The 55,115-nt window shown below is 73.5% G+C and carries 57 protein-coding genes, 1 pseudogene and 1 riboswitch (1 of these 59 running past the window's edge); of the genes and pseudogenes, 31 read left to right on the forward strand and 27 right to left on the reverse strand.

The window, feature by feature from the left end:
• The 3 genes from KBX37_RS05735 to eccB all read right to left on the reverse strand — a co-directional run.
• A partial coding sequence (locus KBX37_RS05735; protein ID WP_210774880.1) for a WXG100 family type VII secretion target occupies positions 1-1,025 on the reverse strand: 1,025 nt, incomplete at its 3' end.
• On the reverse strand, positions 1,018-1,386 hold the full coding sequence (locus KBX37_RS05740; protein WP_210774881.1) for a hypothetical protein: 369 nt from the start codon (positions 1,384-1,386) through the stop codon (positions 1,018-1,020). The genes KBX37_RS05735 and KBX37_RS05740, both read right to left, overlap by 8 nt.
• A 98-nt stretch (positions 1,387-1,484) precedes the next feature.
• Complete coding sequence (eccB, locus tag KBX37_RS05745) at positions 1,485-2,957, reverse strand: type VII secretion protein EccB (protein ID WP_210774882.1); 1,473 nt, start codon at positions 2,955-2,957, stop codon at positions 1,485-1,487.
• 163 nt (positions 2,958-3,120) lie between these two features.
• Between eccB and KBX37_RS05750 the strand changes: the two genes are divergently transcribed.
• Positions 3,121-4,302 (forward strand): type VII secretion protein EccE, encoded by a 1,182-nt coding sequence (locus tag KBX37_RS05750; RefSeq protein WP_210774883.1) that lies wholly within the window; start codon positions 3,121-3,123, stop codon positions 4,300-4,302.
• Here the strand turns inward: KBX37_RS05750 and eccD are convergent.
• Positions 4,286-5,683, reverse strand: coding sequence for a type VII secretion integral membrane protein EccD (gene eccD / locus KBX37_RS05755; RefSeq protein WP_210774884.1), 1,398 nt, complete (start codon positions 5,681-5,683; stop codon positions 4,286-4,288). The two genes, KBX37_RS05750 and eccD, sit on opposite strands and share 17 nt — an antisense overlap.
• 169 nt (positions 5,684-5,852) lie before the next feature.
• On the opposite strand from eccD, the gene eccCa reads away from it, so the two are divergent.
• The 6 genes from eccCa to KBX37_RS05785 all read left to right on the forward strand — a co-directional run bounded on the left by eccCa (position 5,853) and on the right by KBX37_RS05785 (position 14,178).
• Complete coding sequence (eccCa, locus tag KBX37_RS05760; protein ID WP_210774885.1) at positions 5,853-9,815, forward strand: type VII secretion protein EccCa; 3,963 nt, start codon at positions 5,853-5,855, stop codon at positions 9,813-9,815.
• Positions 9,816-10,072: 257 nt separating this feature from the next.
• Positions 10,073-10,381: a WXG100 family type VII secretion target gene (locus KBX37_RS05765; RefSeq protein ID WP_088964212.1), complete on the forward strand. Its 309-nt coding sequence runs from the start codon at positions 10,073-10,075 to the stop codon at positions 10,379-10,381.
• Positions 10,382-10,409: 28 nt separating this feature from the next.
• Positions 10,410-10,688, forward strand: a complete 279-nt coding sequence (locus KBX37_RS05770; RefSeq protein ID WP_088964211.1) for a WXG100 family type VII secretion target — start codon at positions 10,410-10,412, stop codon at positions 10,686-10,688.
• A gap of 112 nt (positions 10,689-10,800) precedes the next feature.
• Positions 10,801-12,267, forward strand: a complete 1,467-nt coding sequence (locus KBX37_RS05775; protein WP_210774886.1) for a S8 family serine peptidase — start codon at positions 10,801-10,803, stop codon at positions 12,265-12,267.
• A 34-nt stretch (positions 12,268-12,301) separates the two neighbouring features.
• Positions 12,302-12,862, forward strand: coding sequence for a hypothetical protein (locus KBX37_RS05780; protein WP_210774887.1), 561 nt, complete (start codon positions 12,302-12,304; stop codon positions 12,860-12,862).
• A 17-nt stretch (positions 12,863-12,879) separates the two neighbouring features.
• A complete protein-coding gene (locus KBX37_RS05785) occupies positions 12,880-14,178 on the forward strand; it encodes a WXG100 family type VII secretion target (protein WP_210774888.1) in 1,299 nt (432 codons plus the stop codon).
• Positions 14,179-14,331: 153 nt separating this feature from the next.
• Here the strand turns inward: KBX37_RS05785 and mycP are convergent, their stop codons facing one another.
• Positions 14,332-15,570, reverse strand: a complete 1,239-nt coding sequence (mycP, locus tag KBX37_RS05790) for a type VII secretion-associated serine protease mycosin (protein WP_307848967.1) — start codon at positions 15,568-15,570, stop codon at positions 14,332-14,334.
• A 270-nt stretch (positions 15,571-15,840) separates the two neighbouring features.
• Positions 15,841-16,170: a helix-turn-helix domain-containing protein gene (locus KBX37_RS05795; RefSeq protein WP_210774889.1), complete on the reverse strand. Its 330-nt coding sequence runs from the start codon at positions 16,168-16,170 to the stop codon at positions 15,841-15,843.
• Positions 16,171-16,403: 233 nt separating this feature from the next.
• Between KBX37_RS05795 and KBX37_RS05800 the strand changes: the two genes are divergently transcribed.
• Positions 16,404-17,057, forward strand: a complete 654-nt coding sequence (locus tag KBX37_RS05800) for a carbonic anhydrase (protein WP_210774890.1) — start codon at positions 16,404-16,406, stop codon at positions 17,055-17,057.
• A 61-nt stretch (positions 17,058-17,118) separates the two neighbouring features.
• Here the strand turns inward: KBX37_RS05800 and KBX37_RS05805 are convergent, their stop codons facing one another.
• Positions 17,119-18,138, reverse strand: coding sequence for a hypothetical protein (locus KBX37_RS05805; protein ID WP_210774891.1), 1,020 nt, complete (start codon positions 18,136-18,138; stop codon positions 17,119-17,121).
• A 4-nt stretch (positions 18,139-18,142) separates the two neighbouring features.
• A riboswitch (cyclic di-AMP (ydaO/yuaA leader) is annotated at positions 18,143-18,273 on the reverse strand.
• Positions 18,274-18,439: 166 nt separating this feature from the next.
• Positions 18,440-19,780 carry a YibE/F family protein gene (locus tag KBX37_RS05810; protein ID WP_210774892.1) on the reverse strand — a complete coding sequence of 447 codons (1,341 nt, stop codon included), beginning with the start codon at positions 19,778-19,780 and terminating at the stop codon, positions 18,440-18,442.
• Positions 19,781-20,180: 400 nt separating this feature from the next.
• Here KBX37_RS05810 and KBX37_RS34205 point away from each other — a divergent pair, with 400 nt between their 5' ends.
• Entirely contained in the window at positions 20,181-20,681 is a 501-nt protein-coding gene (locus KBX37_RS34205) for a hypothetical protein (RefSeq protein WP_247657125.1), read from the forward strand.
• 68 nt (positions 20,682-20,749) lie between these two features.
• Entirely contained in the window at positions 20,750-21,379 is a 630-nt protein-coding gene (locus KBX37_RS34210) for a DUF305 domain-containing protein (RefSeq protein WP_307848968.1), read from the forward strand.
• Positions 21,380-21,448: 69 nt separating this feature from the next.
• Here KBX37_RS34210 and KBX37_RS05820 read toward each other — a convergent pair whose 3' ends face one another.
• Together KBX37_RS05820 and KBX37_RS05825 are read right to left on the reverse strand one after the other, a co-directional pair.
• Positions 21,449-21,673 (reverse strand): SHOCT domain-containing protein, encoded by a 225-nt coding sequence (locus KBX37_RS05820; RefSeq protein WP_210774893.1) that lies wholly within the window; start codon positions 21,671-21,673, stop codon positions 21,449-21,451.
• Positions 21,674-21,826: 153 nt separating this feature from the next.
• Positions 21,827-22,126 carry a metal-sensitive transcriptional regulator gene (locus KBX37_RS05825; RefSeq protein WP_154939970.1) on the reverse strand — a complete coding sequence of 100 codons (300 nt, stop codon included), beginning with the start codon at positions 22,124-22,126 and terminating at the stop codon, positions 21,827-21,829.
• A 94-nt stretch (positions 22,127-22,220) separates the two neighbouring features.
• Between KBX37_RS05825 and KBX37_RS05830 the strand changes: the two genes are divergently transcribed.
• The 5 genes from KBX37_RS05830 to KBX37_RS05850 all read left to right on the forward strand — a co-directional run bounded on the left by KBX37_RS05830 (position 22,221) and on the right by KBX37_RS05850 (position 26,887).
• The gene (locus KBX37_RS05830; RefSeq protein ID WP_210774894.1) at positions 22,221-22,430 is read left to right on the forward strand and encodes a heavy-metal-associated domain-containing protein; all 210 of its coding nucleotides are present in this window, start codon (positions 22,221-22,223) and stop codon (positions 22,428-22,430) included.
• Positions 22,431-22,464: 34 nt separating this feature from the next.
• Positions 22,465-23,463, forward strand: a complete 999-nt coding sequence (locus KBX37_RS05835) for a hypothetical protein (protein WP_210774895.1) — start codon at positions 22,465-22,467, stop codon at positions 23,461-23,463.
• Between the two features lie 14 nt (positions 23,464-23,477).
• Positions 23,478-25,736 carry a cation-translocating P-type ATPase gene (locus KBX37_RS05840; protein WP_210774896.1) on the forward strand — a complete coding sequence of 753 codons (2,259 nt, stop codon included), beginning with the start codon at positions 23,478-23,480 and terminating at the stop codon, positions 25,734-25,736.
• Between the two features lie 188 nt (positions 25,737-25,924).
• On the forward strand, positions 25,925-26,098 hold the full coding sequence (locus KBX37_RS05845) for a CsbD family protein (RefSeq protein ID WP_088964196.1): 174 nt from the start codon (positions 25,925-25,927) through the stop codon (positions 26,096-26,098).
• A gap of 279 nt (positions 26,099-26,377) precedes the next feature.
• Positions 26,378-26,887 carry a hypothetical protein gene (locus KBX37_RS05850; RefSeq protein WP_210774897.1) on the forward strand — a complete coding sequence of 170 codons (510 nt, stop codon included), beginning with the start codon at positions 26,378-26,380 and terminating at the stop codon, positions 26,885-26,887.
• An 85-nt stretch (positions 26,888-26,972) separates the two neighbouring features.
• Here the strand turns inward: KBX37_RS05850 and KBX37_RS05855 are convergent, their stop codons facing one another.
• The 4 genes from KBX37_RS05855 to KBX37_RS05870 all read right to left on the reverse strand — a co-directional run bounded on the left by KBX37_RS05855 (position 26,973) and on the right by KBX37_RS05870 (position 30,597).
• Entirely contained in the window at positions 26,973-27,608 is a 636-nt protein-coding gene (locus KBX37_RS05855; protein WP_210774898.1) for a dihydrofolate reductase family protein, read from the reverse strand.
• 29 nt (positions 27,609-27,637) lie between these two features.
• Complete coding sequence (locus KBX37_RS05860; protein ID WP_210774899.1) at positions 27,638-28,882, reverse strand: RNA polymerase sigma factor; 1,245 nt, start codon at positions 28,880-28,882, stop codon at positions 27,638-27,640.
• The gene (locus KBX37_RS05865; protein WP_247657139.1) at positions 28,879-29,238 is read right to left on the reverse strand and encodes a YciI family protein; all 360 of its coding nucleotides are present in this window, start codon (positions 29,236-29,238) and stop codon (positions 28,879-28,881) included. The genes KBX37_RS05860 and KBX37_RS05865 overlap by 4 nt, the downstream gene beginning before the upstream one ends.
• A gap of 117 nt (positions 29,239-29,355) precedes the next feature.
• Positions 29,356-30,597, reverse strand: coding sequence for a DUF2786 domain-containing protein (locus tag KBX37_RS05870; RefSeq protein WP_307848969.1), 1,242 nt, complete (start codon positions 30,595-30,597; stop codon positions 29,356-29,358).
• 153 nt (positions 30,598-30,750) lie between these two features.
• Between KBX37_RS05870 and KBX37_RS05875 the strand changes: the two genes are divergently transcribed.
• Together KBX37_RS05875 and KBX37_RS05880 are read left to right on the forward strand one after the other, a co-directional pair.
• On the forward strand, positions 30,751-31,602 hold the full coding sequence (locus KBX37_RS05875) for a DUF3152 domain-containing protein (protein ID WP_307848970.1): 852 nt from the start codon (positions 30,751-30,753) through the stop codon (positions 31,600-31,602).
• A 128-nt stretch (positions 31,603-31,730) separates the two neighbouring features.
• Positions 31,731-32,096, forward strand: coding sequence for an STAS domain-containing protein (locus KBX37_RS05880; RefSeq protein ID WP_210774902.1), 366 nt, complete (start codon positions 31,731-31,733; stop codon positions 32,094-32,096).
• On the opposite strand, the gene KBX37_RS05885 is transcribed toward KBX37_RS05880, so the two are convergent.
• From KBX37_RS05885 to KBX37_RS05895, 3 genes are all read right to left on the reverse strand, one after another.
• Positions 32,050-32,805, reverse strand: a complete 756-nt coding sequence (locus KBX37_RS05885) for a GAF and ANTAR domain-containing protein (protein ID WP_210774903.1) — start codon at positions 32,803-32,805, stop codon at positions 32,050-32,052. The two genes, KBX37_RS05880 and KBX37_RS05885, sit on opposite strands and share 47 nt — an antisense overlap.
• Positions 32,806-32,950: 145 nt before the next feature.
• On the reverse strand, positions 32,951-34,147 hold the full coding sequence (locus KBX37_RS05890; protein ID WP_210774904.1) for a PP2C family protein-serine/threonine phosphatase: 1,197 nt from the start codon (positions 34,145-34,147) through the stop codon (positions 32,951-32,953).
• A gap of 71 nt (positions 34,148-34,218) precedes the next feature.
• Positions 34,219-34,647, reverse strand: coding sequence for an ATP-binding protein (locus tag KBX37_RS05895; protein WP_210774905.1), 429 nt, complete (start codon positions 34,645-34,647; stop codon positions 34,219-34,221).
• Positions 34,648-34,817: 170 nt separating this feature from the next.
• Here KBX37_RS05895 and KBX37_RS05900 point away from each other — a divergent pair, with 170 nt between their 5' ends.
• Both KBX37_RS05900 and KBX37_RS05905 read left to right on the forward strand, forming a co-directional pair.
• Positions 34,818-35,486: a DUF1707 domain-containing protein gene (locus KBX37_RS05900; RefSeq protein WP_374103670.1), complete on the forward strand. Its 669-nt coding sequence runs from the start codon at positions 34,818-34,820 to the stop codon at positions 35,484-35,486.
• 148 nt (positions 35,487-35,634) lie between these two features.
• Positions 35,635-35,853 carry a hypothetical protein gene (locus KBX37_RS05905; protein WP_088964186.1) on the forward strand — a complete coding sequence of 73 codons (219 nt, stop codon included), beginning with the start codon at positions 35,635-35,637 and terminating at the stop codon, positions 35,851-35,853.
• Positions 35,854-35,932: 79 nt separating this feature from the next.
• On the opposite strand, the gene KBX37_RS05910 is transcribed toward KBX37_RS05905, so the two are convergent.
• Positions 35,933-36,214: a hypothetical protein gene (locus tag KBX37_RS05910; RefSeq protein WP_210774907.1), complete on the reverse strand. Its 282-nt coding sequence runs from the start codon at positions 36,212-36,214 to the stop codon at positions 35,933-35,935.
• Positions 36,215-36,563: 349 nt separating this feature from the next.
• On the opposite strand from KBX37_RS05910, the gene KBX37_RS05915 reads away from it, so the two are divergent.
• Complete coding sequence (locus tag KBX37_RS05915; RefSeq protein ID WP_210774908.1) at positions 36,564-36,887, forward strand: nuclear transport factor 2 family protein; 324 nt, start codon at positions 36,564-36,566, stop codon at positions 36,885-36,887.
• A gap of 143 nt (positions 36,888-37,030) precedes the next feature.
• Here the strand turns inward: KBX37_RS05915 and KBX37_RS05920 are convergent, their stop codons facing one another.
• From KBX37_RS05920 to KBX37_RS05930, 3 genes are all read right to left on the reverse strand, one after another.
• On the reverse strand, positions 37,031-38,212 hold the full coding sequence (locus tag KBX37_RS05920; RefSeq protein WP_210774909.1) for a low temperature requirement protein A: 1,182 nt from the start codon (positions 38,210-38,212) through the stop codon (positions 37,031-37,033).
• 191 nt (positions 38,213-38,403) lie between these two features.
• Complete coding sequence (locus KBX37_RS05925; RefSeq protein ID WP_210774910.1) at positions 38,404-38,958, reverse strand: DUF5994 family protein; 555 nt, start codon at positions 38,956-38,958, stop codon at positions 38,404-38,406.
• A 3-nt stretch (positions 38,959-38,961) separates the two neighbouring features.
• Positions 38,962-39,387, reverse strand: a complete 426-nt coding sequence (locus KBX37_RS05930; protein WP_210774911.1) for a lipopolysaccharide assembly LapA domain-containing protein — start codon at positions 39,385-39,387, stop codon at positions 38,962-38,964.
• Positions 39,388-39,925: 538 nt separating this feature from the next.
• Between KBX37_RS05930 and KBX37_RS05935 the strand changes: the two genes are divergently transcribed.
• The 5 genes from KBX37_RS05935 (at position 39,926) to KBX37_RS05955 (ending at position 44,910) form a co-directional block, all read left to right on the forward strand.
• A complete protein-coding gene (locus KBX37_RS05935; protein WP_170285367.1) occupies positions 39,926-40,099 on the forward strand; it encodes a hypothetical protein in 174 nt (57 codons plus the stop codon).
• Positions 40,096-41,127, forward strand: coding sequence for a glycosyltransferase family 4 protein (locus KBX37_RS05940; protein WP_210774912.1), 1,032 nt, complete (start codon positions 40,096-40,098; stop codon positions 41,125-41,127). Before KBX37_RS05935 ends, KBX37_RS05940 begins: the two co-directional genes overlap by 4 nt.
• 110 nt (positions 41,128-41,237) lie before the next feature.
• Positions 41,238-42,374, forward strand: a complete 1,137-nt coding sequence (locus KBX37_RS05945) for a glycosyltransferase (RefSeq protein WP_210774913.1) — start codon at positions 41,238-41,240, stop codon at positions 42,372-42,374.
• Positions 42,371-43,423 (forward strand): glycosyltransferase, encoded by a 1,053-nt coding sequence (locus tag KBX37_RS05950; protein ID WP_210774914.1) that lies wholly within the window; start codon positions 42,371-42,373, stop codon positions 43,421-43,423. Before KBX37_RS05945 ends, KBX37_RS05950 begins: the two co-directional genes overlap by 4 nt.
• Positions 43,420-44,910: a glycoside hydrolase family 130 protein gene (locus KBX37_RS05955; RefSeq protein WP_210774915.1), complete on the forward strand. Its 1,491-nt coding sequence runs from the start codon at positions 43,420-43,422 to the stop codon at positions 44,908-44,910. The genes KBX37_RS05950 and KBX37_RS05955 overlap by 4 nt, the downstream gene beginning before the upstream one ends.
• Positions 44,911-44,944: 34 nt before the next feature.
• Here the strand turns inward: KBX37_RS05955 and KBX37_RS05960 are convergent, their stop codons facing one another.
• Positions 44,945-45,664, reverse strand: coding sequence for a SigB/SigF/SigG family RNA polymerase sigma factor (locus KBX37_RS05960; protein WP_247657147.1), 720 nt, complete (start codon positions 45,662-45,664; stop codon positions 44,945-44,947).
• A 445-nt stretch (positions 45,665-46,109) separates the two neighbouring features.
• Between KBX37_RS05960 and KBX37_RS05965 the strand changes: the two genes are divergently transcribed.
• Together KBX37_RS05965 and KBX37_RS05970 are read left to right on the forward strand one after the other, a co-directional pair.
• Positions 46,110-46,259: a hypothetical protein gene (locus KBX37_RS05965; protein WP_170285366.1), complete on the forward strand. Its 150-nt coding sequence runs from the start codon at positions 46,110-46,112 to the stop codon at positions 46,257-46,259.
• A 32-nt stretch (positions 46,260-46,291) separates the two neighbouring features.
• Positions 46,292-47,338, forward strand: coding sequence for a fatty acid desaturase (locus KBX37_RS05970; protein WP_374103672.1), 1,047 nt, complete (start codon positions 46,292-46,294; stop codon positions 47,336-47,338).
• Positions 47,339-47,456: 118 nt separating this feature from the next.
• Here the strand turns inward: KBX37_RS05970 and KBX37_RS05975 are convergent, their stop codons facing one another.
• Entirely contained in the window at positions 47,457-47,654 is a 198-nt protein-coding gene (locus tag KBX37_RS05975; protein ID WP_210774918.1) for a hypothetical protein, read from the reverse strand.
• Positions 47,655-48,188: 534 nt separating this feature from the next.
• Positions 48,189-48,815: a hypothetical protein gene (locus KBX37_RS34215; RefSeq protein ID WP_247657128.1), complete on the reverse strand. Its 627-nt coding sequence runs from the start codon at positions 48,813-48,815 to the stop codon at positions 48,189-48,191.
• A gap of 575 nt (positions 48,816-49,390) precedes the next feature.
• Between KBX37_RS34215 and KBX37_RS05985 the strand changes: the two are divergent.
• Positions 49,391-50,189 (forward strand): annotated as a pseudogene (locus tag KBX37_RS05985) (GAF and ANTAR domain-containing protein).
• A 136-nt stretch (positions 50,190-50,325) separates the two neighbouring features.
• Here the strand turns inward: KBX37_RS05985 and KBX37_RS05990 are convergent.
• Positions 50,326-50,484 (reverse strand): hypothetical protein, encoded by a 159-nt coding sequence (locus KBX37_RS05990; protein WP_210774919.1) that lies wholly within the window; start codon positions 50,482-50,484, stop codon positions 50,326-50,328.
• A 271-nt stretch (positions 50,485-50,755) separates the two neighbouring features.
• On the opposite strand from KBX37_RS05990, the gene KBX37_RS05995 reads away from it, so the two are divergent.
• Positions 50,756-51,769 (forward strand): SDR family oxidoreductase, encoded by a 1,014-nt coding sequence (locus KBX37_RS05995; protein ID WP_210774920.1) that lies wholly within the window; start codon positions 50,756-50,758, stop codon positions 51,767-51,769.
• 137 nt (positions 51,770-51,906) lie between these two features.
• Here the strand turns inward: KBX37_RS05995 and KBX37_RS06000 are convergent, their stop codons facing one another.
• On the reverse strand, positions 51,907-52,665 hold the full coding sequence (locus KBX37_RS06000) for an alpha/beta fold hydrolase (protein WP_210774921.1): 759 nt from the start codon (positions 52,663-52,665) through the stop codon (positions 51,907-51,909).
• A 48-nt stretch (positions 52,666-52,713) separates the two neighbouring features.
• Between KBX37_RS06000 and KBX37_RS06005 the strand changes: the two genes are divergently transcribed.
• Positions 52,714-54,108 (forward strand): hypothetical protein, encoded by a 1,395-nt coding sequence (locus KBX37_RS06005; protein WP_210774922.1) that lies wholly within the window; start codon positions 52,714-52,716, stop codon positions 54,106-54,108.
• 240 nt (positions 54,109-54,348) lie between these two features.
• Here KBX37_RS06005 and KBX37_RS06010 read toward each other — a convergent pair whose 3' ends face one another.
• Positions 54,349-54,957 (reverse strand): hypothetical protein, encoded by a 609-nt coding sequence (locus KBX37_RS06010; protein WP_210774923.1) that lies wholly within the window; start codon positions 54,955-54,957, stop codon positions 54,349-54,351.
• 77 nt (positions 54,958-55,034) lie between these two features.
• Between KBX37_RS06010 and KBX37_RS06015 the strand changes: the two genes are divergently transcribed.
• A protein-coding gene (locus KBX37_RS06015) for a glycoside hydrolase family 6 protein (protein ID WP_210774924.1) crosses the window boundary here: on the forward strand, positions 55,035-55,115 show its 5' end (the start). It continues 342 nt past the right edge of the window; only the first 81 of its 423 coding nucleotides appear in the window; the start codon lies at positions 55,035-55,037; the stop codon falls past the right edge of the window.

The raw sequence follows: 55,115 nt of genomic DNA on the forward strand, positions 1-55,115 counted from the left end.
CCGTTCTCCATGCCGGTGGCGCCGGTGGCCGGCCGGACCGGCGTCGGTGAGGACGCCCGGCCCGAGGAGGCCAGCGCGCCGGTGCCGAGCACCCCGCCGGCCGCGATGCCGGCGGCAGCGCCGAACGCCATGCCCGAGCCGCCGCCCGAGGCGCCGCCCGTCGCGGCCCCCGCGCCGGCCAGGCCGGCGCCCCCGGCAAGCGCGCCGCCGGTGAGCGGTTCGGCGCCCGCGAGCGAGGTGCCGGTGCCGACGAGCCCGCCGCCGGTGACCGGCGTGGTCGTCGTACCCGTGCCGTTGCCGCCGCTGCCGGTGTCGCCGGAACCGGTCGTCGGACCGTGCGCCGGGCTGCTGGGGGTGGACACCGTGGCGCCGCCGCCCGGACCGGCGATCCCGGTGCCGGGCGCGGACGCCGGGCTGCCCACCGACGGGCCGGCCTTGGTCGTGGCGCCGCTCCGGTCGGCCTCACCCGGCAGTCGCGGCGGCGGGGCCGGCGGGTCGACGACCCGGCCGTACGAGGCGGCCTCGTAGCCCGTGGCCAGGTTGGCCACCACCTGCACCATCCGCTGGTGGGCCTTCTCCTGCTCGGCCTTGTCCTGCTGATGGCCCAGGATGCCGCCGACGATCATGCCCGGCACGCCGAGGATCAGGCCCTTGGTCGCCCCGTCCACCGCCTTGTCGTGGTCGTCGGTGGCCTCCGGGCTCTCCGCCTCCCGCTGGGCGGTGCGCAGCTGGCCGGCCATCAGCGAGAGCGCCTGCCGCACCTCGGCTGTGCCCCCGGCCAGGTCGGACGAGTAGCGCACGACCAGGGAGAGCCGGTCGTGGAACTCCCGCGCGGCGTCGCCCGTCCAGGCCGGGGCCAACTTGTCCAGGTCGGCGCCGAGATCCCGGGCGAGGTTGTCGAGCGTGTCCCGCAGGGAACTCCACTGGCTGGCCAGGTTGTCGATCTGCTGCGGGTCGCCGGCGTGCACCGCGTCGTACAGCTCACGGTGGCTGACATGCTGATAGCGCTGGGTGTACTCAGACACGACGGTCCCCCCGCTCCTTGAGCGCCTCGTCCACCCCGTTGAGTGCGGCCTCGATGTCGGCGGCGTTCGCCGCGTTGCGCGCCTCGGTGGTGCGGTAGTTCGTCATGATCGTGTGGGTCGCCGTCCGGGACGCCTCGACGGCGCGGCGCAGCCGGGCGACCTGCTCGGCATAGCTCGCCTGGATCTCGCTGTAGCGGCGGGCGTTGCTGCTGGCATCGGTGAACGTGCCGAGCGCGGGCGGGGTGCACTGGAGCTCGGTGTTGAGCTTCTTCAGCGCCGCCTCCGCCTGGGCGAGCCGGTCCGCCAAACGCTGGTGAAAGTCCTCCAGGGACAGCACGTCGACTGTCGTACGCCCGGTCATGGCAGCATCCCCGTTGTCCATAGTCGATACGTCGGCCACGCCCAGGTTAGTCGACCGGCGCCAGCCGGGGCGACCCGTGGATCGACCGTCGGCACCCCTCAACCGCCCTGGGCCGGCGCTCCGGTGGCCGCCTTCGGCTGCGCTGACGGGGTGCCGGGGCCGTCGCCCGGGGCGAAGTAGGACAACGCGTCCCGCCGCTCCAGGGTCGGGCCGGTCGGGATCAGCGAGAGCAGCGACGCCGGCACGACCAGGGGCTTCACCCCGCCGTACCCGAGCGCGGTGGCCGCGTCGCCGGAGCGCTTCCCCAGCGGGTACCGCACCCCCTGTGGGCTGATCAGGTAGACCGTGGCGCCGGCCGCCGCCTCGGTGCCCTCGCCGGCGCCGGGGGCGGCCTGGACCAGCACGCCCTTGCCGCCCGGCAGCAGCACCTCCTCGGCCGTCTCGACGGCGTCGCGGGAGCCCTGCCGCACCGCCGTCGCGTCGTCGGCGCCGGCCAGCTCGGGCGGCGTCCGGTCGAAGACCTCCAGGGTGGTGGTCGGCGCACCGCCGGCCGGACCGGACCGGTAGCTGGCGCAGACCACCGTCTGCCCCGGGCGCACCGGATGCAGCGCGGGCAGCGCCTGCGGCATGCCGTCGGGCTCCACCCGCCGGTCGGCCAGCTCGCCCACCTGGTCCGGGCTGATGTCGGTGACCTGACCGCCGTCGCTCTGCAGCAGCAGGGCGCTCACCTCGCCGATGGAGACCAGGCCGTCGCGGGTCAGCACGTAGTGCTCGCCGGCGGCCCGGAACACCTGGCCGATCCGGGCCGGGCGGCCGCCGACCGAGCGGCTGCTCGGCGTGCCGTCGCCGTCGATGCCCAGCTCCCGCAGCGCCGGCCCCGCCGGGACCGCGTTGAGCAGCTGCGCGCCGACGTCGAGCGCGGTGGCGTTGGCCATCCGCAGCGCGGCCAGCGCCGGGTCCCCGCCGACGATCTGGAGCCGGGAGCCGCCGGTGAGCAGGAAGCGCTGCCCGTCACCGCGGACCAGCACCGCCCGGTCCGCCAGCGGCGTGCCGCCGGTCAACGGCCGGTCGATCACCACCCGGGTGGTCGACCGGCGGGAGTCGCCCGGGTCGGGCACGTCGCAGACCGACCAGGGGAGGCCGACCAGCGACTTGCGGTCCGGCAGGGCGTCGGGGGCGCCGACGATGCCGACGGTACGACCCCGGGGCCGGTCCTCGATCGACGCGCGCGACATCGTCCGGGTCGGCGGATCGGCCTCGTTGAGGATCAGCCGCGCCGAGGCGTAGTTCAACGTCGGGTGCAGCACCCCGTCGGCGAAGACGTAGGTGGCGCCGGTCTCCCGCTCGATGACCAGCGTGTTCGCCTCCAGCGGCGCGGTGTTCCCGGTGAACTGGCCGTACGCGCCGGCCCCGCCGAGCACGATCGCGGCGGTGAGCACGCTGCCGATCACGGCCATGCCCAGTCGCCGCATCGGCAGGTTGGTGGTCTCGGGGTCGCCGGAGAGCAGCGCGGAGACGATGCGGCGGGTGACGAAGCGGTACGCCTGCACCTGATCGCGGCGGGTCCGCATGATTGACCTCCGGCGGGGGTGGGTCCGCGACGATCAGGTCCGAACTCCGCCGCGGGCTTCCCTACGATAAGGGGCCACGGGCGGGTCATCGGGACCCCCGCCCGTCCTCCGGCACCGCACCGCCCCGCCGGATGCCCATGATGTCCAGAAGGGACGCTCACCGATGACGCAGCTCCAGGCGCCACCCGGTCGTACCCCCGCCGCCCCCGACGCCGCGGCGGACCGGCCGGTGGTGCCGGCCGACCGGCGCGGACGCGGCCGGATCGGGCCGGTCGCCGTCGGTCAGCTCGTCGTGCTGGAACTCTGCGCGCTCGCCGTCTGGGCCGCGTTGGGCGGGCCCGGCTGGGTGGTCGGGGTGGTCGGTGGCCTGGCCCTGTTCGCGACGGTGGCGTCGTTCGCCCGGCGCGGCGGCCGCTGGTGGTACGAGGACCTGCTGCTGCGCCGCCGGTTGGGCCGCCGCCGCGAGCAGGCCCGGGCGGCGGTCGCCCAGGGCGCCGTGGCCGACCCCCGGCTGGCGGCGCTCACCCCCGAACTCAACGTGATCGAACTCACCGAGCGGGGTACCCGGCTCGGCATCGGCCAGGACGGGCGCGGCTGGTTCGCCGCCGTGGCGTTGACCGGGCGGCCCGGCGCGCCGGCCGGTTCGATCGAGGCGTCCGTGGTGGACCGTGCCCTTGAGGTGCTCACCGACTTCGCCGGCCCGGTCACCCTCACCCAGGTCGTCTCGCACACCCTGGTCTGGTACCCGGCGCCGGGCGCGCCACCGGCCGCCCACCGGACGGTCTGGGTGGCGCTGCGCCTGTCCGTGCCGGACGCCCGCACCGAGACGGTGACCCGCGGCGGCGGGATGCGCGGCGTGCACCGCACGGTCGCGGCCGGCGTCGGACGGCTGGGCAAGGCGCTGAACGCGGCCGGGCTGAGCCACCGCGTGCTGGGCCGGGACGAGCTACGGGCGGCGGTGGTCTCCGCGGCGGGCCTCGACCTCGCCCCGGCGGCGCCCGCGGAGACCTGGACGGGCCTGCGCGGCGGCGGCTGGACGCAGCTCTGCCTGACCCTGCGCAAGCGGCCCGAGGCGTCGCTGGGCACCCTGGTGGAGGCGATCACCTCCACCTCGGCCCCGTCGCACACCGTGGCCGCGGTGGTGGTGCCGGGCGGCCGGCCGGTGCCGCCCCTGCTGCGCGTCGCCGCCATGGACGGCCACGTCGAGGCCCTGGTCAAGGTGGTCCGCGACATGGCCCGCCGGTGCGGCATCCCGGCCCGGCCGCTGGACGGCCAGCACGGGCCCGGGGTCTACGCCACCACGCCGGTCGCCACCGCGGCCGGCACGTTCAGGGTCGGAGATTGACGATCCAGCCGTAGAGCCCGCACACCCAGAACGCCAGCGGCACCAGCGAGACGATCAGCAGGATCTCGACGATGTCCAGGGTCCGGCCCCAGACCGGCGAGATCCGCTTGCCCGCCACGCTCAGGCCGTAGATCAGGCTGACCACGGCGGTCAGCAGCAGGCCGCCGAGGACCAGCCCGAGCCGGGTCACCAGCGAGCCGCCGGCGAAGGTGGCCGCCGCGGTCAGCGCCAGCCCGGCGGTGCCGGTGACGAGCACCGGGGTGCGCTGGGCGCGCCCGATGAACGGCCGGGCCCGCAGCAGCGACAGCAGCGCCAGCACCAGGCAGAGCAGCACCGCCGGCAGCCGGCCGTTGCCGGCCAGCACCACCTGGCTGCCCAGCACGAGCAGCGACACCGTCCACAGCAGCCCGGTGAGGAACGCGTCGGCGCGCTCGCTGAGCCGCAGCACCCGACGACCGTCGACCGTCTCGGTGTCGGTCTTCAGGTCGTCCGGGCCGGTGGGGATGGACGGCACGGGCAGCCGGGCCAACCGGTAGGCGGCCATCGGCAGCGCCGGCAGGGTCGCGAACGCGACGGTGGCGACGATCGCGGCGGCGGCCGCCGCGCCGATGCCGAAGGCCAGCGAGAGCAGCGCACCGAGGGCCACCGCCGCGCCGACCGCGACGGCCCCGAAGAACAGCGGCATCCGGTCGCCGACCGCGAGCGCGGCGATCGCGGCGAAGAACACCACGGCGGTACCGGCCAGCAGCACGTGCGGACTCGCCAGCTCGGTCAGCGTCCGGTCGCCGGCCAGCACCAGCAGGCCACCCACGGCGGCGTAGCCGAGGCCGGCCATGGCGAGCACCGAGCCGGTCCGGCTGTCGCCGGCCGCCCGGGACAGCACCGCCGCGCCCACCACCAGCACGACCGCCATCAGCAGGGCGGCCACCGCGCCGGGCAGCTGCGGCGGGCCGGCGAGCAGCGTGACGACCGCGCCGACCCCCAGCGTCACCGCCGCCAGCAGCACGGAGAACGTGCGGGTGGTGCCGACCTGCCAGGTGCCCGGGCGCTGGTTGGTCGCCGTCGCGACCGCGTCCACCACGTCGTCGAAGACGATCTCCGGGGCCGCCGCCGCGCGCGGGTTGAAGTAGAGCACCTCGCCGTCGCGGACCCCGAGCTGCGCGGCGGTCCGGCCGCCGTCGAGCGGCTGCCCGCCGAGCCGGGCCAGGCTCCAGCCACCGTGCCGTACGCCCTCGTCGGCGAGGTCCTCGCCGGCGTACCGCAGCAGGGTGGGGAGCAGGTCCGCCAGGGGCACGTCGGACGGCAGTGCCAAATCCATCCTCGTCCGGGGTGCCACGATGGTGATCCGGCTCAACCCGCCGGTCGCCGACTTCGTCGCCACTGTGGCCTCCTCGTGCTCTCTCAGATCCACCTCGGCCGGCGGCCTCGCCCCCGTGGGTCCACGACGCCCACGGGAGATTACCTACGATGGCGGGCACGTACGATGCCCACCCGACGACTCAGGTCGGTCGCGAAACCGCATCAGGGCCGCTTCTGGGGAGGAGACAGCCGTGAGCACCGTGGTGTTCCGCCGGCTTCCGCGTCAACCGGGGCCCGCGCTGCCGCGCGGCGAGGTGCTGCTGGAGTCCCCTCCGGAGCTGCCCGAACAGACGCCCCGAGGCATGGGCCAGCTGTTGATGATCCTGCCGATGGTGTGTGGGGTCGGCGCGATGGCGTTCCTCTACGCCGGCCGGGGTGGCGGCATGATGACGTACGTCGCCGGTGGCCTCTTCGGCGTGTCCATGTTGGGCATGGCGATCGGCTCGCTCGGCAACGGCGGCAACGACAAGGCCGAGCTGAACGCCGAGCGGCGCGACTACATGCGCTACCTGGCCCAGATGCGCAAGCGCACCCGGCGCGCCGCCGAGCAGCAGCGGGCCGCGATGACCTGGCGGCACCCGGAGCCGGACGCGCTCTGGTCGATCGCCGCGTCCCGGCGGATGTGGGAGCGGCGGATCACCGAGGACGACTTCGGTGAGGCCCGGATCGCCACCGGCCCGCAGCGCCTCGCCGTGGAGATCGTCCCGCCGGAGACCAAGCCGGTGGAGGACCTGGAGCCGATGAGCGCGATCGCGCTGCGCCGGTTCGTCCGGGCCCACTCCAGCGTGCCCGAGCTGCCCACCGCGCTCTCCCTGCGGGCGTTCAGCCGGATCGTGCTGCGCGGCGACCGCGAGCCGGTGCTGGACCTGACCCGGGCGGCGCTGGCCCAGTTGGCCACCTTCCACGCCCCCGACGACCTGATCCTCGCGGTGGTCGCCGCGCCCGACCGGCAGCAGGTGTGGGACTGGGTCAAGTGGCTGCCGCACGTCCACCACAGCGCGCGGACCGACGCCGCGGGCGCCCGTCGGCTGGTCTTCGCCAGCCTGGCCGAGGCCGAGGAGTCGCTCGCCGCCGAGCTGGCCGGGCGGCCCCGCTTCGCCCCGGAGGCCAAGCCGCTGACCAGCGCCCCGCACGTGGTGGTGGTGATCGACGGCGGTGAGGTGTCGGCGACCTGCCAACTGATGGGGCCGGGCCTGCTCGGCGCCACCACCATCGACCTCTCCGGCACCATCCCGCGCGACGCCGGCCGCTGGCTGCTCTGCCTGGACGCCGGTGACGGCGGCTCGCTGGAGCTGGTCCGGGGCGCCTCCAGCTCGCGGCTCGGCACGCCGGACCGGCTCAGCGCCGAGGCCGCCGAGGGGCTGGCCCGGCAGATCGCGCCGTACCGGCTCTCCCAGCAGCAGACCACCTCGGACGAGCCGCTGGCCCGCAGCATGGAGCTGCCCGACCTGCTCGGCGTCGGCGACGCGGCGGCGGTCGACGTGCAGCAGACCTGGCGGCCGCGCAGCCACCGCGACCGGCTGCGCATCCCGCTCGGCGTGGGCCCGGACGGCAACGTCGTCGAGCTGGACTTCAAGGAGTCCGCGCACGAGGGCATGGGCCCGCACGGCCTGGTGATCGGCGCGACCGGCTCCGGCAAGAGCGAGCTGCTGCGCACGATCGTCGGCGCGCTGGCGGTGACCCACTCGTCCGAGGAGCTCAACTTCGTCCTGGTCGACTTCAAGGGTGGCGCGACGTTCGCGTCGCTGGAGGCGTTGCCGCACACCAGCGCCGTGATCACCAACCTGGCCGACGAGCTGCCGCTGGTCGACCGGATGCGGGACGCGCTCGCCGGTGAGATGACCCGCCGGCAGGAGGTGCTGCGGGCCGCTGGCAACTACGTCTCCCGGTTCGACTACGAGAAGGCCCGGGCCGCCGGTGAGCCGCTCGCCCCGATGCCGAGCCTGCTCATCATCTGCGACGAGTTCAGCGAGCTGCTCGCCGCCAAGCCGGACTTCATCGACCTCTTCGTGATGATCGGCCGGCTGGGCCGGTCGCTCGGAGTGCACCTGCTGCTGGCCTCCCAGCGGTTGGAGGAGGGCAAGCTGCGCGGCCTCGACACCCACCTGTCGTACCGGATCGGTCTGCGGACCTTCTCGGCCGTGGAGAGCCGGATCGTGCTCGGCGTGCCCGACGCGTACGAGCTGCCGAACGCGCCCGGCCACGGCTATCTGAAGACCGACACCAGCACCATGCTGCGGTTCCGGGCGGCGTACGTGTCCGGGCCGTACCGGGCGCCGGGGGAGGGCCAGCGCTCGTCCCGGGCGCTGGTGCAGCGCCGGATCGTGCCGTACGGGGTGAACTTCGTGCCGGTGCAGGTCCCGCAGGCGCCGGTCGAGGTGGCCCCGGCCGAGGAGAAGCCGGCCGACGGCAAGGCCGTGGCGATGCTCGACGTGCTCATCGAGCGGCTCAAGGGCCGGGGCACCCCGGCCCACCAGGTGTGGCTGCCGCCGCTGTCCGAGCCGCCGAGCCTGTCCGAGCTGCTGCCGCCGCTGGCCGTCCACTCGACCTTCGGGCTCTGCACCGCGACCTGGCCGGGCCGGGGGCAGCTCACCGTCCCGGTCGGGGTGGTCGACCGCCCGTACGAGCAGCGCCGCGACCCGATGATGGTGGAGCTGGCCGGCGCGGGCGGCAACGTGGTCATCGTGGGCGCCTCGCTCAGCGGCAAGAGCACCCTGCTCCGCTCGATGATCGCCTCGCTGGCGCTCACCCACACCCCGCGCGAGGCGCAGTTCTTCTGCCTGGACTTCGGGGGTGGGGCGCTGCGCAGCCTGGACGGGCTGCCGCACGTCGCCGGGGTGGCCGGCCGCCGGGACACCGAGGCGGTGCGCCGCACGGTGGCCGAGGTGGTGGCGGTCCTGGACGACCGGGAGACCCGCTTCGCCCAGCACGGCATCGACTCCGTCGCCAGCTACCGCCGGCGTCGGGCGGCCGGCGAGTTCGCCGACGACCCGTTCGGCGACATCTTCCTGGTGGTGGACGGCTGGAACACGCTGCGCCAGGAGTACGAGGAGCTGGAGCAGACGATCACCAACCTGGCCAACCGTGGCCTGGGCTTCGGCGTGCACGTGGTGCTGACCGCGGTCCGCTGGGCGGAGATCCGGATCAACATGCGGGACCTGCTCGGCACCAAGCTGGAGCTGCGCCTGGGCGACGCCAACGAGTCGGAGATCGACCGGCGGGCCGCGGCGAACGTGCCGACCGGCGCGCCGGGGCGCGGCCTCACCCGGGACAAGCTGCACTTCCTCACCGCGGTCTCCCGGATCGACAACCGCCGCGACATCGAGGACCTGACCGAGGCGTCGGCCAAGCTGGCCCGGCACGTCGCGGACGCCTGGCCCGGCGCTCCGGCGCCCAAGGTGCGGCTGTTGCCGCGCAAGCTGCCCTTCACCGAGCTGGTCCGGGTCGCCGACCGGTCGGCGCCCGGCCTGCCGATCGGCGTCAACGAGGCGGCGCTCGCGCCGGTCCACCTCGACCTGGCGAACGAGCCGCACCTCACGATCTTCGGCGACGCGGAGTGCGGCAAGACCAACGTGCTGCGGCTGATCGCCCGGGGCATCACCGAGCGGTACACCCCGGCGCAGGCGCGGATCGTGATCGCCGACTACCGGCGCGGCCTGCTCGGCGCGGTCGAGGGCGACCACCTGCTCGACTATGCGCCGTCCAACCAGGTGTTCAGCCAGGGCCTCGGCTCGATCCGCAGCGCCCTGCAGAACCGGCTGCCCGGGCCGGACGTCACCACCGCCCAGCTGCGCGACCGCAGCTGGTGGAAGGGGCCGGACCTCTACATCCTGGTCGACGACTACGACCTGGTCGCCTCGGGCGGCAGCAACCCGCTCAGCGCGCTGCACGAGCTGCTGCCGCAGGCCCGCGACATCGGCCTGCACCTGATCATCACCCGCCGGGTCGGTGGCATCGCCCGGGCCCTCTACGAGCCGGTGCTGCAACGCCTGCGCGAGCTGGACTCGCCGGGCCTGCTGATGTCCGGCAACCGCGAGGAGGGGGCGGTCTTCGGCACGCTGCGCCCGAGCCCGCAGCCGCCGGGCCGGGGCACCCTGGTCCGCCGCCGGGACGGTCAGCAGCTGATCCAGACCGCCTGGGTCGAGCCGGTGTGAGCGGGATGACCGGCCTCGATCCGGTCATCCGACAGCTCAAACACGTCGGTCAATAGGTGGGAAGGGCTCGATGGGTGGCGACCGGTCCGTCCACAATGAGTCATGGTGTGTGCGGTCTCGCGCCCGGGCAGGGCTGCGCGCGCTGGACACGGTGGGCTACCGTCTCCTACGGAGTGTCCGTTGGTGGGGTGTTGGCCTTGCCGCGGGGGAGGGCGCGGCAGATTCCGCCGCCACAACATGACGGAAGGGTGTGAAGCATGGCGTTCGAGGTCGAAGCAGCGACTCTGCATACCGCCGCGAGTGACGTGCGGTCCACGCGCAGCGAGGTCGACGGCGAGCTGAAGAAGCTGTGGAACGTGGTCGACGACCTGGCCATCGCCTGGAAGGGACAGGCGTCCACGGGCTTCCAGTCGCTGATGAACCGCTGGAACGAGGACACGGTCAAGCTGCTGACGGCGATGGACAACATCGCCGACCTGCTCGACAAGTCGGGTACGACGCACCAGGTCAACGACGAAGAGCAGCAGCAGATGCTGGACAAGTTCCACTCTGCTCTCAACCCGTGATCCGCCGAGAAGAGCAGGGGAGGAAATCATGAGCATCAAGGTTGACTACGCAGTCCTCGAGAGCGCCAACCAGCAGATGCAGTCCATCTCGAAGACCATCGACGAGAAGCTGGACACGCTGCGGTCGATGCTGTCGAAGCTCCAGTGGGACGGCCAGGACCGGGCCGCCTACGAGCAGCACCAGGCGCAGTGGGACACCGCTGTGCGTGACATCAACCGCGTCCTGAACGAGATCGGCGGTGCGGTCGGCGTGGCGCGCGAGAACTACGTCTCCACCGAGATGAGCAACTCGAAGGTGTGGGGCTGAGATAATCGCCCCGTCGCGGCTCCGGTCCGGCTCGACCGGACCGGAGCCGCACTGCGTTGCGAGTCGTCGAGGTCCTGGGAGTGTCATGCGAACGCGGAAGAGTCTCCGGCTGGTGTTGAGGTCCACTGTGGCCGCGCTGGCCCTGGCGGTCGCCGCCGGAACGGTTCCACTGGCCCCGCCGGCCCCGGCCCGCGCGGCCGACACGGTACGCGGCCTCCAGTGGTACCTCGACGCGCTGAAGATCCCCCAGGCTCACAAGATCACCAAGGGTCGCGGCGTGGTCGTCGCCGTCCTCGACACCGGCGTCGAGCCCACCGTCCCGGACCTGCGCGGCCAGGTCCTCCCCGGGTATGCCACCGGCGCGGACGGGTCCGCGAAGGGCTGGGGCACCGACGACAAGATCGCGCATGGCACGGCCATGGCGGGCATCATCGCCGGGCGTGGTGGGGGAGAGATGCGCCAACTCGGCATCGCTCCCGAGGCCAGGATCCTGCCCGTCACGGTCGGTACCCGGCTCCAGGCCGACGACATCGCGAAGGGCATCCGCTGGGCGGTGGACCACGGCGCCGACGTGCTCAACATTTCGATGGGCAACAAGGAACCCGCGAAGCCGGCAGAGGTCGCGGCCGTCCGGTACGCCCTCGAGAAGAACGTCGTGGTCGTCGCCTCCGCCGGCAACGTCCACCAGGGCTACGTCGGCGTCGCCTCGCCGGCGGACATCCCCGGAGTGATCGCGGTGACCGGGCTGGGCAGGAACGGCTCGTTCTTCGGCGACAGCGTGCGGGGCCCGGAGTCCGTGCTGGCCGCGCCGCAGGAAGAAGTCATCGGACCGCTGCCCACCTCGGTGTCCGACAACGGCTATGGCGTCAGCAGCGGCACCAGCGAGTCGGGGGCGATCGTCTCCGGGGTGGCGGCGCTGGTCCGGGCGAAGTACCCGGACCTGGACGCGGCCAACGTGGTCAACCGGCTCATCCGCACCGCCCAGGACCGCGGTCCCGCCGGCCGGGACGACGAGTACGGGTTCGGGGCGGTGGACCCGGTGGCGGCGCTGACCCGCTCGGTGTCGAACGTGTCGAGCAACCCGCTGCTGGCCGGCGCGCCCACCGGAGGTGGCGGGGAGAAGCAGTCGCAACCCCTGCCGGAGCGGTCGAAGGACGAGGGTCCGATCGTCTCGTTCGGCGTGAAGAACGGCACCGGCGCGCTGATCCAGGGCGCGCTCTGCCTGCTGGTGCCGATCGCGGTGGCGATCCTGGTGATCGTGCTGGTGCGCCGATCCCGCCGCCGGCCGGCCGCGCCGACCGCCGGTCCCGGCTTCCCGCCGCCCGCCGGCCCGGGCTTCCCGCCGCCGCCCGGCCACCCGGTCTCCGCCGGCCACGCCGTGCCGCCGGGCGCCGTCCCGGGCGCCCGTGGCCCGTACCCGCCCGCGGCCCCGCACGGCGTACCCGGTCAGGTGCCGCCGCGCGCGCCGGGCGCCTACGGTCCGCCCGGTGCGGCACCCCAGGGTGCCCCCTGGCCGCATCCGGGGGCGACGCCCCCACCGCCGCCGGCCCCGCCGGCCCCCGGCGCGCACCACCAGTAAGCCAGAAAGTCTGATCGGCGACGGGGAGGAACCGATGACGGACGACAGGACGCAGCAGTCGGACAGGGTCGAGATCGACACGCCCAACGTCCCGGTGGCACCCACCATCACGCCGTTCGTCTATTACGACGGCGTCTCGCTGGACAACGTCAACAAGGCCCACCGACCGACGCACCTGACACCCGCGCCTGGCGGCGCGGGCGCCAAGACCGAGTGGGACGCCTCGACCCTCGACAAGGCCATCACGTGGCTCGACGACCACGCCGATTTCCTCAACCAGCAGTCGTACAAGATGGAAGAGGACATCCGGAAGTGGATGCGCAACGCCACCGGGGCGGCGGCGGTCGGCGGCGGCGGTGAGAAGAGCCCGCTCGGCAGCTTCGAGCGGGCCAACGCCCTCGCCACCAAGCACGCCGGCCTCTACGACAGCACCCAGACCAGGCTCCGGGAGCTCGCCCGTGAGCTCTGGAAGGCCGCCAACGCGCTCCGGACGGTCAAGGAGAATTACGACACGGCCGATGAGCGCAACCGGATGAACGCCAACCAGATGCAGAACGCCATCAACAGCGCGTCCAGCCGCGCCGGGAAGAACTGAGTCGGGGGAGGCGGCAGATGCCGAGTTGGGAAGAGATGTGCCAGCAGATCGTCATCGACGGCCGGCCCGGTGACGTCACCAGCGCCGCCTTCGGCTGGGAGCAGCTGCTGAAGAATTTGAACACGGTCAAGCAGAACCTCGAGACGAACGTCAAGGACCTCGGCGAGACCTGGAAGGGCCCGGCGTACGAGGCGTTCAAGACGCACATCGAGGGGCTCGCGAAGAGCACCGGCGAGGTGGTCGCGGACGCCGAGAGCCGGGGCGGCATCGTGCACTCGTTGAAGGACGCCGCGGACAAGCTCAGCGCCGCGCAGGCCGAGTTCCCGATCCCGGCGAGCTGCGTCAACGACGTGCTGGAGGCCCGCAACGGGCGGATCTCGATCAGCGCCGGCTTCTTCGAGATGAAGGTCAAGCCGGACTTCCTCGGCCTGGCCGACCCGATCAGCTCGATGGTCGACTGGTTCAACGACAAGACTGACGACGCCAACCGGGTCTACGGGCAGGTCAGCAGCCACTACCTGGCGATCGACGAGAGCCTGGACGCGCCGACCAGCACCGCTCCGTCGACAATCCACGACGGCTTCGAGAAGCCGGACCTCGGCGGGGGCGGTGGCGGAGGCGGCGGGGGCGGCGTGCCGGACATCGGGGGTGCGCCCTCCACCGGCGGCCTCGGCGGCAGCCCCTCCATGGGCGGCGTCGGCTCGCCCCCGGGCATCGGCACCGGCGGACCGGGCATCGGCACCGGCACCCACCCGGACCTCTCCTCCGGCACCGGCGGCTACCCGGGCGGCGGCGGCACCGGCAGCCTCGGTGACGAGTACGGCAGCGGTCTGGCCGGTGCCGGCGGCGTCGGCACCCTGCCCAACTCGGGCCTCGGCGGCGGTGGCCTGCCCAGCACCACCGGCCTCGGCTCCGGCGGCGGTCTCGGCGGTGGCAGCGGCCTCGGCGGCGCCGGCGGCATGATCCCCGGCGGCGGCTCCCTCGGCAAGGCGGTGAGCACCGGCATGCCCGGGATGATGGGCGGCGCGGGCGGTGCGGGCGCCGGCCGGGGTGCGGGCCGTGGTGCGGGCCGGCTCGGCGGCGGCATGGGCGGAATGGCCGGCGGCATGGGTGGTGCGGCCGGTCGTGGCGGTGCCGGCAAGGCCGCGGCCGGCGGCGTCCGCGGCGGTGCCGGGGTCAAGGGCGGCATGGCCGGCATGGGCGGCGGCCACGGCGCCGGCTACGGCGAGGAGGAGGCTCCCCGCAACACGTGGCTGGAGGAGGACGAGGACGTCTGGGGTGCGGACGGCGGTGCCGCGCCCGGCATCCTGCGCTGAGCCTCGACAGGGAGCGCCGTCCACGGTCACGTGGGCGGCGCTCCGCCGTTGGCGGTGCCTTCCGCCGTTCGTGGGGCGCTGCGCCGTTCGTGGGCCGCTCCGCCGCTGAACGGGCGCTCCGCCGTTCGTGGGGCGCGCGTCGGCGGCGGCCGGTCAGGCGTCGACGGTCTCGGCGCGGCGGCCGGGCCGCCACTTCCGCCGGCGACCCAGGGCCACGATCGGTCGGGCCGCCAGCAGCGCCAGGGCGAGCACTCCAGCGGCCCCTGCGACCCAGAGCGCCACGGTGCGCTGCCAGCCCAGCGGGTCCTTTTCCGCACCGGGTGGCGGCATGGCCCCGACGGCGGGGTCGGTCCGGGTGCCGAGCAAGCTGGTCAGCGCCCGGTACGGGTTCACGACCCCGTACCCGAGCTCGGGGTTGTGCCCCTCGGGCGGGTTGTCGGCGGTGCGGGTGAGCCGGTAGGCGACCTGTTCCGGCGTGAGGTCGGGCCGGGCGGCGCGGATCAGCGCCGCCGCGCCCGAGACGTACGCGGCGGCGAAGCTGGTGCCGCCCTGCGGCTCGGCGAGGTAGCCCTGGCCGCCCGGGGCGGGGCCGACGATGTCCAGCCCGGGCGCGGCGATGTCCACATAGTTGCCGCTGACCGAGCTGCCGACGTGACCGCCCTCCCGGTCGACTCCGGCGACCGCGATCACCCCCGGGTACGCGGCCGGGTACGCCGGCAGGTCCTGCTGCTCCTGCCGCCGGTTGCCGGCGGCGGCCACCACCACGACGCCCTTGCCGAGCGCGTAGTCGACGGCCTGGGCGAGCTTCGGGTGGTCCACCGTGACCAGCGACAGGTTGATCACCTGGACGTCCTGGTCGGTCGACCAGCGGATCGCGTCGGCGATCTGCAGGGGCAGGCCGGGGTCGTTGGTGCGCTGGGTGTCGGGCAGCACCCGGACCGGCAGGATCCGGGCCGCGGGCGCGATACCGCTGTACGGGGCTCCGGTGTCGTCCCGCCCGGCGATGATCCCGGCCACGATGGTGCCGTGGCCGGCCAGGTCGCACCGGCCCTGCATCGACGCCAGGCCGTTGAAGTCGCGGCCCTCGCGTACCTGCCCCTTGAGCAGTGCATGGGTGGGGGAGACGCCGGAGTCGATGACCGCCACGGTGACCCGCTCGCCCCGGGTGATCCGCCAGGCCGACGCCGGGTCGAGCCGGCGCAGCGCCCACGGTGTCTCGGCGGGGGCGACCCCGCCGGCCGGGCCGGGGCAGTTCGGGGCCGCCACGGCCGGTGCCGGCGGCACCACGAGCGAGGCGAGCAGGGCCGCCATCACTCCACCGAGGACCGTCCGGAATGGACGCCCGGAGGTCTCGGTCAGCGCCGTCCCAGTCGGCCGGAAGCTCTCGCGCACGCGCTGAGATTACCGCCGCCGCGCCCGGTACGGGGCGACGGGCGGTCCGGACCTCCAGGCGCCCTGCGCCCGACGTGGCGTGCTGACGAGGCAGCCGGACGGGCGCCGGCGGTCGCGCCGTGGTCGCGCCGTGGTCGCGCCGTGGTCGACAGGCCCGACGTCCGGGGAGCCGGCGGTCGGTCGGGCCGGTGGTCGCGCCGTGGTCGCCCGGACCGGTGCCGGGGCGGGTCGGCGAGCGCCGCGCGGTCGGCGCGCAGTGCTGAGCGGTCGTCAGGAGGTGGACTCGGTGCGCTCGCCGGTGAAGAGGGCGAGCAGGTCACCCACCTGGCGGTCGGACTCGGCCGGATGCCGGAAGTGGCCGCGCGGGTTGACCGTGTACTCGTTGCGCCGGCCCACCCGGGTGCGGTGGAGGTAGCCGCCGGCCTCCAGGTCGGCGACGATCGCCTGCGCGGCGCGCTCGGTCACCCCGACCTCCTCGGCGACGTCCCGCAGTCGGGCGGTGGGGTTGCGGGCGATGGCGAGCAGCACGTGCGCGTGGTTGGTGAGGAACGTCCAGTTCCGGGTGCTCCCGTTCTGCGCAGTCGTCGCCATGCCCGTCATGGTATGGCCAGCCCGCCGGCATTTCCGCCCTGGCCTCCGCGCACCCGGAGCCGCCCGGGCGCGGCCCGGGGACACGGCGGCGAAACACGCTGCGCACGTCCCGGTAATGTATGAAATCCGTATCACGTATACCTTGACGTATCTTTCGCTGCGTGTGACGGTGGGCTGCGAGGCCGCCTCCGTCGCCGGCCGGGTGTGACCAGGCCGATCTCGCGAGGGACCGAGGTGAGGCAATGACCCTGACCGATCCGACGCAGGCGCTCGCCGAGCTGCACGCCGGCAACCGGCGCTTCGTGACGGGCGCGCAGCGCCACCCCAACCAGGACTCGCTGCACCGGGCGGCGGTCGCCGACGGCCAGCACCCGTTCGCGGTGATCGTCGGCTGCTCCGACTCCCGCCTGGCCGCCGAGATCATTTTCGACCGGGGCCTGGGTGACCTCTTCGTGGTGCGTACCGCCGGGCACACCGCCGGCCCCGAGGTGCTCGGCAGCGTCGAGTACGCGGTGAGTGTCCTGGGCACCCCACTGGTGGTGGTGCTCGGCCACGACTCCTGCGGGGCGGTGCAGGCCGCCCGGGACGCCGCGCGGACCGGCACGCCGCCGGTCGGGCACCTGCGGGCGGTGGTGGACGCGGTGGCGCTCAGCCTCCGACGGGCCACGGAGCAGGGCGTCGACGACGTCGACGGGATCGTCGACATCCACATCGCGCAGACCGTCGAGGCGCTGCTGGGCAACTCCGCCGTACTGGCCGCCGCGGTCGCCGAGGGGCGGTGCGCGGTGGTCGGCATGTCGTACCGGCTGGCCGCCGGTGAGGTGCGGACGGTGGCCGCGGTGCCGAGCGTCGTGCCGGCCCAGGCCGGCGATCGGGCGACCGCCGTCGCCGGCTGAAACCCCCCGCACGCGACGAGGGCCGCCCCACCGGGGACGGCCCTCGTTCGGTACGCGTCGCTTAGAGCATCGACATGTGTACGTGGTCGGTGTGGTTCGACGGTCCGCTGTACGACTTCCACCCGGTCGCCGGGAACCAGATCTGCCGGTTCCAGATCACGTAGTAGATACCGAGCCGGTCGGCATTGCGGATCAGGAACGCGGCGAGGTTGTTGCCGTACATCCGGGTGTCGTTGTTGTACCAGGGCGCGAAGCCGCTCCGCTGCAACGACCAGTCGCAGGCCTTGCCCTTCGGGTGGTCCCACGGCCCACCGGGGCGGTAGCAGCCCGCGAACCGGTTGAAGCCGACCCGCCGGACCTCCTTGTACGCGTGCAGGGTGCGCGGCGTGATGGTGCCGGAGGTGGTGGGGTCGTTCTCGGTGCGCGACTCGGGCCGCCAGCCGCCGTCGGCCGTCCGACCGGGGCCGATCCGGGCGACCGGCGAGGTCGCGTCGACCAGGCCGCCGGTGAAGCCCCGGCCGCCGACCAGCTGGAGGGCCTTCTCCGCCTCCCGACTCTCGCGCGCCATGTCGTTGGTGAGCTTCTGCTGCTCGCGCACCTCGGCGTCCAACGCCAGCTTGGCCTGCTCCGCGCGGTTCTTGGCGGCGGTGACCTTGGCCAGCTTCTGCGCGTTGACCATGTTCAGCTCGTCCAGGGCGGCGGCGCGCCTGACGAACGAGTCGGGCGCGTCGCTCTCCAGCAGCATCGCCACCGCGCCGATCCGGCCGGTCCGGTACGACTGCGCCGCGATCTGCGAGACCGTCGGCTGCAACGCCGCCAGCTCGTCCTGCGCGCGCCGCACCTCCAGCGCGAGCTGCTGCTGGCGCTTCTTGGACTTCTCCAGCTGCCTCTTGGCCTTCGAGTACTCGCGGTTGCGCAGCTCGATGACGTCGGTGAGCAGCTTGGGCTCGCCGTCCGCCTCGTGCCCGGAGGGGGTGGGGGTCGAGGGCGCGGCGATCGCGGCTGTCGGCCCGCCGACGACGGCCAGCGCGGCGAACACGGCCACCACCGGAGTCAACCAGCGGCGCAGGGGTGCCGTCACAGTGTTCCCTTCCGTCGACCGCCGACCGGGTTAGCTGACGGGTTCGGGACGGAAGTGGCCCCTACCGCTCGCGCGGATTCACCCCATGTACCTGGTTCCCCGGCTCGCCTCGCGGCGATTGGGCGGCGGCACCGCAGGCGCCGCTGCGCGCCTTCGGCGGTGACCGGCAGCGAGGTTACCCGAGAGTCGTACCGGGGATCTACGTCCAGAACCCGACTAAAAGCGTTATTTCGTCGTAGCGAAGCGTGACGAGTGACGCGTTCGTCAGGTTCCGCGTCGGCGTCGGTCACGCAGCGGAGTCTCACCATGCGCTTTCCGTGCTCCTTTCCGGGTCGGGCCACCGTGCGGGGGCCGGGGTGGACGGTCCGCCGGGACGCGACGCGCTCAGCGCCTCGAGCGCCGCGTCCCGGTCGGCGGAGGGGCGGGGAGTGGGTGCCGGCCCGGTGTTCCGGGCCGGATCGCCGGCCGGGCCACGACCGGCGGTGGCGACCAGCGCGGCCAGCGCGGTGGTCAGTGGTACGGCGGCGACCAGGCCGAGCGTCGCCACCGCGCTGCGGACGATCTCCTGGGCCAGGAACTCGCTGGTGAGGATCTGGCTCACCGGACGGCTGTCGGCGGTGAGCAGGAGCAGCAGCGGCAGCGAGGCGCCCGCGTACGCGAGCACGATGGTGTTCACCGTGGAGGCGATGTGCGCCCGGCCGACCCGGGTGGCGGCCCGGTAGAGCTGCGTCCGGGACAGTCCGGGGTTGGCGTGCGCCAGCTCGGTGACGGTGGCGGCCTGGGTGACGGTGACGTCGTCGAGCACGCCGAGCGAGCCGATGATGATGCCGGCCAGCAGCAGCCCGTGCAGGTCGACGTCACGCTGGTACATCGACAGCGTGGTGGCCTCCTCGCTGCCGAACCCGGTCAGGTGGGTGGCGGCGGTGGCCAGGCTGCCGAGCAGTCCGGTCAGCACCAGGCTGCCCAGCGTGCCGAGGACCGCCACCGAGGTCTGCGCGGTGGTCCCGTGGGTCAGGTACAGCACCACGAACATGATCAAGGCGGAGCCGGTGATCGCGATCAGCAGTGGCGAGCCGCCCGCCGCGATGCCGGGTACGACGAAGGTCAGCAGGATGGCGAAGCTGGCGCCCAGCCCGGCCAGCGCGGCCAGCCCGCGCAGCCGGCCGAACGCCACGATCGCCGCCGCGAAGAGCGCCACCAGCCACACCAGGGGCTTGCCCCGCTGGTGTTCGGCGATCTGGTAGCTGATGGCGGTGGGGTCGGCCGGGTCGGTGAGTTGGACCAGCACCACCTCGTCGCCCACCGCGACGGTGGGCGCGCCCGGGCCGGCGGGCACCGGTGTCTCCACCTGCTGGCCGCTGTCCGGGCCCTGCTCGACCCGGACGGTCACGGTCCCGCACGGGCCCTCGGCCGCGCCGGGCGGCGCCTCCGGGGTCGGCGGGCAGGGTTCGGTCACCACCCGGGTCACCGTGCCGTGGTGGCGCGCCGGCTCGGCGCCGCCGTCGGCCTGCCGCGAGTCGCGCGGCCACAGCACCAGGGCGGCGATCACCGTGACGACGAACAGCGGGACCACCGTCGCGACGAGGATCCGCCGCACCCCCGGTGGGGCGGACGGAGCGGGACGGGTGTGGTCGGCGCCCATTGCGAGTCTCCCAACGATCCAGGGCGGGGTACGTGTCAGCCGGCCGGTCGGTTCACCGGCGGGACGTGCGTGGCGGGACGCGTACCCCGGGGTGGGCCCTGGGTGCCGGCGGGGTCACCCAGGGTGACCGGACGGCGTGGTGGCCCGGCGTGGCGACCCGCCCGGGCCGTCGCCCACGGCAGCCGAGCCCGGCGCGGTACGCGGGCCGGCGGCAGCTGCGGCGGTTGGCGAGTCATGGCCGGTGAATCGTAGCCAGGTTCGGTGCGGGCCCGCCCGGTTCGTGCCACCGGCAGCGCGCCCACGGCGCTGATGTCCGCCTCGACGATCGTGTCGCACTCAACGCCCAGCTGTTGCGCCGGGTACGCCGCTGATCCCGCCCGGTTCGGGCTAGCGTGGTCGGGTGCGAACGGCGACGGCGCGGCCGGCCGGGTGGTGGGCCCGGCTGCTCCTGCTCGCCTGCACCCTGCTCGGGCTGGCCGCCATGCACACCATCGGCCACGGCACGCACTCCGTCGCGTCCCACCCGGACGGCCACGCCGCCGTGTCGCAGCGGGCAATGGTCGCTCAGGCCGCCGGGCCCGAGGCGGTCCCGGTCGCCCACGGCGTCGCGCCCGAAGCGGTTCCGGCCGCCCATGTCGCCGGGCCGGTGTCGTTCGCCGGCCAGGTCGGCGCGGTGGCGCTACCCGCCGACCAGCCGGGGGGTGCCCCGAGTCGCTGGAGTGTCTGCCTGGCGGTGCTCGGCGCCGTCACGGTGGCGCTCCTGCTGGCGACGCTGCTGCTCGGCCGTGCCCACCACGTGGTCGCGACCCGCCACCCGTCGGGGCCGTCGCGTGGGCCGCGCGCCCCGCCACCCCGCCCGGTCGGGCTCCGCCTCGCCACGGTGTCGGTGCTGCGCAGATAGGACGCCCCGACGCGGTACCGCCGCGTCCGGAGTCCGTTGCGTACGTCCTCACACCGAAAGGTCTGATCGTGTCCACTCGTACCATCGCGCGCCGTGCCGCCCTGGCCGGCGTCGCTCTCAGCACCGCTCTCACCCTGGCCGCCTGCGGCGGCGACGACCACCAGGCCGGCTCCGGCCACGACAAGCCGGGCGCGGGTGCCGTCGCCGGCCCCTCGGCCAGCGCGTCCGCCACGTTCGACGACGCCGACGTGATGTTCGCCCAGATGATGATCCCGCACCACCAGCAGGCGGTGCAGATGTCGGAGCTGGCCGACAGCCGTGCCGAGGACCCCGAGGTCAAGCGCCTCGCCGGGCAGATCAAGGCCGCCCAGGCGCCGGAGATCGCCACCATGACCGGTTGGCTCACCGCATGGGGCCGGCCCGTCCCGTCCGGCAGCCCGAGCGGGGGCCACCACGACCACGGCATGCCGGGCATGATGTCCGACGCCGACATGGGGAAGCTGGCGGCCGCCTCCGGCCGGGAGTTCGACCGGCAGTTCCTGGCCATGATGATCGCCCATCACCAGGGCGCGATCACCATGGCGGAGCAGGAGATCGCCAACGGGGTCAACGCGGACGCCAAGGCCATGGCGCAGCAGATCATCACCGCCCAGCAGGGCGAGATCGACACCATGAGGAAGATCCTCGCCCGGCTCTGACCGCCGCCGGCCGGGGCGCCCGGAGCCGTCGTGGCTCCAGCGTCCCGGCCGACGTGGTGACCGCGCCGGTCAGGCTCCGGTCCGCAGTGCCGACCGCCGTCGCTGGTACTCCTCGTCGTCGATCTCGCCGCGCGCATAGCGCTCGTCGAGGATCGTCCGCGCCGCGGAGGCGGCGGCCGTCGACGGCGGCGACTGCGCCAGCCGGTAGGTCAGGTAGCCCAGGGCCGCCAGGCCGGCCAGCGCCAGCACCGGCCAGATCCACATCAGGCCCGCCATCGGGCCGTACCCCATCATGGCCGCCCCTCCGTCCGTGACTCGGGCGGCCGGTCCGGTGCCGGTGGCACCGGTCCCGGTCGTCACCTCTGACGCTAGTCGCGCCGACGGTGTGCGTCCGGGGGCGGCGGGCCCGGGTCGACCGGGCCGAACGTCCCGAAGCGGAAGGCGGGCTCAGCCGCGCTTCATCAGGCGGCCGACGGCGGCCATCATCTCGGCGGCCATCTCGTCGGCGCGGCCCTCGGCGGCCCCCTCGTGCATGCAGTGCCGGGCGTGGCCGTCGAGCAGGCCGAGGGCGACCTTGTCCAGGGCGGCCTGGATCGCCGAGATCTGGGTCAGCACGTCGATGCAGTACCGGTCGTCGTCGACCATCTTCTCCACGCCGCGGACCTGGCCCTCGACGCGGCGCAGCCGCGCGAGCAGCTGATCCTTGCTGGCGGTGTAGCCCCGGGTCGGGGTGCTCGGTGTGGTCATGACGACCAGGATAGCGTACCCCCTGGGGGTATGCTACGGTCCTCGGGAGAGCTACCCCTGGGGGGTATAGCATGGATGCGGGAGGAGAGTTGCCATGGTCACCACCACGTACCAGGTGCAGGGCATGACCTGCGGGCACTGCGTCAACTCGGTCAGCACCGAGGTGAGCGCGATCCACGGCGTCAGCGACGTCCAGGTGGACCTGGCCTCCGGCCGGGTCACCGTCACCAGTGAGAGCCCGCTGGACACCGAGTCCGTACGCGCCGCCGTCGACGAGGCCGGGTACGACCTCGTCGAGGCGTGACGGGGTCACGACCCCAGAGAACCGAGGTATCACGATGAACACGGCGACGAAGCTGAGCGGTTTCGCCCTCGGCCTCGCGGCGGTGTTCGGCACGGCGTACGGGGTCGGCCACGTGGCCGACCCCGTCACCCCGGCCGCCGACACCCGCCACGAGACCGCCGGCGCCGGCCACGGCTCCGACCCGCTCGGCAGCTCCGACTCGCCCGGCGGCGACCAGACCGGTGCCGCGCACCTGCCCGGCGGGCTGCTCGTCTCCGACCGCGGCTACACCTTGCAGCCGGTGGACGCCCCGAACGGGCAGTTCGCCTTCCGGATCACCGGCCCGGACGGCGCTGCGGTGACCGGCTACGAGATCGCCCACGACAAGCGGATGCACCTGATCGTGGCGCGGCGCGACCTGTCCGGCTTCCGGCACGTCCACCCCGAGCTGGGCGCCGACGGCACCTGGCGGGTGGACTCCCCGCTGGGCGGGCCGGGCGTCTGGCGCGCCTTCGCCGACTTCACCCCGTCGGGCGGCGAGCCGCTCACCCTCGGGGTCGACGTGACCGTCCCCGGCCAGCTCCAGCCCCGGCCGCTGCCGGCACCGGCCGCCAGCACCACGGTCGACGGCTACACGGTCACCCTCACCGGCACCCCGCAGCCGGGGCGTACCAGCCAGCTGACGCTGACGGTCAGCCGGGACGGGAAGCCGGTCACCGACCTGGAGCCCTACCTCGGCGCGTACGGGCACCTGGTGGCGTTGCGGCAGGGCGACCTCGCGTACCTGCACGTGCACCCGGAGGGCGTGCCCGGTGACGGGCGTACCCCGGCCGGGCCGGCGGTGAGCTTCGCCGCCGAGGTGCCCTCGGCTGGCAGTTACCGGCTCTACCTGGACTTCCGGCACGGGGGGGCGGTGCACACCGCCGAGTTCACCGTGCTGGCCGGCGACGCTCCGGCGGCCCCGGCGAGCACCCCGGGCACCCGGGCCACCCCGACCGCTCCCACCCCGACCGCCGACGCCGGCCACGGCGCCCCCGGTCACGGGCACAACTGATCGGAGGTGCCGCGATGACCCCGACCACGAAGTCCCTGCCGGTCGCGCCCCATCGGATCGAGCTGACCATCGGCGGGATGACCTGCGCGTCCTGCGCGGCCCGGATCGAGAAGAGGCTCAACCGGATGGAGGGCGTGACCGCCACCGTCAACTACGCCACCGAGAAGGCCACCGTCCGGTACGCCGACGAGGTCACGCCGGACGACCTCATCGCCACGGTGGAGAAGACCGGCTACACCGCCGTCGTGCCGCCCCCGCCCACCCCGGCCGGTACGGCCGGACCGGTCGCCGAGCCGGCCGACGAGCTGCGCGGCCTGCGGACCAGGCTGTGGGTCTCGGTCGCGCTGACCGTGCCGGTGATCGTGCTGGCCATGGTGCCGGCCTGGCAGTTCACCTACTGGCAGTGGCTGTCGCTGACGCTGGCCGCCCCGGTGGTGGTCTACGGCGGGCTGCCGTTCCACCGGGCCGCCTGGATCAACCTGCGGCACGGCGCCGCCACCATGGACACCCTGGTCTCGCTCGGCACCCTGGCCGCGTTCGGCTGGTCGCTCTGGGCGCTCTTCCTCGGCGACGCCGGGATGCCCGGGATGACCCACCCGTTCCGGCTCGACATCACCCGCACCGACGGCGCCGGCAACATCTACCTGGAGGCGGCGGCCGGCGTCACCGTGTTCATCCTCGCCGGCCGGTACTTCGAGGCCCGTTCCAAGCGGACCGCCGGCGCCGCCCTGCGCGCCCTGCTGGAGCTGGGCGCCCGGGACGTCGCGGTGCTGCGCGGCGACGTCGAGACCCGGATCCCGGTCGACCAGCTCGCGGTGGGGGACCGGTTCGTGGTCCGCCCCGGCGAGAAGGTCGCCACGGACGGGGTGGTGGACGAGGGCACGTCAGCCGTCGACGCCAGCATGCTCACCGGCGAGTCGGTGCCGGTCGAGGTCGGCCCGGGCGACACCGTGGTCGGCGCGACGGTGAACGCCGGTGGCCGGCTGGTGGTCACGGCCACCCGGGTCGGTGCGGACACCCAGCTCGCCCAGATGGCGAAGCTGGTGGAGCAGGCGCAGTCCGGCAAGGCGGCCGTGCAGCGGCTGGCCGACCGGATCTCCGGCGTCTTCGTCCCGATCGTGATCGCCCTGGCCGCCGGCACGCTCGGCTGGTGGCTCGGCACCGGGGCGGGCCCGACGGCCGCGTTCACCGCCGCGGTCGCCGTGCTGATCATCGCCTGCCCGTGCGCGCTCGGCCTGGCCACGCCCACGGCGCTGCTGGTCGGGACCGGCCGGGGAGCCCAGCTCGGCATCCTGATCAAGGGGCCGGAGATGCTGGAGTCCACCCGCCAGGTGGACACCGTCGTGCTGGACAAGACCGGCACGGTCACCACCGGCCGGATGACTCTGGTCGACGCGCTCCCCGCCCAGGGGGTCGACCGGGCGGAACTGCTCCGGCTCGCCGGGGCGCTGGAGGCCGGCTCGGAGCACCCGGTCGCCCGGGCGGTCGCGGCGGGCGCCGCCGAGGCGGGCGCGCTGCCGCCGGTCACCGGCTTCGCCAACGCCGAGGGGCTCGGCGTCACCGGCACGGTGGACGGCCACGAGGTGGTCGTCGGTCGGCTCCGGCTGCTGCGCGAGCGGGGCCTGGACGTACCCGAGGAGGTTGTGCGGGCGGCGGGTGACGCGGAGGCGGCCGGCCGGACGGCCGTGCTGGCCGGCTGGGACGGCCGGGCCCGGGGCGTCCTCGCGGTCGCCGACGTGGTCAAGCCGACCAGCCGGGCGGCGATCGACGGGCTGCGCGGCCTGGGACTGAAGCCGGTGCTGCTCACCGGCGACAACGCGACCGTCGCCCGGGCGGTGGCGGCCGAGGTCGGCATCGACGAGGTGATCGCCGAGGTGCTGCCGGCCGACAAGGTCGACGTGGTCAGGCGACTCCAGGGCGAGGGGCGGACCGTCGCGATGGTCGGCGACGGGGTCAACGACGCCGCCGCGCTGGCCCAGGCCGACCTGGGGCTGGCCATGGGCACCGGCACCGACGTGGCGATCGAGGCCGCCGACCTGACCCTGGTCCGCGGCGACCTCACCGCCGCGGTCGACGCCATCCGGCTGTCCCGGCGGACCTTGGCCATCATCAAGGGCAACCTCTTCTGGGCGTTCGCCTACAACCTGGCCGCGCTGCCGCTGGCCGCCGCCGGCCTGCTCAACCCGATGATCGCCGGGGCCGCGATGGCCTTCTCCTCGGTGTTCGTGGTCGCCAACAGCCTCCGGCTGCGCGGGTTCCGCCCGGTCGGCTGAGCACGGGCGCGCCGCCGCCGGTCCACCGTGGGGGCCGGCGGCGGCGGCGTTCCTCCCCGTCCCCATCCCGCTGCCCCCGACCGCGGCGCCGGTCACCGTGGGTGATCACGTATGGGTGATCGGTGTTTCCAGCGAAAAGGCCCGGGGTACATCCGCGACGTCGGAGGAACTGCAAAATGGAGGTTCGCATGGGTATCGACGACAAGATCGACAATGCCGGCGAGAACACCACGGGCAAGATCAAGGAGGGCCTGGGTCGGGCGACCGACGACGAGCGCCTCGAAGCCGAGGGCCGCAACGACCAGGCGAAGTCCAACCTCAAGCAGGCCGGCGAGAAGATCAAGGACGCTTTCAAGAGCTGACGACGCATTCCGCGCGCCGGGCCGACGACTGTCGGCCCGGCGCGCGGCGCGCTGGGCCGACGACGACCGCTGTCACCACCGGGGAACCGGTTCGCGGCAGCGGAGCGTGAGTGCCGCCGGCACGACGGCCGCAGCACGCCGACGTGACCTCGCAGCGATCCTGGTCGTTGCCAGAACGACATCCGCCGCGTTCCGACCCGGCGGCCGGGCGACGAGTTCCGGCCGATGGTCGACCCGCGCCGTCCCCGCCGGACGGCCGACACCCGAACGGGGAAACCGATGTTCCGAAGCTCCGCCGCCGCGCTCGCCCTGGTGGCCTGCGCCGCCCTCGCCACCGGCTGCCAGCAGGCCGGAAACGACGCTGCCGACCCGCAGGACGCTCCGGCCACCGCCACCGCCACCGCCACCGCGAGCGCGAGCGCCACCGCGACGCCCAGCCCGAGCGCGTCGCCGACCGGCCCGAGCGCCGCCAACACCGCCGCCGTCTGCCGGCGCGCCGATGAGCTGATCATCGAGGCCAGCCGGAGGATCGCCGACGACTCGGCGGCGGCCACCCGCCGCGAACTCACCCCGGAGCAGCTCAACGGCCAGCTCAAGGGCACCCTCGCCGGGCTCGCCGACGACCTGCGCAAGCAGGCCGGCAACGCCGAGGACCCGCGGATCAGGGATCTGGTGACCGATGCCGCGAAGCAGATCGATACGGGAGCCGCGGCGGCCAGCCCGGCGACCTGGATGGCGGCCGGCTTCGTCCGCATCCCCGAGCGGCTCACCCGCGACTGCCACGTCTGACCGGCACGGTTCGACCCTCCCCGGTCGGCCGCGCCCGGCCGACCGCAAGGAGCGGGGTCCGCGCGCCGCTACCGGTAGCCGGCGCTCAGCGCCGTACCCGGTAGGTCACGTGGGTGACGGTCGGGCCGGCGACCACCGACACCTGCTCCAGCCGGGGGTCGCCGACCCCCTCGAAGAGCCGTTCACCGGCCCCGAGCACGATCGGCACGACGTGCAGCTGGAGGATGTCCAGCAGCCCCGCCGCCAGGCACTGGTTGACCGTGCTCGCGCCGCCCGCCACCGAGACCACCCGGTCGCCGGCCGCCTCCCGGGCCTGCCGCAGCGCGGCGGCGAGCCCGTCGGTGACGAACCGGAACTCCGTCCCGCCGCGCATCACCAGCGTCTCGCGCGGATGGTGGGTGAGCACGAAGACCGGCGTACGGAACGGCGGGTCCTCGCCCCACCAGCCGGTCCAGTCGAGGTCCCACGGCCCGTCGCCGCCGCCGAACATCCGGCGTCCCATCACGTACGCCCCGACGTCCCGGGTCATCTCGTCGACCACCTCGGCGTCGACGCCGCGCTCCCCTCCGGCCAGCCCGTGCCGCTCCCGCCAGGCGTCCAGCCCGAAGAACCACTCGTGCAGGCGCAGCCCGCCCCGACCCAGCGGGTCCTGCCGGCTCTGGTCCGGCCCCGCCACGTACCCGTCCAACGACATCGAGATCTGACAGCTCACTGTGGTCATGCGGGGTGGACTCCCGTCGTCACCGGAACTCATCGGTCGCCCGCCAGCCGGGCCGCGCGCACCTCCAGGTAGCGCCGCTCCGGCAGGCTGGTGGTCCGCCGGGCCGCCAGCAGGTACGCCTCCCGCGCCGACTCCCGCTCCCCGGCCAGCTCCAGCAGGTGGGCCCGGACGGCCGCCAGCCGGTGGTGGCCGGCGATCCGCTCGTCGGCGTCGAGCGGGGCGAGCAGGGCGAGCCCGGCGCGCGGACCGTCCACCATGGCCATCGCGGCGGCCCGGTTGAGGGTGACCATCGGGTTCGGCGACACGGCCGCCAGCACCCGGTAGAGGGCGACGATCTGCGGCCAGTCCGTCCGCTCCGCGGCGGGGGCCTCGGCGTGTACCGCCGCGATCGCCGCCTGGAGCTGGTACGGGCCCGGCGCCGACCAGGTCAGCGCCTCGGTCACCAGGGCCACCCCCTCGGCGATGGCGGCCCGGTCCCACCGGCTCCGGTCCTGTTCGGCGAGCGGGACCAGTTCCCCGCCCGGCCCGGTCCGCCCCGCCCGGTGTGCGTCGGTGAGCAGCATCAGCGCGAGCAGGCCGGCCACCTCGCCGTCGTCGGGCAGCGCCCGGTGCAGCTGGCGGGTCAGCCGGATCGCCTCGCCGGTCAGCTCGGCCCGGTGCAGGTCCGCCCCGCTGGAGGCGGTGTAGCCCTCATTGAAGATCAGGTACAACACGTGCAGCACGGTCCGCAGCCGCTCGTCCCGCTCGGCCGGCGACGGCATGAGGAACCGCGCGCCGGCCGCCTCGACGCGCTGCTTGGCCCGGCGGATGCGCTGGCTCATGGTCGGCTCCGGCACCAGGAACGCCTGCGCGATCTGTGCCGTGCTCAGCCCACCCACCGCACGCAGGGTCAGCGCCAGCTGCGCCGAGCGGGGCAGCGCCGGATGGCAGCAGAGGAAGAACAGGGTGAGGCTGTCGTCCCCGGTGGACGGCGGCTCGTCGGCGGGCGGGGCGACCGCCGCGTACGCCGGCTCCCGGAGGGCGACGGCGACCTCGCGGTCGCGGCGGGCCCGCTCGCTGCGCCACTCGTCGGTCAGCCGGCGGCCGGCGACGGTGAGCAGCCAGGCGCGGGGATTGTCCGGCGCCCCCCGCTCCGGCCACTGCGTGGCGGCGGCCAGCAGCGCCTCCTGCACCGCGTCCTCGCAGGCGGAGAAGGCGCCGTGCCGGCGGACCAGGATGCCGAGGACCTGCGGCGCGAGGGCGCGCAGCAGGTCCTCCACCTCCCGGGGTGTCACATCTCGGTCCCGGCCTCGTCCATCACCGGGCGCACCTCCAGCACGCCGAAGCCCATCCGGACGTCGGGCCAGCGCGCGGCGATCTCGACGGCCCGCTCCGGGCTGTCGCAGTCGACCATCAGGTAGCCGGCGAACTGCTCCTTGCTCTCCATGAACGGCCCGTCGGTCACCTCGGGGTGCTCGCCACGGAGCCGGACCGTCCGGGTCTGCGACGGGTCGGCCAGCGCCTGGCCACCGACCAGCTCGCCGGACTCGGTCAGCTCCTTCATGATCTCGTCGACCTCACCGAAGAGCGTGGTGCGCTCCTGCTCGGAGAGGCCCTCGACGAAGCCGGGCCGGTTCCAGATCAGCAACATGTACTTCACGTGGTGCTCCTGACGTCGGTTGGCCACGCCGTTCGTGGCCCTCGATGACAGGTCGGAGCCCGCCCGGTGGATCCGACACCGTCGCCGGAAGGAATTCTGCCCGAGCGGTCAGCTCCGGCCGGGCAACGGCCGGGCCGGTGGCGTGCCGGCGTGCAGCGAGGCCCGGTCGGCGGCGGAGGTGCCGGAGTGCCAGCCGTCGGCGTCCCGGATGGTCAGCCGGGCCCGGGTGACGCCGGGGAAGAGGCTCTCCATCCGCTCGCGGACCGCGTCCGAGCGGGCGGCCAGCACGGGGAGGAGCCGTTCCGGGCCGGTCGCCTCGGCCGCCTGCCGGTCGGCCTCCTCGGTCGCGGCCCGCAGCCGTTCACCGATGCGCAGCGCGAACGCGTGCAGGAACGACTCGTCGTACGCCTTGGTCCGCCGGCTGCTGCCCCGCTTGCGCTCGGTGCGCCCGCGCAGCATCGCGGCGGTGGCCTGCACCAGCAGCGACGTGTAGACCAGCTCGACCGCCTCCAGGTCGCCGGCGAAGCCGAGCACGGTGGCGAAACCCAGGTCGTCGTTCCAGACCGACTCGCACCGGTTCGCCGCCGCCACCTCCTGCACCAGCAGCGCCTTGGCCCCGGCGTACGGCGCGTCGGTGCTCAGGCGCATCCCGCCGGGCAGGTCGGGGCGTTCCGCGGTGGCCTCGACCATCGCCCGGTCCAGGCTGTGCCGGGCGATCAACTCCTGCGCCTTGCCGGTCAGCGCCTCCGCCTCGGCCGGGAAGGTGGTCGACTCGGCCTTGGCCAGCAGCGCCCGCACCCGGTCGAGCATCACCGAACCGCTGCGCCCCGGGGCGGCGCGCCGGGCCACGGCCGGCCCGCCCCCGCCCGGCGGCGGGCGCAGCATCGCGATCGGCGGCAGGCCGTCCAGCAGCGCCAGCACCTCGACCGCGTCGCGCAGCGCGGTGATCCGGTCCTCGCCCTCGCGGGCGGCCCACCGGGCCAGCCAGCCGGCGTCGTCGTCCCACCACACCCGGGCCGCCAGCCCGTCGAGCTGCTCGTCCCACCACGGCGGGACGTCGCCGGCCTGCCCCCGCCGCTGGGCGGCGAGCGCGTCGGGTACCAGCCGGCCGGGTCGCGCGCCGAGACGGCGGGTCACCATCCGGGCCACGTCGACCGGCTGCCAGCCGCGCGGCCAGAGCCGGGCGAGGGCGCCCGCCAGGCGGTCGAGGAGGGCGGCGTCCACCACCGCCGTGCCGTCCGGGGCGCCGGTGCCGACCACGAGCCGGTCCAGCTTCCGCTCCGCGTCGCGTACGTCGGTGCCGCGCACCGCCGCGACCGCGTCGGCGATGAGGGCGTGGGCGTCCGGCACGGGTGGTCCTTCCTGGGCAAGACGCCCGGGTGGTGTCCGGATCGTCGGGAGTGTCTGCCCGGCAACGGTACCGGGTGCGGATTCGACAGCCGGATCACTCATCCGCACGGGCCCCGTCCGCGTACTACTGCCCGAGCGGACGGAGGGACGAGGGTGGGCAGCCTCACGGTGAGCGGGTCGGCCGACCAGGGTCGGCGCCGTGGTCGTCGCGGGGCCGGGGCCCGGGCGGGCGCGCTGGTGCTGGCGCTGGTGGTGGTCGCCGGCCTGGGCGGCGGCGCCTGGGTGGCCCGGCGCGGCGAGCCGGACCTCGGCGAGCTGAGCGGTGACGTCCGCCGGGCGCCCGCGCCGGCCCGCGCGGCGGCGGCCGCCGCGCCGGGCCGGCCGGCGGCGACGCCCACCGCCCGCGTCCTGGGCTACCCCGAGCGGGGTACGGGCACCTGGCGGACGGCGACCGCCCGGGGTGCGGTGGCCGGACGCGTGGGCGAGCTGCTGCGGTACCGGGTGGCGGTCGAGGGCGGCATCGACGAGGTGGACGTGGAACTCCTCGGCCGGGAGGTGGCCGTGGTGCTCGCCGACCGCCGGGGTTGGACGGGCGGGGGGCGGTGGCGGCTGCAACGGGTCGGCCCGGACGTCGCGGCCGACTTCACCGTGCTGCTGACCACCCCGGCGACCCGCGCCGACCTGTGCGGGGACGCCGACGACCGCTACACCTCCTGCCGCAACGGGGACCGGGTGGTGGTCAACGTGGCCCGCTGGGCGCGCGGGGTGCCCGGGTTCGGCGGTGACCTGGCGACCTACCGGGCGTACGTGCTCAACCACGAGGTCGGCCACCGGCTCGGCATGGGACACGAGCTGTGCCCGGCCCGGGGCGCGCCGGCCCCGGTGATGCAGCAGCAGACGCTGGGGCTGCACGGCTGCGCGCCGAACGCCTGGCCGTACGTCGACGGCACCCTGCACACCGGCCGTCCCGGCGAGTACGACGACCCGGTGCCGGCCGGGGACTGACCCCGGCGTCGGCGTCCCGCCCACGGGACGGACCTGTGCTTTCCCCGCCGGCTGCGGCTAGGCTGGCTGCGCTGGTCTCTGCCTTCTGCTACGAGGGAACGAGCCCGGTGGGCGTAGGGAGCAGTGCAGTGCACACCGAGCCTGGGCAACTCTTGTCGATATCGGCGGCCGACCTCCGGATCACCCTCACCAACATCGGCGGCCACCTCCTGCGGGTGAGCGTCGCCGGCGAGGTGGATTTCGCCACCTCCGGCGAGCTGCGCGCGGCGCTGGACGCCGTGCTGGCCGACCTCACCGGCACCCCGGTCGAGGTGGACCTCGCCGAGGTGCCCTTCCTGGACTCCTCCGGCGTCCACGTCCTGCTCGACGCGTACGCCTGGGCCGCCGACCGGGCCTGCCCGCTGGTGGTGGCGAACGCGCGGCCCGTGGTCCGTCGGGTCCTGGAGATCACCGGGGTGCTCGCCCTGCTCGGGCTCGCTCCGGCCGGCCGGTGACGCTCAGCTCGCCGGTCTCCACCAGCTCGCGGGCCACGTCGACCAGCTTGACGTTGATCCGTTGGCTCGCCATCACCAGCAGCTCGAAGGCCTGGGCGCCGGTGAGCCGGTGCCGTTCCATCAGGATGCCCTTGGCCTGGCCGATCAGGTCCCGTACGTCCAGCGCCCGGTTGAGCTGGTCGAGCCGCCGCGCGTCGGCGACCGCCACGGCGGCGTGCGAGGCGAAGAGCAGCCCGACCCGTTCCGACTCGCCGGTGAAGGCGTGCGGCTCCCGGGCGTAGAGGTTGAGCGCGCCCAGATTGTCCCGGGCGACGTAGAGCTGGAACGACAGCATGCTGCCGACGCCCAGCTCCCGCGCCCGGGCGATGAACCTGGGCCAGCGCTCCTCGGTGTCCACGTCGGGCAGCCGGACGGTCCGCTCGGTGTACGCCGAGGTGAGGCAGGGGCCCTCGCCGGTCTCGTACTGCGCCCGGTCGACCCGCAGCACCACCTCACCGGTGCCGGCGGGGGTGCTCACCCGGCGCCGCCCCTCGATCTCGGTGATCCCGGCGTGCCAGGCGCCGGGCACGGTGTCCACGGCCGCGTGCACGATGGCCCGCAGGGTGTCCTCCACCGTCCGCTCGCCCTGGAACTCCCGGGCGAGCATGGCGAGCCGGGCGGCGAGGGCGTGACCGCTGGTCGCCCCGTCCCGGCCGGCGGAAGGGGACACAGCAGGTCGGGAATGCGGTTGATCGTTGGCCGGCACGGTGCCTCCTCCCCACCGCATGCGGGGTTCCGGCACGCCACCGACCCCGACGCGGTCCTTGACGAATCCGCCGATACCCCGGCGGGTCGCGCGTCAATCCGGTGGGTGATCAGGTCAACGGGTGCCCGGCGGGGCCGTGCCAACGCACCAGCAGCACGGTCGCGTCGTCGACAAGCTGGTCGTCCTGGTAGGCGAGGATCGCGTGCACCAGGCGGCGGGCGGTCTCCGGCAGCGGCAGGTCGTCGGCGAGTGCCCGGACCGCACAGTCGACCAGCCGGTCGACGCCGAAGGCCTCCCCGTCGGCGGAGCGCGCCTCGGTGATCCCGTCGGTGTGGAAGAGCACGTCGTCGCCGGGCTCCAGGGCCTCCTCGACCACCACCGGCGCCCGGTGCTCGCCAAGGGTGACCGGCAGCGCGGTCGGGGTGGGCAGCACGGTCGCCACCCGTCCGCGGCGCAGCACCAGGCCGCTCGGGTGCCCGGCCGAGATCACCCGCAGCCGGCCGCTGCGTTGGTCGAGTTCGGCCAGCACGCCAGTGATCAGGCCCCGCCGGTCGTGGTCGCGGACCACCGTGTCGATGTGGTGGTAGGTGGCGATCAGGTCGTGACCGGACCGCCGGGCGTTGCGGTAGGCGGCCAGCGCCAGGCTGGCCAGCATCACCGCCCGCATCCCGCCGTGCGAGCCGTGCCCCACCGCGTCGAAGAGCGCCAGGTGGGCGATGTCGCCGTTGACCGCGTAGTCGAAGGCGTCCCCGCCCACGTCGTAGCTGGGCTCCAGGAGGCCGCTGATGGTCATGCTGCCCGTGGAGAAGGTCAGCGGCGGCAGTTGGGCGCGGAGCATCTCGGCGGCCATCCGCATCGGCGCGCGGCGGCGCACCAGCTCCACGGTGTCGCTGTAGCTGGACCTGGTGACGACCAGCTCCGTCAGCAGCGCGCAGGCCGCCTCGAACTCGGAGACCCGGTCGGCGGGGATCGGCTCGGCGGTGAGCACCTCGACCACGCCCAGCCGTTCCAGCCCGTCCAGCAGCGGCACCCACAGCCGCGCCGGCCCGGGCCCGCCGTCGGCGGCGTACGGGCGCATCATCGCGTACGCCCGCCCGGCCAGGGTGCCGTCGACGGCCAACGAGCCCCGATCGGCGGCCCCGTCGTCCATCGGCAGCAGCTCCCGCTGCTCGTGGTCGACCAGGTGGATGCGCATCGAGGTGGCGCCGAGTTCGGTGGCCATCCGTCGGGTCAGCGCCGGCAGGTCCTCCGGGCGCGCGTGGTGGGAGTGCCGCAGCAGTCCGTGCAGCGCTGCCCGCTCGCTCACCGTCGCCTCCGTCCCGCCGCCCGCCTGCCGGTACGGGTACCCCGCCGGCCGCCGCTCGGAACGCCGGCCGGTCAGCTCCGGGGGAAGGCGGCCCAGATGTTCTTGGTGCGGTCGGTGGCGTACCAGCCGATGTCCAGCGAGACGGCCTCGGCGATCTGGAGCCCTCGCCCGCCGGTCCCCATCGGACGGGTGTCGACCAGCTCCGGGATGGTGCTCAGGTCGTGGTCGGCGACCTCCAGGATGAACCGGTCCTCGGCGACCAGCAGGCGCACGGTGGTGGGCGGGATGCTGTGCCGCAGGGCGTTGGTGGCCAGCTCCGTGGCGACCAGGACCATCAGCTCGGGCACCTCGTCCAGCTCCTCCCCGGCGAGCAGTTCCTCGCCGGTCAGCGCCTGGTGCAGCGACGCCCGCAGGCGGCGCAGGTCGGCGGGACTGGACAGCTGCCACCGCCGCAGCTCGGTAGCCTGCGGCGACGGTGTTGAGGTGCGCAGCTGTGCCATGGTCCCGGTTTACCCTCCGTAGCCGAGTCCTAAGCGGTCCCCCTCGGTGTCGTGACCCGGACCAGTGCCCCCGCCGCAGGCCGCCGTCCCGGCTTGCGTCGACCCGCCGGCCCCCGTCGGGCGGGTGGCGCGGGCCCGGCCGGATGCATGGTTGTTCTACCCTCCTCTATGTGAGCGAGCTCATTCCGGAACCGGTGCACCCGGGACAGATCCGTACCTCCGACGCCGACCGGGAGCGGGTCGCGGCCGTGCTGCGGGAGGCGGCCGCCGAGGGCCGGCTCGACCTGGGCGAGCTGGACGAGCGGCTGGGCCGGGTCTACACCGCCCGCACCTACGCGGAACTCGAACCCCTGACCCACGACCTCCCCGCCGTGGGGTCGTCGCTGTTCCCGCCCCCGTCGCCGGCGTACGTCGCCGGGGCGCCGGTGTCGCGCAGCGGCTTCGCCCTTGCCGGCAAGTTCGAACGGTCCGGCCCGTGGAGCGTCGGCCCCGAGTTCACCTGCCTGGCGTTCTGGGGTGGCGGGCTGGTCGACCTGCGCGACGCGATCTTCACCGTGGGTGCGGTGCGGATCAAGGCCTACGCCCTGATGGGGGGCCTGGAGATCTGGGTGCCCGAGCAGGCCAGCGTGCACGTGACCGGGGTCGGGGTGATGGGTGGCTTCGACCACCGGGCCACCGGGCCAGGCGCGCCGGGTGCGCCGACGGTCACCGTCGGCGGGTTCGCCCTCTGGGGCGGGGTGGCGATCAAGCGCAAGCCCTCCGAGCGGGAGCTGCGGTTGCGCAAGCAGGAGAAGAAGCGCAGGAAGCTGGAGAACTGGTCGCCCGACTCCGACGACTGACGACCGGCCGGTCCGGTCGCCGGACTGCGACGGTCGGACCGAAAGCGGTCCGTTTCGCCGAGGTCCGGCTGCCCAAACGGCCGATCGAGCTGCGGTAGTGGGCCACCGGGCGATGCCGATCAGACGCCGGTTGAGATACCGTCGCGAGGTGATCGTCGAGGAGCATTGGTGGAACGGGGACGCGACGGCACGCGGCCGTCGCGACGTGTACATCCGCAGCGACGGGCTGCGCTGGGAGGTACAGGCACAGATCGGCGGCGCCTACGGCCGTTCGAAGGTGCAGGAGTGTCCGAGTCGTACCTCGGCGAGCATTCTCGCCGGGGCGTGGCGCGGGGGTAACCCCGCGTGGCGCGAGCTGCCCCGCTGAGCGCGGGCGCGTTCGCGCGAAACTGACGCCGACCCCCGCCGGCGTGGTGATCCGCGCCGCCGGGGTTCCGCCGTCCGCGTCAGATGCCCGCTGCGATGCCGGCCTGCCGGTTCGCCTCCGCCATGTCGAGGCCGGACGCCTGGAGCGTCTCGCTCACCACGATGCCCAACTGTGACACGACGATCGTGCCCGAGAAGCCCAGGCCCTCCGCGTACGCCCGGCGTGCCTCGCCCGCGGCCTGCACCGCGCGGTCCCGGGCGATGTCGGGGACACGGCCGGCGAGGAAGTCCCGGTGCAGCAGCCGCAGCCGTTCGTACGCCTCCCGCACGGTGCGCCGCGCGTTGTCGACGACGGCGTTCATCGGGCGTTCCGGGACGGTCCGTCCGCCGGCGGGCGGGCCGGGGGCGCTCCGCAGCCGGGGGGACAGTCCGCAGGCGAGCTCACATCCCTTCCTACCCGGCAGGCGGGGCCGTAGTCGTTCCCACCTGGGCTGCGGTGGGCGCAGTGCGCCGGCCGGCCGGTGCGGTGGCGATCACGTCCGCGGGCGCCTTCAGCGGTGCGATGATCCTCGGGTTAGTCGTGACGTTGCGTCACGTAGGTGGGTCGCTCGGCCAGCGATCCTGGCGCCGTCGTCGCGCACCTTACCGGCGCATTTCGAAGGCGATCTCATCCCGACCGTCTGACCGAAGCACGTCCACCGGAGGGCTCCGATGATCGACCTACCCGAGATCATCCGTCGCTACTTCGCGCTGGCCGGCCAGCCGGACCGGGACGCCTACTTCGCGCTCTTCGCCGACGACGCGGTCGTCGAGGACGAGAGCAGGGAGTACCGGGGGATCGAGGCGATCCGCGCCTGGCGCCGGGACACGCCCCTGGTGTCGTACGAGATCACCGACGTCGAGGACACCTCGGCGGGGACGGTGGTGACCGCCACCATCAACGGGGACTTTCCCGGCAGCCCGGTGGCCGGCCTGCGCTTCCGGTTCGCCGAGTACGACGACCGGCAGATCCGCCGGCTGCGCATCGCGCCCTGAGCAGGAGGGCGGGCCGACCGCGCCGTCACCGATCACCGTGCCCGGGCCGATCCCTGCGGTGACCGGGGCGCCGACCCGCCGCCGGCCGTTGGAGATGTGGTAACCGGCTGGGCCGCACCCGCGATGGCGCCTCCGGTCGTCGGTCACAGGGCGGGCGCCGGCGGCTCGGGTGGGCTTCCGTAGGCGCGGATACCGTCCGAGACGGCGACCCCGGCCAGGACGAGGGTGGCGGTGAGGCCGGCCACCAGTGCGGGCGCGAGCATCAGGGCGGGGCTCGCGACGGCCAGTACGAGCAGCGCGACCAGCCGGGACGGTGACACGCGGCTGAACACCTCGTACTCGAATCGGGCGCGTCCGGCCAGGAACAACGCGGGTCCGCCGAGAATGACGCCGGCCAGCCAGGGCGTGGTCTGCTCGGTGGGATGGGCGATGACGATCTCGAAACCGGCGGCGGTGGCGACCACGCCGGCCACCATGAGCAGGTGGGTGTTGGGCGCGGACCGCACGAATCCGCCCGGATCCCGGGATGCCTCGATGGCGGCTTGCAGCAGGGCCCCGGCGCGGTGGACGTAGATCTGCCACAGCAGCACGGTGGCGGCGAACGCCACCAGCAGGGCCGCCATGCGGGCGGCCGTCACATGGTGGTCGGCGTAGGTGAGGGTGGTGACGAGGAGGAGATCACCGAGGGCGAGCGTGAAGAACTGCTGATAACGCTCCGCCAGGTGGTCGGCTGCCACCCGGTACTGCGCCGTCGGTACCCGACCGAGTCGTGGAGTGGGGTAACGAAGCCAGGCCGCCCCGTAGTCGATGGCGAGCGCGGCGGCCCACAGCAGGCCCCGCGCCGGGCCCGTCACGAGAGCGCCGGCGAGCCACGGTACGGCGGACACGACGAACCAGAAGATGAACCGGCCGGCGTGCAGTTGCGCCTTGCGGCCGTGCAGTGCGGAGGCGAGAAAGATGCCACGTCCCACGTGGATCGCCACGTACGCGCCCGCGAAGACCAGGGCGTGGTCGGAGAAGGCTCCGGGCAGCGAGCCAGCCATCAGGATGGTCCCGAGCATGACCCAGAGCGTCATGACGAAGATGGGCGGCCGTTGCGCGTGGTAGAGATCGGTTGCCAACGCGGTGATGGACCAGACCCACCAGATCGCCATCAGCAGCACCACGGTCTGGAAGATCCCGACCCGGTCGAGACTCTCGGCCAAGGTGCGTGAGGTCAGGGCGAGCGCGGCGACGAAGACCAGATCGAGAAACAGCTCCAGCAGGGTCGCCCGCTGTGGCCCCTCACCCTCGCGGGTGAGGCCTACTGCTCGGTCGGTCGTCATCGGTCGCCCGTCTACTGACTCCGGGTCTGATGGCCTTGAGGAGCGGCTGGCGACAGGGAACCGGCCGAGTCGGATGCTTCGAGGATCGCCGTACCGAACATTAGTTGAGCAATGGGCGTACTGCGGGCAAAAGGTGTGATCCGCCCAGGGGGGGGCGACGGGATCCCGTCGCCCCCCGGCCCGGCGCTTTCTCAGTCGCGCCTCGCGTCGATCCGGGGATCCCGGCCGTACCTGGTGACTCCGTCGCCACCACCCTCGTTGTCCCACACCGCGTACGCATCGGGGCGGGTCGTGGCCGCCGGTGGTACCCGGACGGCGGCCAGGATCTCGGGCGCGCGTCTCAGGTCGGCCGGGTCGGCGGCGGTCGCCATCGCCCGCTCGGCTGCCCCCAGTGGGGTGCCGGGCGGCACCACGAGCAGGTCGACCTGGCTGTCCCGACCGGTGGTGGCGACCAGCAGGGCGGGGCCGAGGGTGTCGAACCAGCCGAGCCGGACCACGTCCGGTCCGACGGTCAACCGGCGGGGCCGGCTGTCCCAGGCGTGGATGTTCAGCATGATGTGCCGGATCCGGCCATGACGTTCGGCCAGGGCGAGGACGAGGCCGGGGAGTTCGGCGGCCGGGTCCCAGGATCGCGGCCACCAGCCGCCGTCCAGTACCGCCCGGTTCCGGGTGGGGGCGAGGACGAGCCGAGGTGCGCTGGGCGTCGAAGCGGCGATCGGGGCGGCAGGTTGGCCGGTGACGGACATGGCTCAACCTTCCCGGTGGGGCCGCAGTGCCCGGGCGACGCCGGTCGCCGACGGGGCGGTCGGACCGGGCGCGGGCCGCCCCGCCGATCGCGTCGCGGAACGGTGGGCGCGCATCCTCAGCTGTGCGATCCGGGCGGTGCCGGGGAGGGCGACGAGGAGGACCCCGACGACCGCGGCCAGCAGCAGTGCGACACCGAGCGGCAGGGCGACGTGTGCGCCCAGGAACGTCACCTCGGCCCGCTGCCCGTTCTGCAGTACGAAGATCAGGAGCAGCAGGAGCACGATCGCGAACACCACGGCGACGATCCACAGATCCCCGATCCGCGAGCGCTTCATTGCGGGGCGCAGGGGCGTCAGGCGAGTGGTGGCGGGGCCGTCGTGTCCGTTGGTGAGGGGAAGCCGGACGTGGCTGTTTCGGGGTGCGGTCATCACGAACCGCCGCCTTCCGATGGGTGCCCGGCGTACCTGGCTGCCGGCGTGGGCCAGCGCGGGCGTCGGGCGAGGGCGGGTCTGCGACGGAGTGTCGCGGGCCCGGCGTACCGGTGCGGGGGAGGGGCCGTCCGCCGGCGGCGGACCGTCAGTCACCGGGGTTCCCGAGCGACACTGTCAGCGTACGCCTGAACCGCTGGCACCATCGGCAGGCGATTTCCGGGCAGCGCTGCCTTCGGTGATTGTGCCGATCCAGCCCGTGAGGCGTACGGTGGGTATGTCGCCCGGGGTCCCCGGTGGCCGCCAGGTGCCGTCGCCGCAAGCCCGCGAGGGGCCTTTCACGATCGTCATCCCCATCGGGGCAGCGAGCTCCTCGTGCTGGCTGATCGCCGACCACGTCCCGACCGAACGATCCGCCGGTCACGCAAGGTTTCAGGTCCGCCCCGCGCCCCGACGGCCGGTGGCGGAGCCGACCGGCGCGAACACACCGCCGTCCGGGAGCGTGACCGCCCCGGACGGCTTCACAAGGGAGTACCCGATGAGGATCGCCAGGCACCGGATTGTCACCGTCCTTCGCGAACGAGGCCAGCCCTTCAGGGCCGAGTGGGTCGAGCGCGAACTGCCGGAACGCGTGGACCCGGCCAAGCACGTCGGGCTGCTCGCCACCCTGCATCTCGATCCGGCCGAGCTCGCCGACGCGCCGTCCCCGTGAGGGTGGCGTTGCTCGGACCGGTCGCCTGGCGGACACCCCCGCACCATTACGGCCCCTGGGAGCAGGTGACCGGCCTGCTCGCCGAGGGGCTGGCCACCCGCGGCGTGGACGTGACACTCTTCGCGACGCTGGACTCGGTCACCTCCGCGCAGCTCGACGGGGTGTGCCCCCGGGGGTACGCCGACGACCCGGACATGGACGGCCGGGTGTGGGAGGCGATGCACGTCTCGCACGCGTTGGCCCGTTCGGGGCAGTTCGACCTGGTGCACAACCACCTCGACTGGTTGCCGCTGGCCTTCGCCGAACAGTGCCGCGCTCCGCTGCTCACCACCGTGCACGGCTTCTCCGGCGCCGGGATCCTCCCGGCGTACGCCAGGGCGCGCTCGTCCTACGTGTCGATCTCCGACGCCGACCGGAGCGCCGAACTCGACTACGTCGCCACGGTGCACCACGGCGTCGACCTCACCGCGCTGCCGTTCACCCGCGACGCCGGCCCCGGACTGGCCGCCTTCGGCCGGATCCATCCCGACAAGGGCACCCACACCGCCATCGAGATCGCTCGCCTCGCCGGTCGGCCTCTGACCATCTGCGGCATCGTGCAGGACGAGCGGTACTTCGCCGAGCAGGTGGCCCCGCACATCGACGGCGATCAGGTCGTCTTCCTCGGATCGGTGGGTCCCCGGCGGCGCGCGGAGGTGCTGGGCGCCAGCACGGCCCTGCTGCACCCGATCGCCTTCGACGAGCCGTTCGGACTGTCGGTGGTGGAGTCGATGGTCTGCGGCACACCGGTCGTCGCGTACGCGCGCGGGTCCATGCCGGAAGTCGTCGACGAAGGGGTGACGGGGTTCCTCGTACACACCGTCGAGCAGGCGGCCGACGCCGTCACCCGGGCCGCCGGGCTCGACCGGGCCGGCTGCCGGGCGCGGGCCCGGCAGCGCTTCAGCGCGGACCGGATGGTCACCGACTACCTGTCCGTCTACGACCACCTGACCAACCATGCCCGGCCAGGATCCCCCGTCCGCAGCTGAGCCGCCCCTTTCGTTCCGCCGGCCACACACGCTGGCCGGCGTGCGCCGTCACCGCGTGAGGTTCGCCCCCGTGCTCCGGCGGCGGCCGACAACCGGAAGGCCCGACACCCATGCTCAGCTACGGATTCCTCAGCACCCACCCACCGACGCGGTGCGGACTGGCCACCTTCAACTCCGCCCTCGCCGCCCACCTGACCGCCGACGGCGCGCGCGGCGGCATCGTGCGGGTCACCGAGCGCGGCGACGACCAGCGGCCCGGGCCCGGGGTGGTGCACACCTGGTCGACGCGCACCCCGGCCGGCTGGCGGGACGCCGCGGCCGCTTTGAACACCTACGACGTGGCCGTCGTGCAGCACGAGTACGGCATCTACCCGGGCGCGGACGGCGAGGACGTCCTGCCGCTGCTGCGCCGGCTCACCGTGCCGAGCATCGTCGTCCTGCACACCGTGCTCCGCCAGCCCTCCGCCCGGCAGAAGTCCCTGCTGGAGCAGATCGTCACCGCCGCCGGGGCGGTCGTCACGATGACCGACACGGCCCGCGACCGGCTGCTCGTCGGCTACACCGTGCCCCCGGGCAAGGTCACCGTCATCCCGCACGGTGCCGCCGAGCACGTCGGCGCACCCGTCGCCCGTCGTACCCGGCCGCACCTGCTGACCTGGGGGCTGCTCGGTCCGGGCAAGGGCGTCGAGTGGTCGTTACGGGCCCTCGCGCGGTTGCAGGACCTCGACCCGACACCCACCTACACCGTCGCCGGCCGGACCCATCCGAAGGTGATCGAGCACCAGGGGGAGGCGTACCGGTCGGGACTGCACCGACTCGGCGCGGAGCTGGGCGTCGCGCACGCCGTGGACTACCAGGACGTCTACCACGACCAGGTCGCGCTCGGCCGGTTGATCCGCTCCGCCGACGTGGTGGTGCTGCCCTACGACTCCCGGGAACAGGTCACCTCCGGCGTGCTCATCGAGGCGGTGGCCGCCGGAGTGCCCGTCGTCTCCACGGCGTTCCCGCACGCCGTCGAGCTGCTCACCGGCGGCCCCGGTCTGGTCGTACCCCATCAGGATCCGGCGGCGCTGGCCGCGGCGATCCGGCGGATCCTGGTCGAACCGGGCCTGGCCGCCCGGCTGGCCGGGCGCGTCCAGCCACTGGCCGCGCACCTGCGCTGGCCGGCCGTGGCGGCCCGCTACGGCACCCTGGCCGAGCGGCTCACCGCCGCCCGCCCGTCCGTGGTCAGCGCGGCGTCGGCGTGACCGCGACCACCGGCCGACCCACCACGTCGGTCGGCCGGCGCGCGTCGGCGGCCCCCGCGCCGAGCTTCGCGCACCTCATCCGGTTGAGCGACGACACCGGCCTGTTCGAGCACGCCCGGCACGCCATCGTCCGCCGGGAGCACGGCTACTGCACCGACGACGTCGCCCGCGGCCTGGTCGTGACCAGCCGACAGCCGGAGCCGACCGAGGAGGTGCTCCGGCTCGCGGAGCGCTACCTCGCCTTCCTGACCCACGCGCAGGACGCCGGTGGCGCGTTCCACAACCGGCTCGGTCACGACCGGCGCTGGTCCGACCAGCCCGGGCTCGGCGACTGGTGGGGCCGGGCGCTGTGGGGGCTGGGCACCGCCGCCGCCCGCAGTCCCGCCGCCTGGATCCGGGAGGAGGCGCTGGTCGCCTTCAGTAGGGGTGCCACGCGACGTGCCCCGACGCCGCACGCGATGGCCTTCGCCGGGCTCGGCGCGGCCGAGGTGTTGCGCCGCCACCCCGCCCACGCCGCCGCGGCCGCGCTGCTGGCCGACGCGGGCAGCGCGGTCGGCGGACCCGGGCCCGACCCGCGGTGGCCCTGGCCGCGGCAGCAGCTGACGTACGCCAACGCGGCCCTCGCCGAGGTGGTCATCGCCGCCAGCCAGCTACGCCACGGCGGCCCACCCCTCGACGACGGGCTGCGGATGCTGGCCTGGCTGCGCGACGTCCAGGTCCTCGACGGGCGGCTGTCGGTCATACCCGCCGGCGGCTGGCGGTGCGGCGCGGTGCGGCTCCGCCACGACCAGCAGCCGATCGAGGCCGCCGCCTTCGCCGACGCCTGCGCCACCGCCGCCACGGTCACCGGCGACCCCGGCTGGGAGACCGGGGTGCGGCAGGCGGTCGGGTGGTTCCTCGGCGACAACGACGTCGGCACGGCGATGTGGGACGCGGAGACCGGCGGCGGCTACGACGGGCTGACCGCGCACGGACCCAACCTCAACCAGGGTGCCGAATCCACCCTCGCGCTGATCTCCACCCTGCAGCACGCCGGGCGGTGGTCGTGACCGGGACCCTGGCCGTCCGGCACGGCGTGACCCTCACCCCGGATCCACGCCGGGTCATCGCCAAGCTCTTCGTCCCCGGCGAGGACGCCGCAGTGGTCCGCACCCGCGCGGGAGCGCTCATCGACCGCGTCGCGCACCTCGACGACGAGGAGACCGGCAGGCTGCTGCGGGACACCTTCGACCGCTTCGGCACCCGGCACCGCGACCTGGCCGGCACGTTCCACCACCACTACGACCTGGTACGGCACCGCATCGCCCGGGCCCGTGACCTGTCCCCGACCACCCGACTCCTGGTCGGTGCCTACTTCAGCCACGAGTACGCGGTCGAGTCCGCCGCGCTGTGCAATCCGTCGATGGTCGCCCACCCCGACCAGACCAACCTGGACGCCGGGCAGTTGCGCGTCGCGCTCAGCCTGCGCCAGATCGGCGAGGGTCACCTGTCGTCCATCGGTTTCGCCACGGCGATCGTCGGACCCGGGCGGCGGCTCACGGTCGCCGACCGGTCCGGCCCACTGGTGGTCGGGCAGCGAACGGGCGTACGGCACCGTCGGGACCTGCTCGCTGCCGGCCTGGCCGAGGAGGACTGGGACAACGAGGTCACCGCCACCGTGCTGGACGCCCTGCCCGACCGGTACGACGAGGCTGCCTTCGAGCGGGTGCTCGGCAACCTGCCACCGGACCTGCTCTCGCGCAGCACCGGGCTGGACACCCTCGAACACCTGCGCCGCATCGACGCCGCGAGCTACGCCACGACCTTCCCTGCCGACACCGCCCTGCACGAACGGGTGCTCTGGCCGGCCACTCCGGCGGAGAGCAACGGCATGGAGGACGCCCGGTTCGTCAGGTTCACCGACGAGTCCGGACCGGTGTACCGGGCCACCTACACCGCCTACGACGGACGGCGCATCGCCACCCGCGCGCTGGCCAGCACCGACCTGCGCCGCTTCGAGGTGACCCCGATGCGCGGGCCGGGCGCCCGCAACAAGGGCGTCGCGCTGTTTCCTCGTACCGTCGGCGGCCGTCACCTCGCGCTGTGCCGTTCCGACGGCGAGACCATCGGTCTGACCTGCCTGGACGGCGACAACCGGTGGCAGGAGTCGACGCCGCTGCACGCCCCCCGGGACAGCTGGGAACTGATCCAGGTCGGCAACTGCGGATCCCCCATCGAGACCGACGCCGGCTGGCTCGTGCTCACCCACGGGGTCGGCCCGATGCGCCGGTACGCCGTCGGGGCGCTCCTGCTCGACCTGCATCGACCGGAGCAGGTAATCGCGCAGCTTCCCGGCGCGCTCCTGTCACCCGACCCGGCGGACCGGGACGGCTACGTGCCCAACGTCGTCTACTCCTGTGGCGGGCTGGTCCACGCCGGGGAGCTGTGGCTGCCGTACGGGGCCAGCGACGCCCGGGTCGGGTTCGCCACCGTACCGGTGGCCGCCCTCGTCGCGGCGATGGTGGAATCCCCGCCGCGCGGCGGCCGGGACGGGTGAGCGCCGGGGCTGCGGGCCTGATGGGACCGGCGGTTCAGGGGCGCTCGTCGGAGAGATGGCCGCGCAGGGTGGCGAGCGCTCGGGTGATGAGCCGGGAGACGTGCATCTGCGAGATGCCGATCTGCTCGGCGATCTGGCCCTGGGTGAGATTGCCGTGGAAGCGCATGGTCAGGATCCGGCGTTCGCGTTCCGGCAGGGTGGCGAGGGCCGGGCCGAGGGCGACGCGGAGCTCGACGAGGTCGAGGCCGTGGTCGTGGGCGCCGAGGGTGTCGCCGAGTTCCATGCTGCCGTCGGCACCGGTCGGTGTGGACAGGGAGGTGGCGCGGTAGGCGCGGGCCCCTTCCAGTCCTTCCAGGACCGTCTCCTCGGGCAGGTCGAGGTAGGTCGCGATGTCGGCCACGGTCGGTGAGCGCCCCAGGGTGTGGCTGAGGGTGCTGTTGGCCTCGGTGATCGACAGACGAAGCTCCTGCAGGCGGCGGGGCACCCGCACGGCCCAGGTACGGTCGCGGAAGTACCGCTTGATCTCGCCGATGACGGTCGGGATGGCGTACCCGGTGAAGTCGACGCCCCGGGTGGGGTCGAAGTTGTCGACGGCCTTGATCAGCCCGACCACCGCGGTCTGGGCCAGATCCTCGTCGTGTACGCCGCGTCCCGAGTAGCGCCGCGCCAGGTGGCGGGCGAGCGGCAACCACGCCTCGATGGCGCGTTCCCGCAGCGCCGGGCGACGGGGGTCGCCGGCCGGGGTCGCGGCCATCGTCGCCAGGAGGGCATCCGCGCTGTCCGCGCTCTGCGCGCCGCTGCGCTGGCCGAAGCTGGTGCTGGTCGTCGGTTCGAAGGTGGTGACCATGAGTGTGGCCTTCCCGCCCGGGCCCGCTGATCGAAACGACCGGAAGATCTCCGAACCGGCTGTCGCCGGAGCGCACGTACGGGCTGGTGCGCTGTCGCAAGGCCACGATCACGGGCCTCGCCACCGCGTCATGTCGGTCACTTGATGCCGCGAACGCTACCCGAAAGGCGGATAAAGTGCTAGCCGAAAGTATGAGGTGTCCCAGCGTGGCGGCCGGTGGCTCGGCGACGGCGGGAGGATCACCCAATCCGCCCCGACACGGCTCGGCGATGGCTGACACTGAAGGTGAAAGGGCACCGGGTCAGCCGGCAGCCGGCCGTCAGGAGGGGAGTGCATCGTGACGTCGGGATCGATGACTGAACGGATCAAGGGTCTGCTCAACAGCCCGAAGGGTCGTGACCTGATGCGGTTCGGCCGCACCCAGGCGGCCAAACCCAGCACCCAGCAGAAGCTTCGACAGCTCATGGAGCGGGTGACCGGAGGACCGGGTCGACGCCGCTGATCAACTGGCGGACTGCGACGAGTGGGCATGCGATCGTGAGTGACACCAGCATTGGCGCCGACCGCCAGCGCGGCAGTGACTACGCCGACCTGTCCCGGCAGGTGCGGGCCGCGGGTCTGCTCAAGCGGCGGCGGGGGCACTACACCGTGCGGATCGGCCTCGTCGTCGCGTCCTTCGTCGGACTGTGGGGTCTGTTCGCCCGGTTGGGTGAATCATGGTGGCAGCTGGGCGTCGCCGCGGCCCTCGCGGTGGTCTTCGCGCAGGCCGGATTCATCGGCCACGACGCCGGGCACCGGCAGATAGCCCGTACGCGGCGCGGGAACGACCTGATCGGCATGGTGCACGGCAACCTGCTGACCGGGCTCAGCTACGGCTGGTGGGTGGACAAGCACAACCGGCACCACGCCCACCCGAACACCGAGGGCAAGGACCCCGACATCACCGTGGCGCCGCTGTCCTTCACCACCGGCCAGGCCCGGCGACGGCGCGGCCTCGGCGCGCTCGTCGTCCGCTACCAGGCGTACCTGTTCTTCCCGCTGCTCCTGCTGGAAGGCCTGCACCTGCACGCCAACAGCGTGAAGGCCCTCCTCGGCCCACGCCGCATCGCGCGTCGGCCCGCCGAATTCGGACTGCTCGCCCTGCATTTGGGCGGCTACCTCGCTGCCGTCCTCCTGGTGTTGAGCCCGGCGCAGGCCGTCGCATTCATCGCGGTCAACCAGGGGCTGCTCGGCCTCTACCTCGGCTGCTCGTTCGCGCCCAACCACAAGGGCATGCCGATCCTCGACGCCGAGGACAACCTCGACTATCTGCGGAGGCAGGTCCTCACCTCCCGCAACGTGCGCGGTGGGCGGTTCGTCGACGCCCTGCTCGGTGGGCTGAACTATCAGATCGAACACCATCTGTTCCCGAGCATGCCGTGCCCCAACCTGCGCCACGCCCGGCCATTGATCCGCCGGTTCTGCGCCGAACACGACATCGACTACCACGAGACCAGCCTCGGCCGCTCGTGGGCCGAGGCACTGCGCCACCTGGACGACATCGGATCCGGCGAGCCGCGGACGGACGCCGCACCGCGCTGAAGCCGGGTACCCGCGTACCTCGTGGGTCTGGTCCGGTCCCGAAGGCGTCGGCCTGCTCGGCCGCTCCTCGACCGCGGTCTGCCCGTGGTCGGTGGGACGGGTGGCCGACGGCGTCGGGTCAGTCGCGCTGCTCCGGGTCGTCACCCCTGGTCGCCGTCGGCCGCTTCGAGGGGCGGGTCGGCGTCACCGTGAAGGGATGGCGCAGCTGCCGCATCGCCTCCTCGCTGCCGTCGAAGGTCACGCCCGGGTCGTCGAGCTCGTCGGTGGTCGGCGTGGCGAGAAACAACGCGGAGCGATCATTGTCGTTCGATGTCATGCAACAGTCCCATTTCGGCAGGTGAGGAGCGCACTGGTTCGCGGGCAGTTCTCGCCGCGCATTCGTGGTAACCGGCCGGCGCTCGCACTGGCGCTCGGCGGCGGTGTCTCGATCACGGGCAACCGCCCGGCGACACACCCTGAACCTTACCCGCCGTTGCCATCCGTCGTGCACCCCCGCCGCAGCGGGCCGCCCGCCGGCCGCGACGCGTGGTGCCACCCTCGCCCCCGGCCAAGCGGGCGGTGCCGTGCGGCGCAGACCGCCGCAGGGCACCGACCGGCGTCCGCCCGCTGGTCGCGGGGACGCCGGCTCCGATCCGCGGGTACGTCGGTACCCGGCGAGGAAGTAGCCCGCCTGGTCGCGGGAAGGACTGATCACCCAGCACCCGGCACCTGCCCACGGTCTGTGTGACGTAGGTTCAGCCCGGTGCTCGACCTGCCAGTGTCGTCCGCGTTCGTGGTCTTCGACGCCCAGTACGAGCCAGGAATGGTGCGCACGACGAGTGGGCGGTAGGCGCAGCTGCCGCCGCCTCGCCTAGAAGGTCCCTCGCGGTAGCCAGCCGAGGAAGCGGTGTCGTAGCTGTTGTTTGTCGGCCCGAGGCAAATCGAACAGGGCTGCACTGAAGCAGGAGCCCAGGTAGATGCCGAGCGCCGGCCGGGTTCCGCCGAATTCCGCGAGAAGTTGGCTCTGTTTCGTGGCGCAGGGCCATTCGTGAGCGCAGCCGCTGCAGGCCCAGGTGGGTGGCATGGGTAGGTGTGTCTCGGCCGGAGCGGTGGCTCGATGCGTCGGTCTGGACAGGTGCGGTTTCCGGTGCCGATCGTCCGCAACAGGTAGGTGACAGGTCGCCGCGGCGAAGGTGGCTGCTGTGCGCACGAGGGCTTCCGGGCCGGGCTGCTGCGCGAGCAGGGCGGTGAGGGTGTGGTGCGCCAGAAGGTCCAGCCCCGCGCGGTCGATGTCCAGTGTTCTGCACAGCGATACGAGCACGAGGGGCCCTGGCCAGGTGTCCTCGGTCAGGACGCAGGTGATCATGTCGTTGAGGAGCGCGCCGACGGCCTCGGCGTGTTCGGTGAGGGCCGGTGGGGCGTGGGGGTCCCGACTGATGGTGGAGGTGGTTTGGCTGACGGTGTTGCGAATGATCGAGGTGCCGCGGAAAACATCCACTGGTATCTCCTCGTCAGCAACGTTCAGGAGTTTGCCGTATAGGCAGTCGAGTGACCAAGCGTCAGGAGGCGATTGCGCACCGTTTCAGGATGTTGTGGTGGCCTGTCGTGATGGTAGAGAACCATTTCGATGCGCGGTGCGGATCGACGCAACTGCTGACTGAACAGTCAGTTGTGCGGCCGTCCTCTTGGCTCCGGTCCTGATAAGACCGTGTCCCTGCGAAGGTGACGGCGTTGTTCGCCAGCGCGCGCCTGTCGCACGTCACCCGCCCGAGCCGCCATACTGCCGGACTGGCCCTCGGACCTCACGCCCCGGAGATCCCCGCCTACTCGTTCGTGTCCCGAATCCTGCCTACTCCGCGGGAACGCTCTCCGCGGCAGGGAAAGTACATTGGGGGCCCTGTAGTTCGCATCCGCGGTATCGGGTGCGGCGAACCGGCGTCAAGGAAGCGGCGTGGGTCCCCAGCTCCGCCCTGGTGGGTTCGTGCAGCGGCCCTTCAGGCGTGGGCTGCCATCCGCGCGTTCTCCTCGGCTTCGATTCCGGGTTGGGCGTGCCGGTCATGAGGATTTGGTGCCATGACTCGCCCCCTGCCGACGGACCCCGCTGACGCCTTCGCCGAACTCGGCCGTATCAAGCTCGGCGAGGTCGGTCTCGACGATGTCCTGCAGCGGGTCGCTGACCTGGCCAAGCGGGTGCTGCCCACACCGGTGGAGGCGTCGGTGACGCTGGTACGCGGCGGGACGGGGTACACGGCGGCGTTCACCGACGACCTGGCCCGTGACATGGACGAGCGGCAGTACGCGCAGGGCCGTGGCCCGTGCCTGGACGCCGCCACCAGCGGTGATGTCATGTCCGTGCCCGATCTCGCCGCCGACGACCGGTGGCCCGACTGGGCCGATCGCGGCCGCAAGACGGGGGTGGGCAGTTCGGTGTCGATCGGCCTGCCGGTGCAGGAGGCGGTCGTCGGAGCGCTGAACGTCTACGCGCGCGCCGCACGCCTTCGACGACGATTCGGTGTCGGTGCTGGAGACGTTCGCCGCGTACGCCGCGGTCGCTCTGGCCAACGCGCAGCTCTACGACAGCACCGCGACCCTGGCCCGGCAAATGCAGGAGGCGATGGCGAACCGCGCGGTGATCGAGCAGGCCAAGGGCATCATCATGGGCGAGCGCCGCTGCAGCCCGGCGGAGGCGTTCGCGGTCCTGGCGAAGGTGTCGCAGGACTCCAACCGCAAGGTCCGCGACGTGGCCCAGGCCCTCGTCGACCGGGCAGCCGGGACGTCCCGCGGCCCGCGCCCGGCGGAGGCAGCGACGGCTCTTTCTGCTTCCCCTCGGCATCCGGCCGCCCGGCCTGGTCCTCGTCACGTTGCCGGCTGAGGAATGACGCGCCGAGGGCACCGGCGAGGGGCCGCGCCTGCGAGCGAGCCTGCGGAAGCTGCTCGCCGCCATCAGCTGCGACGACGCCGGCAACGCCGGCACCGGCACCACGGCCGGCGCCGGCCTGCTCACCGGGTCATCGCTTGGCCTCCTGCTTGGCCATCTGGGGCTGCTCACCCTTGCCGACCCTGCGCAGCGCGTCGCGCAGCTGCTCCTCGGTCATCTTGGAGTTGCCCTCGATGCCCGCGTCGTGCGCCTGCTGGCGAAGCTGGTGCAGCTGATCCCGGTTACCCATGTCGACCTCCCCGTGGTGCCGTGGCGCGGGCGGCTCCGCACCACTGTCGCCCGTCGTCTTCCCGGAGCTTCGGACGGCAAACGACCTCAGCCGGCGTCGGGACCGCCAGCTCCGTCGAAACGTGAGCTCCACCGCGCCGTGGACGCTGATCGCCACCAGCCCATCCCTTTCCGAAGCCGCGATAGGGACGGATCGCCACTTCGGTTCCCGTTGGCTGACTGGGCGAGCTGCGGACGGGTAGGACCGGAGGAGCAGGCGACGGGAGTCGGACATGGTTGGGCGCGGACACGGCATCCGGGTGGCGGTGGTCACCGGGGCGAGCGCGGGGGTTGGCCGGGCGACGGCGCGTCTGCTCGCCCGGCGCGGGATTGCCATCGCGCTGCTGGCCCGGGGAAGGGTTGGGTTGGACGCGGCAGCCGAAGAGGTGCGGGTCGCTGGCAGCCGGCCGCTGCCGATCGAGGTCGACATGGCCGACTACGAGCAGGTGGCCGCCGCCGGCCGGCGGATTGAGGCGGAGCTGGGGCCGGTCGACCTGTGGATCAATGATGCGTTCAGCTCCGTCTTCGCCCCGTTTCAGCAGACCGGGCCGGAGGAGTTCCGCCGCGCCATGGAGGTCACCTACCTGGGGTACGTGCACGGCACCCGGGTGGCCCTCTCCCAGATGACCCCTCAGAACCGGGGAACGATCGTCCAGGTCGGCTCGGCGCTGGCCTATCGGGGCATCCCCCTGCAGGCGGCGTACTGCGGGGCGAAACACGCGATCGTCGGTTTCACCGAGTCGCTGCGCTGCGAGCTGCTGCACGAGCGCAGCAAGGTGCGGGTGACGATGGTGCACCTGCCGGCGGTGAACACCCCGCAGTTCGACTGGCTGCTGTCGCGCCTTCCGCGACACGCCGAACCGGTGCCGCCGATCTACGAGCCGGAGGTGGCGGCCCGGGCGATCGTCGGCGCGGCGTACCGGCCCCGCCGTCGGGAGTACTGGGTCGGCACGTCCACGGCGCTGACCATCCTCGGCAACCGCGTCGTGCCGGGGCTGCTCGACCGCTACCTCGCTCGGACGGGCTACAAGTCGCAGCAGACGGACCGCCCTGCCGACCATGATCGGCCGAACAACCTGTGGCATCCGTTGGACGGGCCGGGCGGGCACGACTACGGCGCGCACGGTGACTTCGCCAGCCGCGCCCACAGCCGCAGCCCGCAGGCGTGGCTGTCCCGGCACCGTCTCGCTGCCGCCATGGGGGTGGCCGGGACAGTGGCGGGTGTCGCCGCCTGGCGCCGCCGATGACCCTCGCTCGCGGGGCTTGTTCTTCGACCACCACGACCCGGGCAGAGCGCCTCGGCGCCGGGGTGGGCACCCAACCAAGCGGCGAACATGCCGGGCGGGCATGGGGCGGATACTCGGCGCTTTCGTGCGTGCGCTTGTCACCGCACCGCTTCGGCAAATTCGCGCACCGGTTCGGACCAGGCCTGCGGGTCGAGCCAGGGAAAGGTGTGAGCGCCGGGAAGTTCGGCGTATCGGCCGTCCGGAACGATGAGGGCCAGTCGGCGCCCCCATGCCGGTGTGCTCAGCCGGTCCTGTTCACCGCGCAGAATCAGCAGCGGCACAGTCAGCCGAGCCAGGGAATCCTCCATGCCATGCCGCAGATGAGCCCGCACCAGGTGGACCAGCCGGCGCGGGCCGGCGCGTTTCCATTCCGGCCAGTGTGACCGGGTCAGGCCCGGAGGCTCGCGCCGGCCATCGAGCTGCCATCGGACGAGCAGACGCAGCAGGCCACGGGCGGCCGGGTCGACGGTCGGACTGGCCAGCACCAGCCCCGCCACCGCAGGATGATCCGCGGCGGCCTCGACGGCGACCTGAGTGCCGCTGGAATGGCCGGCCAGGATCACCCGGCCGAGCGTTCGGGCGGCCAGCCAGTCAGCAACGGCGCGCCCGAACTCCTGCACCGACAGCTCGTGCGGTGGATCGCCGCTGCCGGCGAAGCCAGGCAGTTCCAACAGGTGCGCGCGAGTCCACTGCCCGAACGCGGCCAGTCCAGGCAGCAGGTAGTTGGCCACAGCCATACCCTGCACGAGTACGACCTCCGGCACGTCGGTTCGCGGCACGCCGATTGAGCGGCTGCGTATCCGCCCCAGGACCCCGTCATGAAACGACGCGGTCACGCCGAGGGAAACGTCGGGCATAGTCTGGTTTATACCCGCACAGACGTGTATCAACCGGCCGGAGGTGCCATGAAGCTGCCACGCCAGGTCGCTGGATTCGACTCCGCGTCCGCCATGGTCGTGGCGTTGAGCCGGTTCCTGCACGGCCGGGACACCCCGCCGCTCGGCAAACCCGCGCTCCGGGCCCTGCGGCCCGCCGCAGCGCTGGCGGCCCATTTGCCGACGGGCACCCGCGAGTGGATCTACAGCGTGTTCAGCGGCGTTGAGGGGCGGCCCGAGTCGGAGATCGCTGCGCTCGACATCGACGCGGTGGCGGCGTCAATTGCCGGGTTGTATCCGCAGCGCCGCTATCCCGTGGTGGTGATCGGATCCTCCAACGGCGCGCTGACGCACCTGTGTGCCGCGCTCGGGGTGCCCTGGCTGCCGCAGACACTGCTGCTGCCCGTACGTCAGCGCCGGGTCTCGCCCGATGACCCGATGGGTGCTGTGCACGCGTTCGACCGCACCGCCCGCGGCTTGCTTGACCGCAACCCCGACCTGGTGCTGCATCACATGCACGACCCGAACCAGGACCGTCTTACCCTGCGCCGGATGGCGTATTTCCGCGTCAAGCGCACTCGGCTGGGCCCGGCGTACGAGAAGTTCCTCACCGACGTTCTCGAACCGGGCGGCATCATCCTGACCGCCGAATGCGGCCAGCTGTGGCCCACCACGCGCGTCGGCGAGCGGCACCTGTTCCAATTCGGAGCCGTTGGCGGAATACCGCCGCAGGAGTATCGCGACGGCGGTCAACGGATCACAGATTACCTGCGCCGTTACGGCGCTGCGGTAACAGAATGGCGGGCACCGCCTGCCGATGACGAGAGCCCGGAAGCGGAATGGGGCTTCGAGCCAGCGCTTCGCGACGACGTCGCTGCCTTCGCCGACCGCCACGGGTATCGGGCGAGCCGTCTGATGTTCGACGAGCCGGAAAGCCTGAGCCCGGTGGTCGCCGACCTGTACCGTTGGTGGTACCGGCAACGCGGTCTGCCAGCCAACCGGCTGCTGATCGACTCGTTCATTCTGCTGGACCCGTGGTGGACGCTTCGTGCCGGCGCGGTGCCGTACTGGACCGCCTTCCCGGTCCATCCCTCGCTCACCGGCCTGCACCGCTACCTGGACAGCGCCGACGGCTACGACCACCTGCACCTCGGGCTCTTCTGCCACGGCGTCGACTCGGTCGGTACGGCGAGCGCGGATCAGTGGCGCGAGGTACTGCGGCGGGCCCGGGTCGCCGGAAAGTTCGCAGGCGTCTCGCCCAGCCGATATCCCAACGATCCACACGCCTTCTTCGGCTATCAACGGGCATTGCGCGCCATCCCAGACCGCCTTCCCCCACCACAGCCACTTTCCCTGGCAGCGTTCGAGGCATTTTTGTACGACACGCCGGGCCGATATCCGCAGGTGAGAACTGACGTCGTGTGAGCCGAAGGCCCGAGGTCGCTTCGGTGGCCGGTGGACGCCCCCTGTTCCAGCCGCTCGGGGCCCAGGCAAGCCGGGGTGCCCAGCAACCCTTCGCTCAGCCGGTCGGGGTCGCCCCGAGCCGGTCCAGCAGCCGGTAGCGACCGTCCAGCATCGACCCGGCGTCCATGAACGCAACGATGCTCCCGGCCGCCGTCCGGGGAAACACCCGGCCGGCGAGCCGTCGAGGTGACGCGCCCGGCGTCAGCGGGCGGGCAGCGCCTGGGCGAGCTGCGTCGCCCCGGCGACGAGGACCTCGTACCCGCGCGCGGTCAGTTTGTCCTCCCGGCGCAGGCTGACCAGCTTCTCGGCGAACTCGCGCAGTTTCTCCCGGGCCTTGTCCGGCTCGCCGTCGGCGATCCTCTCCTCCACCTCCCGCAGCCGTTTCCGCAGCTCATTGCCGCCGCCGGAGCGAAGCTGCCGTTCCTGCACGAGCTCGTCCACCGTGGCGCGCAGCCCCGCCGCGAGCTCCGCCGGGGTGGCCGAGCGCCGCGGCGCGCTCGACGACGGGGACGGGGAGCCAGCGGGCGTCGGCGAGATCTCGTCGGTCACGGGCTCGGTGGCCTCGACCGGGGCGGACGTGCCGATCGCCACGGTGGGGCCGGCGACGGGACCGCCATCCTCCTCGCCACCGGCGAACACCACCGCGAGTAGGGCGGCCACCAGTACGAGGGCGGCTACCCCCACCGCGAGCCACATCAGCCGGCGTCCGTCGTCCGGCGCCCGGTGCCGGCTGCCGGCTGGACGGACCAGCGGTAACAGGCTGGTCGGTCGAGCCAGGCCGGGGCTGTTCAGATCACCAGGGGCGGACACGCCGGATATCATGCCACCCGGCGACCGGTCGGGAGGCCGGAGCGCGACCGCTGCGGCGAGCGGGGACCCCGGAGGAGATGGCCGGACGGCTTCGCCGGTCCGGCGTGGCGCGGGCGGAGGGGTTCGCGGTGAACGTGGCCAACCGGCACTCGACCGCG

This window comes from Micromonospora sp. U56, assembly GCF_018070095.1.
In the GTDB taxonomy this organism is placed as follows: domain Bacteria; phylum Actinomycetota; class Actinomycetes; order Mycobacteriales; family Micromonosporaceae; genus Micromonospora; species Micromonospora purpureochromogenes.

Bases quoted from the DNA above. Each gene is read 5' to 3' on its own strand.
- KBX37_RS05800 (WP_210774890.1), top strand. From the start codon at position 16,404: ATGACCCTGACCGATCCGACGCAGGCGCTCGCCGAGCTGCACGCCGGC.
- KBX37_RS05995 (WP_210774920.1), top strand. From the start codon at position 50,756: ATGGTTGGGCGCGGACACGGCATCCGGGTGGCGGTGGTCACCGGGGCG.
- KBX37_RS05895 (WP_210774905.1), bottom strand. From the start codon at position 34,647: ATGGCACAGCTGCGCACCTCAACACCGTCGCCGCAGGCTACCGAGCTG.
- KBX37_RS05840 (WP_210774896.1), top strand. From the start codon at position 23,478: ATGACCCCGACCACGAAGTCCCTGCCGGTCGCGCCCCATCGGATCGAG.
- KBX37_RS05925 (WP_210774910.1), bottom strand. From the start codon at position 38,958: ATGTCCGTCACCGGCCAACCTGCCGCCCCGATCGCCGCTTCGACGCCC.
- eccB (WP_210774882.1), bottom strand. From the start codon at position 2,957: ATGCGGACCCGCCGCGATCAGGTGCAGGCGTACCGCTTCGTCACCCGC.
- KBX37_RS05960 (WP_247657147.1), bottom strand. From the start codon at position 45,664: ATGGCCGCGACCCCGGCCGGCGACCCCCGTCGCCCGGCGCTGCGGGAA.
- KBX37_RS05835 (WP_210774895.1), top strand. From the start codon at position 22,465: ATGAACACGGCGACGAAGCTGAGCGGTTTCGCCCTCGGCCTCGCGGCG.
- KBX37_RS05795 (WP_210774889.1), bottom strand. From the start codon at position 16,170: ATGACGGGCATGGCGACGACTGCGCAGAACGGGAGCACCCGGAACTGG.
- KBX37_RS05930 (WP_210774911.1), bottom strand. From the start codon at position 39,387: ATGACCGCACCCCGAAACAGCCACGTCCGGCTTCCCCTCACCAACGGA.
- KBX37_RS05845 (WP_088964196.1), top strand. From the start codon at position 25,925: ATGGGTATCGACGACAAGATCGACAATGCCGGCGAGAACACCACGGGC.
- KBX37_RS05910 (WP_210774907.1), bottom strand. From the start codon at position 36,214: ATGAACGCCGTCGTCGACAACGCGCGGCGCACCGTGCGGGAGGCGTAC.
- KBX37_RS05855 (WP_210774898.1), bottom strand. From the start codon at position 27,608: ATGACCACAGTGAGCTGTCAGATCTCGATGTCGTTGGACGGGTACGTG.
- KBX37_RS06005 (WP_210774922.1), top strand. From the start codon at position 52,714: ATGAAGCTGCCACGCCAGGTCGCTGGATTCGACTCCGCGTCCGCCATG.
- KBX37_RS05965 (WP_170285366.1), top strand. From the start codon at position 46,110: ATGACTGAACGGATCAAGGGTCTGCTCAACAGCCCGAAGGGTCGTGAC.
- KBX37_RS05830 (WP_210774894.1), top strand. From the start codon at position 22,221: ATGGTCACCACCACGTACCAGGTGCAGGGCATGACCTGCGGGCACTGC.
- KBX37_RS05810 (WP_210774892.1), bottom strand. From the start codon at position 19,780: ATGGGCGCCGACCACACCCGTCCCGCTCCGTCCGCCCCACCGGGGGTG.
- KBX37_RS05935 (WP_170285367.1), top strand. From the start codon at position 39,926: ATGAGGATCGCCAGGCACCGGATTGTCACCGTCCTTCGCGAACGAGGC.
- KBX37_RS05990 (WP_210774919.1), bottom strand. From the start codon at position 50,484: ATGGGTAACCGGGATCAGCTGCACCAGCTTCGCCAGCAGGCGCACGAC.
- KBX37_RS05780 (WP_210774887.1), top strand. From the start codon at position 12,302: ATGACGGACGACAGGACGCAGCAGTCGGACAGGGTCGAGATCGACACG.
- KBX37_RS05945 (WP_210774913.1), top strand. From the start codon at position 41,238: ATGCTCAGCTACGGATTCCTCAGCACCCACCCACCGACGCGGTGCGGA.
- KBX37_RS05825 (WP_154939970.1), bottom strand. From the start codon at position 22,126: ATGACCACACCGAGCACCCCGACCCGGGGCTACACCGCCAGCAAGGAT.
- KBX37_RS05850 (WP_210774897.1), top strand. From the start codon at position 26,378: ATGTTCCGAAGCTCCGCCGCCGCGCTCGCCCTGGTGGCCTGCGCCGCC.
- KBX37_RS05865 (WP_247657139.1), bottom strand. From the start codon at position 29,238: ATGTTGCTGATCTGGAACCGGCCCGGCTTCGTCGAGGGCCTCTCCGAG.
- KBX37_RS06000 (WP_210774921.1), bottom strand. From the start codon at position 52,665: ATGCCCGACGTTTCCCTCGGCGTGACCGCGTCGTTTCATGACGGGGTC.
- KBX37_RS05740 (WP_210774881.1), bottom strand. From the start codon at position 1,386: ATGACCGGGCGTACGACAGTCGACGTGCTGTCCCTGGAGGACTTTCAC.
- KBX37_RS05975 (WP_210774918.1), bottom strand. From the start codon at position 47,654: ATGACATCGAACGACAATGATCGCTCCGCGTTGTTTCTCGCCACGCCG.
- KBX37_RS05770 (WP_088964211.1), top strand. From the start codon at position 10,410: ATGAGCATCAAGGTTGACTACGCAGTCCTCGAGAGCGCCAACCAGCAG.
- KBX37_RS05785 (WP_210774888.1), top strand. From the start codon at position 12,880: ATGCCGAGTTGGGAAGAGATGTGCCAGCAGATCGTCATCGACGGCCGG.
- KBX37_RS05765 (WP_088964212.1), top strand. From the start codon at position 10,073: ATGGCGTTCGAGGTCGAAGCAGCGACTCTGCATACCGCCGCGAGTGAC.
- KBX37_RS05750 (WP_210774883.1), top strand. From the start codon at position 3,121: ATGACGCAGCTCCAGGCGCCACCCGGTCGTACCCCCGCCGCCCCCGAC.
- KBX37_RS05820 (WP_210774893.1), bottom strand. From the start codon at position 21,673: ATGATGGGGTACGGCCCGATGGCGGGCCTGATGTGGATCTGGCCGGTG.
- KBX37_RS05920 (WP_210774909.1), bottom strand. From the start codon at position 38,212: ATGACGACCGACCGAGCAGTAGGCCTCACCCGCGAGGGTGAGGGGCCA.
- KBX37_RS05915 (WP_210774908.1), top strand. From the start codon at position 36,564: ATGATCGACCTACCCGAGATCATCCGTCGCTACTTCGCGCTGGCCGGC.